Here is a 57,671-nt window from a genome sequence, read left to right on the forward strand (position 1 = left end):
TCCAACCGGGGGGTATGAAAGGCCGGAACCAATAAAATATTGGCACTGACATTCATCGACACACTATTGAGTTCTCAAAGAACACACGCACACACCATCGCCCGGGTTTCAAGCCGATTGATCGGTGAGGCAACTTATCCAGCTTAGCTCAGTCGCTCCCCCGATTCCAAATCAGGGTCTCGATCAAGCTAGTGTGAGCGTCAGGCGCTCCTCGTACTACCTCGTTTCCCTGGCCTCTCGCTCAGCGTTTCCGCTCAGCTCCTCGGCCCCGGGTCGGTGTCCGTGTCGCTCTGACCTGAATAAAGTTACGTGTCTGCGTGCATCATGTCAAATCGCCTGGTCAGGAAGGGTTTTCAGCGTTCATCTGTCATTCAGCTGCGCCGACCCGCTCCACCGAACCACCCAGAGCCTGTAGCTGCTCAACGAATTTCGGGTAGCCACGGTCGATGTGGAAGACGTCGTGCACCTCGGTGGTCCCCTCGGCAACCAGACCGGCGAGCACCAAGCCGGCGCCTGCCCGAATATCCGACGACCACACCGGCGCACTGGACAGCCGCGGAATCCCGCGCACCACTGCGTGATGCCCGTCGGTCCGCGCGTCGGCGCCGAGCCGGATCATCTCTTCGACAAAGCGGAAGCGCGCCTCGAAAACGTTCTCGGTGATCATCGACGTGCCGTCCGCGATCGCGGCGAGCCCGATCGCCATCGGCTGCAGATCGGTCGGGAAGCCGGGGAACGGCAGCGTCGAGAAGTTCACCGCGCGCGGCCGCTCCGCCTGCACCACCCGGAACCCGTCCTGCTCGAACGAGATCCGCGCACCCGAGGACCGCAGCTTGTCCAACACCAAGGACAGGTGCTTGGGATTGACGCCGGTCACCCGCACGTCACCCATCGTCATCGCCGCGGCGATGCCCCAGGTTGCGGCGACGATGCGGTCGCCGATCACCCGGTGGTTGGTGGGCGACAGCCGCTTGACGCCCTGCACGGTCAACACCGACGTGCCTGCGCCGGTGATCCGGGCGCCCATCTGCACCAGCATGTTGCACAGATCGACGATGTCGGGTTCGCGCGCGGCGTTGTCGATCACCGTCTCGCCCTCGGCGAGCACCGCGGCCATCAAGATGTTCTCGGTCGCACCCACGGAGGGGAAGTCGAGCCGAATCTTGGCGCCCTGCAGTTCGTCGGCGCGCGCGACCACGCAACCGTGCTCGATCTCGCTGGTCGCGCCGAGCAGCCGGAGGCCGGCCTGGTGCATGTCCAGCGGCCGGGAACCGATCGCGTCGCCGCCGGGCAGCGCGACGACCGCCCGCTTGCAGCGCGCCATCAACGGGCCGAGCACGCAGACCGACGCACGGAACTGCGTGACCGCGGGAAAGTCCGCGTGATACTTCGGTTCCGCCGGGGTGTTGATGGTGACCACCCCGGCATCGATCGTGACGTCGCAGCCGAGGCCGCGCAGCACGTCACCCATCAGCGGCACGTCCAGAATGTCCGGGCAGTTCGTGATCGTGGTGGTGCCTTCAGCCAGCAAGGCAGCGGCCATCAGCTTGAGGACGCTGTTCTTGGCGCCCCCCACCGCGACTTCACCGACGAGTCGATTCCCGCCGGTAACCAAAAACCGTTCCATGCCGCCTCTCCGCGTATTCGGCGCACTGTTGGGTGCAAGGATAGTTGCGGCACTGGCCCGCCACTCCAGGTATCCAGCTCCGCCGCTCCGGGTATTCAGCGCACTCTGGGTGCCACGGTAGTTCGGTTGCGGGCCGGCGGTCGGGTGCCGGGCTGAGTTCTGGGGGTACCCGGGGTGTTACCCATGTACTCAGGACGTGTGTCCTCGTGTCTCGAGCATTATCAGGTGCTCGACCTGGTTCCGCCGGGCTTCCACAGGATATCGCCGCCGGGATTCGCCACGCGGCTCAGGATGAAAAGCAGGTCGGACAGGCGGTTGAGGTACTTCGCCGGGAGCACATTCGTGTCGTCCGGGTGTGTCTCGATCGCCGCCCACGCCGAACGCTCCGCGCGCCTGGCGACGGTGCGCGCCGTGTGCAGCAGCGCGGCCAGCGCCGTGCCACCCGGCAGAATGAACGAATTCAGTGCTGGCAGTTCGGCATTGAACTCGTCGCACCAGGTTTCGAGCCGGTCGATGTAGGGCTGGGTGATGCGCAGCGGCGGGTACTTCGGTTCCGCGACAACCGGGGTCGACAGGTCGGCGCCCGCGTCGAACAGATCGTTCTGTATCTGCCGCAGGACCTCGACGAGGTGCTCGTCCGGCTGTCCGAGCGCGATCGCAACGCCGATAGCGGAGTTCGTCTCATCGCAGTCCGCGTACGCGACCAACCGCGGATCGGTCTTCGCGACTCGCGAAAAGTCGCTGAGACCCGTCGTCCCGTCGTCACCGGTACGCGTGTAGATCCGCGTTAGATGCACACTCACACGGCAACCCTATCCCGTAACACGCAACAACTGATGCCGTAAGCACATGGGTAACTCACCGGGTACCGGCTGACTCGACCAAGTCCGCTGCTGCCTGCCGCCAACGCGACTCGCACCGCACCTGGGTCTGGCCAGAAAACGCGGAGAGGCGGGCAAGCTCAGCGCATTCTGCGCGTGCGATCGGAGGGGCGGGACTCCACCCAGGACAGAAATGCGGTGCGGGCGGGGCGATCCAGGGCCAGCTCGAAGCTGCCGTCACGATCGGAGACCGCGATCACCGCGATGTCGTCGGTCATGATGTCGTACTCGTCGCCGACCGGCTCGCGACGATCGCCGATCTCGATGCCCTGCCGGTGAATTGTGCAGTCGGGTCCGAGCTTCAGGCTCGTCAGCTTGAAAAAGACCATTCGGTCCTCGTCGTACCTGATCAATCCGTGCCGCCAGCCCTGCCCACCACGGGCGGGGAGCATGCGCAGGATCGCGGCGGTTCCACCGCGGCGCAACATGATCAGGCGATAAGTCGAAGCAAGGGCAAGGAACACGAGCGTCAGCACCAGAATGATCAGGAGAACCATCCCGGTCTGCAATGCAGTTCGTCCCTTCGCTCTGCCGCTGTGCCGCCGCAGCCGTGTCGCCGGCACCCGTATTCAAATCGGCGGTGTTCGCGAGCCCTTCGTGGTCAGCCGAGCTGCCGCGTCCGGGTCCATAGCGCACACCGCCGTGCGGTCATTCAACCACGACCCCAAGTTTACAAACTGCGGGGCTGTGTCTTGATACAGCTGTCGGCGGCGAAGAGACCTTCGCCGCCGACAGTGTCGTGCTGAATACCGGGTTGTCGCTTACGCGTTGGCGATCTGCTCCACCGCGCGCACCTGGGCCTGGGCCGCCAGCTGGTCCTCCTCGCTTGCCGCCGAATCGGCGAGCACGCGGCGGGCCGCTTCGACGTCGACCTCGTCCGCGAACTCCGCGGACTCGGCGAGCACCCGGACCGTGGTCGCGGTCACCGAGAAGAAGCCGCCGTGCACCGCAGCGACGATGCGCTGACCGTCGGTGTCCACGATGGACACGATGCCGCCCTCGACCAACTGGCCGAGCAGAGGCTCGTGGCCCGGCATGATGCCGATCTGGCCCTCGGTGGTCTGCGCACTGACGAACGTTGCCTGGCCGGACCAGAGCAGCCGCTCGACGGCGACGAGATCAACTGACATTTCCGACATCGGTGACTACTTTCCGGCGATCTTCTTCGCGGCCGCCTCGACGTCGTCGAGGCCACCGCAGGAGTTGAACGCCTGCTCCGGGAAGTGGTCGAACTCGCCCTTGCAGACCCGGTCGAAGTCGTCGATCGTCTGCTCCAGCGGAACCACCGAACCGACCTGGCCGGTGAACTTCTCGGCGACGAGGAAGTTCTGACCGAGGAACTTCTCCAGACGACGGGCCCGGCCGACGAGGACCTTGTCCTCTTCGGAGAGCTCGTCCATGCCGAGGATGGCGATGATGTCCTGCAGCTCCTTGTACTTCTGCAGGATCCGCTTCACCTCGTTGGCCACCGCGAAGTGCCGGTCACCGACGATCGAGGCCTCCAGGATGCGGGAGGTCGAGGTCAGCGGGTCGACGGCCGGGTAGATGCCCTTCTGCGAGATCGGGCGGGAAAGCTCGGTCGTCGCATCGAGGTGGGCGAAGGTGGTCGCCGGGGCCGGGTCGGTGTAGTCGTCGGCGGGCACGTAGATCGCCTGCAGCGAGGTGATCGACCGACCACGGGTCGAGGTGATGCGCTCCTGGAGCTCACCCATCTCGTCCGCCAGGGTCGGCTGGTAACCGACGGCCGAAGGCATCCGGCCGAGCAGGGTCGACACCTCGGAACCGGCCTGGGTGAACCGGAAGATGTTGTCGATGAACAGCAGCACGTCCTGGTGCTGCACGTCGCGGAAGTACTCGGCCATGGTGAGGGCCGAGAGGGCGACGCGCATACGCGTGCCCGGCGGCTCGTCCATCTGGCCGAAGACGAGGGCGGTGTCCTGGAGGACGCCCATCTCTTCCATTTCCAGGTGCAGGTCGGTGCCCTCACGGGTGCGCTCACCGACGCCGGCGAACACCGACGTACCGGAGAACTCCTTCGCGATACGGGTGATCATCTCCTGGATCAGCACGGTCTTGCCGACGCCGGCGCCACCGAACAGGCCGATCTTGCCACCCTTCACGTACGGGGTGAGCAGGTCGATGACCTTGATGCCCGTCTCCAGGATCTCGGTCTTACCCTCGAGCTGGTCGAATGACGGGGGCTTGCGGTGGATGCCCCACTGCTCGCCGTCACGGCCGAGGCCAGGAGAGTCCAGGCACTCGCCGAGGGCGTTGAAGACGTGGCCCTTGACGACGTCACCGACCGGCACCGAGATCGGCTTGCCGGTGTCGGTGACGGGCGCGCTACGGACCAAGCCGTCGGTGGGCTGCATCGAGATGCAACGCACGATGCCGTCACCGAGGTGCTGGGCGACCTCGAGGGTCAGGGTCTTGGCCACCGAGGTCAGCGTGACCTCGGCGTGCAGGGCGTTGAACAGGTCTGGGATCGAGCCCCTTGGGAACTCGACGTCAACGACGGGGCCGATGACTCGGACGACGCGACCTGAGTCTGCGCCGGTCCGACTCGTGTTGTCTTGCGTGACTGCTGCGGTCATTTTTCTCTTCCTGCGCTTAGTCGCGGTCCGAGCTCGAAGCCAGGGCGTTTACGCCGCCGACAATCTCACTGATTTCCTGCGTGATCTGGGCTTGCCGCACCGAATTCGCCTGCCTCGAAAGCACATTGGCCAGTTCGTTGGCGTTGTCGGTGGCTGCCTTCATTGCGGTGCGCCGAGCCGCGGACTCGGATGCCGCTGCCTCGAGCAACGATGAGTAGATACGCGTGTTGATGTACTTCGGCAGCAGGGCTGCCAGCAGCACACTGGCGTCGGGCTCGAACTCGTACTGCGCGTGCACATCCGCCGTCGGCGAATCCGACACGATGTCCTCGCCCATGTCGAAGTTCTCGTCGATGTAGCTCACCTGGATCGGCGCCAACCGGCGCACCTCAGGAGTCTGCGTCAACATCGACACGAAGCGCGTGTACACGATGTGCAGCTCGTCGACACCGGCGATGTCGCCCGTGCCGTCCGGAGCGGGCACCACACCGTCGGAGCCTGCCATGAAGGCCTCGACCAGGTGGTTGCACGCCGCCGAAGCATCGGAGTACTTCGGCTGCTGCGAGAACCCGGTCCACGAGGCGACCGGCGTGCGGTTGCGGAAGGTGTAGTACGTGAGGCCCTTGCTGCCCATCACGTAGATCACCGGTTCCTTGCCCTCACCACGCAGCGTGTGCATCAACTCTTCGGCGCGCTTGAGCACGTTGGAGTTGTAGCCGCCCGCCATGCCGCTGTCACTGGTGATCACCAGCACGGCCGCCCGGCGCGGGTCGACGCGCTCGGTCAGCAGCGGGTGGGTCAGGTTCTGCGACGCGTTCGCCAACTCGCCGAGGACCTTGGTGATCTCCTCGGCGTACGGCTTGGCGGCCGCAACCCTGGCCTGCGCCTTGGAGATTCGCGATGTCGCGATCAGCTCCTGGGCCTTGGTGATCTTCTTGATCGAATTCACACCACGAATGCGGGAGCGCAATTCACGCAAACTTGCCATCAGCGGTTCACACTCCCTTCATTCGTCTCGAGATAACGAATAACTCGCATCAGTCCGGAACCCAGGTCACTTCTCGACGTGCTTGCGGGTGACCGACAGCGTCTCGACCTCTTCGTGCTCGAGATCGCCCGCCTCTGCCTCGTTCACGACACGGCTGCCGTCGGAGGCGAGGAAGCCCTGCTTGAACTTGTCGGTCTCCGCCTTGATCTGATCGGCGGCTTCGTCCTTGAGGACCTTGCCACCCTCGATCGAGGCGTAGGCGTCGGCCGCGGCGCGGTGCAGGTGTTCGAGCACCTCGCGGTTGAAGCGGCGGATGTCGGCGACCGGAACCGAGTCGTAGTAGCCGGCGTCGACCAGGAAGATCGAGACGATCTGGTCCTCGACCGCGACCGGCGCGTACTGGTCCTGCTTGAGCAGCTCGACCCAGCGGGCGCCACGCTCGAGCTGCGCCAGCGACGCGGCGTCGAGGTCGGAGGCGAACGCGGAGAACGCTTCCAGCTCGCGGAACTGCGCCATTTCCAGACGCAGCGAACCGGCGACCTTCTTCATGCCCTTGGTCTGGGCAGCGCCACCGACACGGGAGACCGAGGTACCGACGTTGATCGCCGGGCGAACGCCCTTGTTGAACAGGTCGGACTCGAGGAAGACCTGGCCGTCGGTGATCGAGATGACGTTGGTCGGAATGAACGCCGAGATGTCGTTGGCCTTGGTCTCGATGATCGGCAGGCCGGTCATCGAGCCTGCGCCCAGCTCGTCGGACAGCTTGGCGCAACGCTCGAGCAGACGCGAGTGCAGGTAGAAGACGTCACCCGGGTACGCCTCACGGCCCGGCGGGCGACGCAGCAGCAGCGAGATGGCGCGGTACGCCTCGGCCTGCTTGGTCAGGTCGTCGAACACGATGAGAACGTGCTTGCCCTGGTACATCCAGTGCTGGCCGATGGCCGAACCGGTGTACGGCGCAAGCCATTTGAAGCCGGCGGAGTCCGAGGCAGGCGCCGCGACGATGGTGGTGTACTCGAGCGCACCGTGTGCCTCCAGCGCGGTCTTGACGCCCGCGATGGTGGAACCCTTCTGGCCGATGGCGACGTAGATGCAGCGCACCTGCTTCTTCGGGTCGCCCGACTCCCAGTTCGCCTTCTGCGCCAGGATGGCGTCGATGCAGACCGCGGTCTTGCCGGTCTTGCGGTCGCCGATGATGAGCTGACGCTGGCCGCGGCCGATCGCGGTGAGCGCATCGACAGCAGTGATGCCGGTGGCCAGCGGCTCCTCGACCGGCTGACGCTCCAGCACCGACGCGGCCTGCAGCTCGAGCACGCGCTGCTCTTCGGCCTCGATGTCGCCGAGGCCGTCGATCGGCTTGCCGAGCGGGTCGACCACGCGGCCGAGGAAGTTGTCACCGACCGGGACCGAGAGCACGTCGCCGGTCCGACGGACCTGCTGGCCCTCTTCGAGGTCGGCGTACTCGCCGAGGATGACCGCACCGATCGCGCGGTCCTCGAGGTTCAATGCCACACCGAGCACGCCGCCGGGGAACTCCAACAGTTCGTTGGCCATCGCCGAAGGCAGACCGCTCACATGCGCGATGCCGTCTGCGGTGTCGGTGACAACACCGACTTCCTCGATGGACGTTTCCGGGGTGTAGCTCTGCGTGTAGCTCTCGATCGCGCTACGGATCTCGTCGGAGGAGATCGTCAGCTCCGCCATGTTCTTCCTGCTCTCGCTGTGTCGAATGTCGGGGGGTGGGGGCGGGTCAGGTCAGCGACCGGCGCAGCCGTTCGAGCCTGCCGATGGCGCTGCCGTCGATCACGTCGTCGCCGACGTGCACGACCAGCCCGCTCAGCAGGCTCTGGTCGACCTGCACGTGGACCTGAATCGGCTTGCCATAGATGCGTTTCAGCGAGGCGGCAAGCCGGTCCCGCTGCGGTGCCGACAGTTCGATCGCCGCGCGCACGTGCGCGACGATCTGATCGCGGCGGGCTGCCGCCAGGTCGGACAGCTCGTCGAATGCCACGCCGACAGGCTGCTTCTGCCTGGACACCACCTGCTCCGCCAGGGTGAGGGTGATGGGTTCGGTCTTGCCGTTGAGCAGGCGACCGATCAATTCCCGCTTTGCCTCGGCCGGCTTGGCCCGATCGGAAAGTGCCTGCTCCAGTTCGGGATTGTCGCTGATGATCCGGCCGAGCCGGAACATCTCGTCCTCGACCGCGTCGAGGCGACCACTGTCGGACGCCGACTCCAGCAACGCCTCTTGCCCGAGCAACACCAGGGTGTCGACCAGGTCGGCGGTCCTGGACCAGTCCTGGGCAACGGCGGTGGTCAGCACGGCCTGAGTGGCCGGGCTGACCTTGCCGCCGAAGACCCGTTCGCTGAGCTCGGCCCGCACCGAGCCGGGCACCGACACGTCCGCGAGCGCAACACGCAGCGAACGCTGGTCGTCCAGCACGGCGACAACGGCGAACAGTTCGGACCCCGTCGTGGCCGCAACACTGTCGCTTCCGGTCAGAGCGGCCCTGAGCGCCTCCCGAGACCGGGCGCAGGCCTCGCGGCTCGCTGCGTACATGCTTCTCACTTTCGCGTCGCTACCTTCCGACCCCGATGCCGGCTTTCGACTCGTCGTCGAGCTCGGTCAGGAACCGCTCGATGGACGCCGCCTGCTTAGCTTCGTCCGAAACCGACTGCCCGATAATCTTTTCGGCCAAATCTACGGCGGTATGGCCGAGTTCGGTGCGCAGTTCGGTAAGGATCTGCTGACGCTGGGCCTCCAGCTGGTGGTGGCCTGCGGCGACGATGCGGTCGCTTTCGGCCTGGGCATCCGCGCGCATCTGCGCGAGGATCTGCTGGCCCTGGGTGCGCGCTTCCTCACGGATGCGTGCGGCCTCGAGCCTGGCCTCAGCCAGCTGCTGCTGGTACTGCTGCAGCGTGAGCTGGGCCTCTTCCTGCGCGACTTCGGCGCGCTTGATGCCACCCTCGATCTTGTCGGCGCGCTCGTCGAGCACCTTCATCAGACGCGGAATCACGTACTTGTAGAAGACAACTGCGATGATCGCGACGCACACGACCGACCAAACGATGTCGTACGTCTCGGGGAGAAGAGGATTCACATCCTCTCCACTTCCCGCTGCGAGAACAGAGAACCCGTTCATCGGAATCAGAAGATGAAGCCGGCGACGAGGCCGATCAGGGCAAGCGCTTCGGTGAACGCGATGCCGAGGAACATGGTGGTCCGGATGGTGCCCTGCAGCTCGGGCTGACGGGCGATGCCTTCAATTGCCTTACCGACGACGATGCCGACGCCGATGCCGGGGCCGATTGCCGCCAGACCGAAGCCGATGGCGCCATAGCCCTTGACCTTGTCCGAGTTGGTTGCGGCTTCCTGGGCCAGGTACGCGAGGCTCATGAGTCTTCCATTCCCTTTCTGTTGCACACCCGCCGGTCGGCGAGGTGTAGCAGGTTCAAAACATTCAGGCAGGTCAGTGTGAATCTGCGTGTTGTGCGAGTCCGATGTAAACGGCGGTCAGCAGCGCAAACACATAGGCCTGCAGGAAGATGACCAACAGCTCGAAGAGGGTGAACCCGAGTCCCGCGAGCAGCGAGAACGGCGAGAACACCTTCATCCACGAGACCGCGTCGAACAAGAAGAACCAGGTAGCACTGAAGAACAGCACCAACATGATATGTCCGGCGAGCATGTTCGCCATGAGTCGGACCATCAGCGTGAACGGACGCAGGATGAAGGTCGACAGGAACTCGATCGGAATCAGCAGTAGATGGAGCGCAGGTGGCACATTCGGCACCACGATGCTGCTACGCAGGTACGTAAAGAATCCGTATTTTCTGATGCCGACGTAGTTGAAGGCGATGTACGCGATCGCGGCCAGCACCAGCGGCATGCCGATTCGGGCGTTCGACGAGATGTTCAATCCCGGAATGACGCCGGAGAAGTTCAGGAACAGAACCGTGAAGAAGATCGTCGCGATGAGCGGGAAGTACTTACGTCCGGATTCCTTGCCCAATACTTCGTCGGAAATCTGCTCCTTGACGAACACCAGACCGGTCTCGGCAATGTTCTGCAGGCCGCGCGGGATGAGGCGCGGACTCCGAAATGCGAGGATCATCACGATAATCAGGACGGCCGTCATCAGCAGCCGGACCATCATCAAACGATCGATTTCGAACGGCGTACCCTCGAACAGCAGCGCTGGAGGGTAGAAGTCGGACAGCGATGGCGCGTGGAACTCGCCCGCCAAAGTGGTGACGCTCAGCGTTCTCTCCCGTGTTCGGGCCGTGAGTTCGGTTGAGCTCACGGTTCGATCGGACATTGACGATCAATTTGGGTCGACTCAGGTCGGCTCGAAGTTCGTCAGCAGCTGTGCGGCGGGTTTGTTTTCCACCTGGCGTCTGTACGTGTGTCGGCGACATCGTCGACATGCAGAACCGGTACCCCTAAGGGGGTGCCCGGCACGGCAGTAAGCATAGCGGTACTCAGAGGGATCTCGACGATCCCCCCTTGCTTGGGTGCTTGCTTACCAACACTTTACCAAGTTATCTACGACAGCGTGTAGGTGGGTGGGGATCAATCTTCCCGATCAGGGTCCTCGGCGGCCGGTTCCGGCACCGTCACGTACGGAACCCGCTGGCGGACAACGCCATACGCCTCCGCGCCGAGCACGATGACCAGCGCGCCGATCACCGTCAAGAAAAGGACCATTCGGTCATAAAAGTCGAATTGATTCAGAATCGCTATGACCAAAAGGGCCACCAGCATTTTGCCGACCCAGCTGCCGAGAATCACCATGCCCGCGATGGACGGCTGCAGTTTCGCGCCGAACAAGACCACCGCGGCAGTGGTCAGGATGAATCCACCGCCGATCGCGGAACCGAACACCGCGCCCCACAACCCGGGCGTGCCCTTGGCGATGGTGCCGATCGCGACGGACAGCACCACCAGCACACCGAGCCCGATCAGGCCGTAGCGCAGCGCCGCCTTGAGCGGGGCATCGGGACCTGGCACAGGAGTGGGAGTGAAGTTCACGTTCCCAGACCCTACCCGGACGGCTTCTGCTCCTCCGCCGCCTCCCCGCGGCGCAGGCCGGGAACCGCCGTCACCACGAGCGCGAACACCAGCCCACCGGCCATCAGCAGGACAACAAGGCGACGGTCCATCAGCGCGGTGCCGACGGCGCCGAACGCGAGGATCCCGACCCACAAGTAGATGAGCAGCACCACACGCCGGTGCGAATGCCCGATCTGCAGCAACCGGTGATGCAGGTGCATCTTGTCCGGAGTGGAGAAGCTCACACCCGCGCGCACCCTGCGCACGATGGCGAGCACCAGATCCAGCACCGGAATGAACATCACCGCGCCGACCAGCAGCAGCGGCGACAGCAGACCGACGATGTCCTTCGTGCCGAAACCCTGCAGCGGGATGCGGCCGGACGCGCTGGTCGACACCGCGGCAAGCACCAGGCCGATCAGCATCGAACCCGAGTCGCCCATGAAGATCCGCGCGGGCTGGAAGTTGTGCGGGAGGAAACCGAGACAGGCGCCTGCCAACGCCGCGGCAAGCAGCGCGGGCGGATAGGTGTCGACCGAGCCGCCCTGCTCGTTCATCAACCCGAGCGCGAAAACGAACACCGCGAGCGCCGCGATCAGGCCGAGCCCGGCGGCCAGGCCGTCGAGCCCGTCGACGAAATTCATCGCGTTGACCAGGGTCACGGTGACCGCGACCGTGACAAGACCGCCCTGCAGCGCGTCCAGGAACACCGTCGTGTTGTTGAACGGGTTGTAGATGCTGTACCAGCTCAAACCCAGCACGGCGATCACGCCCGCCGCCGTCACCTGCCCGGCGAACTTCGTCAGCGCGTCGAGTCCCCAGCGGTCGTCGACGATGCCGACCGCGACGATGATCGTGGCGCCGACCAGCACCGCGGCCGGAATGTTCGGGCTGTAGTCGAAACCACGGCGCAGCGCGGGAAGCTGGTGCGCGAACAGGATCGCCGCGACAACGCCGACATAGATGCCGACCCCACCCATCCGCGGAATCGGTTTGACGTGCACGTCACGCTCACGCGGCACCGCCACCGCGCCGAATCCGATGGCGAGCACCCGAATTCCGCCGGTGGCAAGGAAGGTCACCACCGCGGAGACGAGCAGAACGAGCAGCAGCTCCCGCAGCGGGACGACCGCACCGGAACCGATCACGCGACGCACCCACCGATCATCGGAACCGTGAGGCTCGTCGCGATCATTTGACGGAGGCGCTGGACAGCGCCTCTGGCGACATTCCGAGCACATCGGCGATATCGCCGATGGGGACCGCGCCCTCGCGCAGGATGCGCGGCTGGTCGGCGGTCAGGTCGACGATGGTCGACGCGATGGCGTGGTCGGCCGGACCGCCGTCCAAGTAGGTGCTGACCAGGTCGCCGAGCTGGTCGCGGGCCTCGGCGGCGGTCTTGGCGGGCGGCTGTCCGGAAACGTTGGCGCTGGAGACCGCCAGCGGACCCACTTCACGCAGCAGTTCCAGGGCGACCGGATGCAGCGGCATCCGCAGCATCACCGTGCCTCGGGTGTCGCCGAGGTCCCAGGCGAGCGAAGGTGCTTGCTGCACAACCAAACTCAGGCCACCGGGCCAGAACGCCCGGATCAGCTCGCGCGCCTGCGGGCGCACCGAGAAGACCAAGCCGTCGATGGTGTGCCACGAGCCGACCAGGACCGGCACGGGCATGTCACGACCGCGGCGCTTGGCCGCAAGCAACGAGCTGACCGCGGAGGAATCGAAAGCATCGGCGGCCAGTCCGTACAGCGTGTCGGTCGGCAGCACAACCAATCTCCCGGATTTCAGGGCACTGGTGGCTGCGGTCAGTCCGGCAGCGCGCGAGTCGGGATCCGAGCAGTCGAAGACGGTACTCACACCGCATATGCTAGCCCGCCTCTCCGGGCCTTTTAGCCAGGCCTAGGTGCTCCACCCGGATGGACGCGGCCAGCGGTGCGGCGTTAGTCAGGCTGGCCCGTCCCCGGCGAGTTACCCATGTACTCACGAAATCAGTTGCCACCTTGGCATATCGGTGTGATCAACGCCGACACAGAGTGGTGATCAGCGCTGAGCACGAATTGCGGCGACGAATCGTGGCTTTCCGGCGAGATCGGGGTGTTCGACGATGTCGACGAAGTCGCCGTTTTTGGCGAGCATGGCCGCGAGGTCGGAGCCGTTGGAGTCGTCGTGTTCGATGGCAACTCCGCCGGTCGAGCGGAGCAGGCGGGTGATGGTGGGGATGATCGCGCGGATGACGTCGAGGCCGTCGCTACCGCTGAACAGGGCCATGTGCGGGTCGTGGTCGGCGACCTCGGGGTCGAGCTCGGCGCCGTCGGGAATGTAGGGCGGGTTGGCGACGACGAGGTCGACGCGGCCGTCCAACTCCGTCAGCAACGCGGGATCGGTGACGTCGGCGGCGTGCAAGGTGATGGGGGTGTCGCCGTCCGCCTGGCATCGGTCGGCGTTGCGGCGAGCCCATTCCAGCGCGGCCGGGTCGAGTTCGACGGCGTGCACGTCGGCGTCGGGGCGGGCGTGTGCGATGGCGAGAGCCAATGCGCCGGAGCCCGTGCAGAGATCGACGACGACCGGCGTGTGGTCGTGCGGCAGCGTTTCCAGTTGGGCGAGGGCCCAGGCGAACAGCAATTCCGTTTCGGGGCGCGGGATGAAGACACCGGGACCGACGGCGAGATCGATATCGCCCATTGCCGCGGTTCCGGTCAAGTGCTGCAACGGAATTCGGGAGGCGCGGCGGGCAACGAGCGCGCGGTACTCGGCCAGCGCACTCGGCGCGATGAGCGGGGTCATCAGCAGTCGAGTGCGTTCGACGCCGAGGACATGCGCGGCCAGGTGCTCGGCGTCGGACTGCGGACTGTGCACCCCTGCCGCTCGCAATGTCTCGACGGCGTCATTGATGGCAGGGCGCAAAGCAACCCGAGTGACGGTCATACCCAGCACATTACGAGCCCGGCGGACTGATTACTCAGCCGCCATCCTTGCTTCACGATCCGCCTTGCCGAGCGCATCCAGGAGCGCGTCCAGGTCACCATCCAGCACGGCGTCAAGGTTGTGTGCCTTGAAACCGATGCGGTGGTCGGTGATTCGGTTCTCCGGGAAGTTGTAGGTGCGGATGCGTTCGGAACGGTCCACCGTGCGGATCTGGCTGGCCCGGCCCGCCGCGGCCTCCTGGTCGGCCTGTTCCTCGGCGAGTGCCTGCAGGCGGGCGGCGAGCACCTGCATGGCGCGCGCCTTGTTCTGCAGCTGCGAGCGCTCGTTCTGGCAGGTCACCACGATGCCGGAGGGCAGGTGGGTGATGCGAACGGCGGAGTCGGTGGTGTTGACGCCCTGGCCGCCCTTGCCGGAGGACCGGTAGACGTCGATGCGCAGGTCGGTCTCGTCGATCTGCACCTCTTCCACCTCATCGGGTTCCGGATAGATGAGGACACCGGCGGCCGAGGTGTGGATGCGGCCCTGCGACTCGGTGACCGGCACGCGCTGCACGCGGTGCACGCCGCCTTCGAACTTGAATCGCGACCAGACGCCGTCGCGCGCGGCGTCGCGGCTCTTGATCGACAGCGTCGCGTCCTTGTAGCCGCCGAGATCGGAAATGGTGACGTCGAGGATCTCGACCTTCCAGCCGTGCCGTTCCGCGTAGCGGACATACATGCGGGCCAGGTCGGAGGCGAACAGCGCCGATTCCTCGCCGCCCTCACCGGATTTCACCTCGAGCACCACGTCGTCGCCGTCGTGCGGGTCGCGGGGGGCGAGCAGGTCGGCCAGCGACTGCTCCAGTTCGCCGACCTGTCGTTCCAGGTCGGGGACCTCGGCGGCGAACGCGGCATCGTCGGCGGCGAGTTCCTGCGCGGCGGCGAGATCGTCCTTGGCGGACTTCAGCTTGGTGTAGGTGGCCATGATCGGCGCGAGTTCGGCGAATCGCTTGCCGACCCGGCGCGCGGCCCCCGGATCGTTGTGCAGCGCCGGGTCGGACAGCTGCGTCTCCAGGCCGGCGTGCTCGGCCAGAATGTCGTCGATCGCGGACGGTTGCGTCACTGTGCTTCCTCTTCCTGAATTCCCTGCCGACTCTGCGGGCTGCGCGTCAACGCCGGAGGAGGTGGCTCAGCGTCACCACGTAGCCGTGGCGAAGACCTCTATCAGGCACTGACAAAGCACCGACGCCCGGCCTGCAGCGCAGGACCGGGCGTCGGCGAGGAAGCTACTTGGCTGCGGTGTCTTCCGCGCCCTTCTTGCCTGCACGCTTGCCGTAGCGAGCCTCGAAGCGGGCCACGCGGCCGCCGGTGTCGAGGATCTTCTGCTTGCCCGTGTAGAACGGGTGGCACTGCGAGCAAACTTCGACGGTGATGTGTCCGGACTCCTTGGTGCTGCGAGTCTGGAAGGTGTTGCCGCAACCACAGACGACCGTGGTGTCGACATACGTCGGGTGGATTCCTGCCTTCATGGGTGTCCTCTCGATATTGGTCGCCGGGTCGTTCGCACGCGGATTCGTGCCGAACGTGAACCGGAACCGACTAGGCGGGAGGTCTGCTCGAACGGAGCAGACGCAACGACCGTTCAGTATGCCAGAACTGTCGCTACGCTCCCAAAACGCCCCCGGGTGGTGGTTTGTTCCCGGGTATCCCCCGACTCTTCCCGCCCCTGGAAATAGCGTCACGCGGATCGGCGGTGTCTCAGGAACCCTGAAGTCGGGTAGTGCGCTACTCAAGAATGCGAACAGGAGCGTTCATAGAGTTTGAGACCTGAGCACAATGCCGTGCCTCGACACAGAGAGGAGAGCTGGTGAACTTCCGAGCCGCAGCCGCGATCTTCGGGCTCCTGATTCTCGCTGTCGTGGTTGGCTGGTGCGCCCGCCCCGACACCGTGATCTCGGCCGCCCCGGAGACCGCCGTATACGTCGAGGCCACGAGCACCGCCCCGGAGGGGAGCGCGGTGACGGCCACGGCGATCATTCTCGGTGTCCTGATCGGCGGCGCGGCATTGATCGGTCTCTTTTTCTTCAACCCACCAACGCCGAAAGGGCCTCGCATCAGCGAGACCCTTTCGGCAGCACAGCTTGTGAATCTATTCGTCCAGAGCGCCAGGCGCGGTCTTGCTCACCTGCATCAGGAACTCGAGGTTGTTCTTGGACTTCTTCAGACGGTCGATCAGCAGATCGATCGCCTGATGCGAATCCAGGCCGGACAGTACGCGACGCAGCTTGTGCAGCACCGCGGCCTCGTCCGGGCTGAGCAGTAGCTCGTCCTTACGGGTACCGGACGGGTTGACGTCCACCGCGGGGAACACGCGCCGTTCCGCGATCTTGCGGTCCAGCTTGAGCTCCGCGTTACCGGTGCCCTTGAACTCCTCGAAGATCACCGTGTCACCGGTCGAACCGGTTTCCACCATCGCGGTCGCGATGATCGTCAGGGAGCCGCCGTTCTCGATGTTGCGCGCCGCGCCGAGGAACCGCTTGGGCGGGTACAGCGCGGTGGAATCGACACCACCGGAAAGGATTCGGCCGGAAGCAGGCGAGGAGTTGTTGTACGCACGACCCAGTCGAGTGATCGAGTCGAGCAGCACGACAACGTCTTTGCCCATTTCCACCAGGCGCTTGGCGCGCTCGATGGCGAGCTCGGCGACCGAGGTGTGGTCTGACGGCGGCCGGTCGAAGGTGGAGGCGATGACCTCACCCTTCACCGAGCGCTGCATGTCGGTGACCTCTTCCGGACGCTCGTCGACCAGCACAACCATGAGGTAGACCTCGGGGTTGTTGATGGCGATGGCGTTCGCGATGTCCTGCATGATCGTCGTCTTACCGGCCTTCGGCGGCGAGACGATCAGGGCGCGCTGGCCCTTACCGATCGGCATGATCAGGTCGATGACGCGGGTGGTCAGCTTGTTCGGCTGAGTTTCCAAGCGCAGCCGCTGATTCGGGTACAGCGGGGTGAGCTTGCTGAACTCGGGGCGCCGCTTGGCCGCCTCGACCTCGCCACCGTTGACCGTGTCCAACCGCACCAGCGGATCGAACTTCTGTCGCTGGTTGCTCTGCTCGCCGTCGCGCGGAGCGCGCACCGCACCGGTGATCGCGTCACCGCGGCGCAGGCCGTTCTTGCGCACCAGATTCATCGAGACGTACACGTCGTTCGGTCCGGCCAGGTAACCCGAGGTGCGGACGAACGCGTAGTTGTCCAGCACGTCGAGAATGCCCGCAACCGGCTGCAGCACATCGTCTTCGCGGATTTCCAACTCGCGAGCCTCGCCGCCACCGCCGCCGGTTTCGCGGTCACGCCCACGACGCCGCTCGCGGAATCGACGGCCACGCCGGCCGCGGCCGCCTTCTTCGTCGTCGCCACCGCGATCATTGTTGCGGTCGTTGCGGTCGTTGCGACCGCCGTTGGCATTGCCGCCGTTGCCGTTCTGGTTGTTGCGCTCACCCGACTGGCCGCGCTCACCCGACTGGCCGCGCTCGCCGGACTGATTCCGCTCGCCCGACTGGTTGCGCTCGCCCGACTGGTTGCGCTCGCCCGACTGGTTGCGCTCGCCCGACTGGTTGCGCTCACGGCGGCGCTCACCCTGCTCGGTTTCCTGCTTCGGCTCGTCACCACGCGCATCGGCGGTAGCAGTCTCGCCGCCGGATCGCGCCTGGTCACGGCCGCGCCGCTGCCGACCACGACCACGCTGGCCCGCATCGCGGCCCGCGTCCTCGGTGGTTTCGGCCGCATTGGACGACGCGGTCTCGGCCGGTGCCGAGTTCACTGGGGCGGCATCCTTCGCCGGGGCAGCAGCCTCGACAACCGGAGCGACCTTCGCCGGGGCGGGATCCACATCGAGGGTCCCCTGTTCGGCCCGCGCGGGCGCAGGCGCAACGGCAGGCGCTTCCGTATTACCGGGCGTATCGGCCTTGGCGGAAACCGCGGACTTGGCCTGTCCCCCTTCGGGCTTTTCAGCCTTCGCCGGTTTTCCGGCCTGATTTTCCTTGATGGCGGCGATCAAATCGCCTTTGCGCATTCCGGAGGTGCCTCGGATACCGAGCTCCCCCGCGAGCGCGCGCAACTGCGGCAACAACATTCCAGTCAGCCCCGATCGTGCGACGTCGGTTTGTTCGCTCATCTTCGAAATCTGTCCGGAGTCACTTTCGCGGTCGCCTGTCGGGTTGGAATCCACCCCAGGTGTCGCGAGCAGGTCCGTATCTGTCACGGAAATCCTTTCCTTCCCCCGATTGCCGTGTGCTGTGTCGAGGGTTCGTCCCGCAGTCCGGGCATTCTGCCGGACTCGGATGCGTCCGTCCGCTTCGCCACCGGTGGTGAGAGGTGGGAGAGATCATTCCAGTTGCGCAGCTACGCAGCACCCCCATGGCCTGGAGGCTCGAGCCTGGAGCCTGCTGGAGCGATTGCCCTGATGAAGCACCGGCGTCTGATGCGCACGATGTACGGACTCGCTCAGGATAGCTGCCTATTGCGAATATCGGCAAGCCAGACGCGCCGTCGCCGTGCGAGCGTGGGATCTGGCGGCCACAATGCGGTGTCACCGCGCAGAATCCCGGGCGCGTCGCGCATCAATCACCGGTGATCAGAACCCCGTCGGCCAGGCCGGGTTCCAGCACGCGCAGGCCGTCCATGGCCGCGAGTTCGCGGAGTTCGGCAGGGAATTCGTCGGTGCCGAGTGCCAACACGGTCGGCCCCGCACCCGAAACGGTGGCCGCGATTCCGGCCGCTCGTAGCCGGGAAATCCAGGTGGTCGTCAATGGCAGCGCAGGGGCACGCTGGGCTTGATGCAGCCGATCGGCCGTCGCAGGCATCAGCAGATCCGGTCGCTGGGTCAGCGCGACCACGGCGAGCGCGGCCCTGCTGACGTTGAACGCGGCGTCCCCGTGCGGCACGACCTCGGGCAACAAACCCCTGGTGTGCGCGGTGGCCGAGCGTTCTTCCGGGATCAACACGATGGGGCGCAGCGCGGGGTGCGCATCGAGCCGGACGGCGCGGTAGACCCGGCCGTGATGCTCGGCCCTCGGCACCCCGTCCTGGCCGATGTCGGCGGCCCGGTCGGTCTCGGTCCACGACACCACGACGCCGCCGAGCACGCTGGCCGCCGCATTGTCCGGGTGACCCTCGAATTCCGAAGCGAGCTGCACCAATTGGTCGGCGGAGGTGGCCAGCGCCGGATCCAGCTTCGCGGCGAGCGCACACCCGGCGGCGAGCCCGCCGACCACGGCCGAGGCCGAGGAGCCGAGCCCGCGCGAATGCGGAATCACGTTGCGGCACACCACATCGAGGCCGTCGGCCCAGACGTCGGCCGACTCCAGCCCGCGCTCGATCGCGCGCACCACGAGATGCGAAGGGCCCCATGGCACGTCGTCGGCGCCCTCGCCCTCGACCCGGATCGTCAGTCCGGAAGTCGTAGTGCGCACCTCGATCTCGTCGTAGATACCCAAGGCCATGCCGAGCGAGTCGAACCCGGGCCCGAGGTTGGCGGTGGACGCGGGCACCCGCGCCGTCACCGAAAGACCCGCGGGCAGTGTGCGGCTCGCGCCGGCGCCGCGCGGGCGCCGACGCCCGTCCGCAGACTGGGTTTCGGCCAATAACTGGTCTTCGCGCGAATTCAACTCAGGCCAGCTCTAGTTCGGCGGCGACCGCGACCGGGTCGACCGGAATCGCCTGCACCTGGGGCATTCCCAGCAATGCGGTGTCCGGATCCTTGAGGCCGTTGCCGGTCACCGTGCACACCACGGTGAGACCCGCGTCCAGCCAGCCTTCCTTGCGCGCCGCGAGCAGCCCCGCGATGCTGGCCGCCGACGCGGGCTCGACGAATACTCCCTCGGTCGCGGCGACGAGACGGTACGCCGCCAGGATCTCGTCGTCGGTCGCGGCACGGAACGCGCCACCGGACTCGTCCTTGGCCGCCACCGCGGCATTCCACGAGGCAGGCGCGCCGATCCGGATGGCCGTCGCGATGGTCTCCGGGTTGCGCACCGGCGCACCGTTGACCAGCGGCGCGGCCCCCGCGGCCTGCACACCGAGCATGCGCGGCAGCTGAGTGGTGATGCCGTCGGCGTAGTACTCGCGATAGCCGCGCCAGTAGGCGGTGATGTTGCCCGCGTTGCCGACGGGCAGCGCGTGGACGTCGGGGGCCCGGCCGAGCACGTCACAGATCTCGAACGACGCGGTCTTCTGTCCCTCGATGCGCGCCGGGTTCACCGAGTTCACCAGGCCGACGCTCGGGAAATCCGAGGTGACCTTGCGCGCCAGTTCCAGGCAGTCGTCGAAGTTGCCGTCGACCTGAATGATTTTGGCGCCCAACATGACCGCCTGGGCCAGCTTGCCCATCGCGATCTTGCCCTGCGGGATCAGCACGGCACAGCTCATGCCTGCGCGGGTCGCGTAGGCCGCGGCCGATGCCGAGGTGTTGCCGGTGGAGGCGCACAGCACCGCCTTCTGGCCCTGGTACTTGGCATCGGTGATCGCGACCGTCATGCCGCGATCCTTGAACGAGCCGGTCGGGTTCAGACCCTCGACCTTGAGATATACCTCACAGCCGGTCAGCTCCGAGAGATGCGGCGCAGGCACCAGCGGCGTGCCGCCCTCGAACAGGGTGACCGGCTCCCAGTCGGCCGCACCCGCGATCCGATCCCGGTAAGCCGCGATCAGACCCGGCCAGCGCGAATGCACTCCGGCCTGCGGCGCCACGCCAGTCGTACTCATTCTTCGGTGCCTTCCAATCTAAGAACACTGGTGATGGATGTGACGGATTCCATCTCCGCCAGGGCGGCCACGGTGTCCGCGAGCGCCGATTCCAACGCGTGGTGGGTGACCACGACCAGGCGGGCTCCCGTGCCGTGCCCCTCTTGGCGGACGGTCGAGATGCTCACCTCGTGCTTGGCGAACTTGTCCGCCACCGCGGCCAGGACCCCGGGACGGTCTGCCACCTGCAGGTTCACGTGGTAGCGGGTGGGCGTGTCGCCGATCGGTGCGATCGGTAGCTCAGCATAAACCGATTCGCCGGGGGCGCGGCCACCGTAGAACTTGTTGCGGGCGGCCATCACCAGATCGCCGAGCACCGCGGAGGCGGTCGGCGCACCGCCTGCGCCCTGGCCGTAGAACATCAACCGGCCCGCGTTCTCCGCCTCGACGACCACCGCGTTGAAGGCGCCGCCCACGGCAGCTAACGGATGCTTGCGCGGCACCAGCGCCGGGTAGACGCGCACCGAGACGCGCTCCTTGCCGCCCTCGGCCGGAGTCGGCTCGCCAGGACCGGCGGCGACCCGCTCACAGATGGCGAGCAGCTTGACCGTGCAGTTCAACGCGGACGCGGTCTCCAGATCCTCGGAGCTGATCTTGGAGATGCCCTCGCGGTAGACATCGGCCGCGGTCACCCTGGTGTGGAACGCGAGCGAGGCGAGGATCGCGGCCTTGGCGGCGGCGTCGTAGCCCTCCACGTCGGCGGTCGGGTCGGCCTCGGCGTACCCGAGGCGGGTGGCCTCGGCGAGGGTGGCGGAGTAGTCGGCGCCGGTCTCGTCCATCGCGGAGAGGATGAAGTTGGTGGTGCCGTTGACGATGCCGACGACCCGATTGACCCGGTCACCGGCCAGCGACTGGATGAGCGGGCGGACCACCGGGATGGCCCCAGCGACCGCGGCCTCGAAGTAGAGGTCGGCGCGGTTGCGCTCGGCAGCAGCCGCGAGTTCGCCGGTGTAGTCGGCGAGCAGTGCCTTGTTCGCGGTCACCACGGATTTGCCTGCGTTCAGCGCGGCCAGGATCAGCCTGCGCGGCGGGTCGATGCCGCCGATGACCTCGACGACCAGATCGACGTCGTCGCGGGCGACCAGCGCGTCCGCGTCGGTGGTCAGCAGTTCGGCGGGGACACCGCGATCGGAGTCGAGATTGCGCACCGCGATGCCGCGCAGCACCAGGGGCGCACCGACGCGCGAGCGCAGATCTTCGGAATGCTCACGCAGGATCCGCACCACCTCGGCGCCGACATTGCCCATGCCGAGGACCGCGACGCCGATCGGCTGATCTCTCCCCCAGGAACTCTGAACAGGGTTTGTCATGATTCAACCTCCAAGCTGAGCAGGTCCGCCACCGTTTCCCGGCGCAGAATGAGTCGCGGCTGTCCGTCGCGCACCGCGACCACCGCAGGACGGGTCAGCTGGTTGTATCGGCTGGACATCGAATAGCAGTACGCGCCGGTCGCGGCGACCGCGACGAGGTCGCCCGGGCCGACGTCTTCCGGCATCCAGGTATCGCGGATGACGATATCGCCACTCTCGCAATGCTTTCCGACGACGCGGGCGACTACGGGCGCCGCCTCGGAGGAGCGCGAGACCAGTCGGCAGTCGTAGTCGGCCTGGTAGAGCGCCGGGCGGATGTTGTCGCTCATGCCGCCGTCGACGCTGATGTAGCGCCTGCGCAGGCCGCCGTCGAGGGAGACATCCTTGGTGGTGCCGACCTCATACAGGGTGACGGTGCCAGGGCCTGCGATCGCGCGACCAGGTTCCACCGCGATCTTCGGCTGCGGCAGACCGATGGCGGCCGCCTCGGCGGCGACCAGATCGCGCACCTTGGCCGCGAAGTCGTCCAGCGGCGGCGGATCGTCGTTCGGCAGGTACGAAATACCAAGTCCGCCACCGAGATCGAGCGTGGAGATCTGCGCGGTGCGCTCGACGCCGAACTTGTCGATCGCCTCGTGCAGCAGGCGGAGCATGCGGCGCGCGGCGATCTCGAAACCGTCGATCTCGAAGATCTGCGAGCCGATATGGCTGTGCAGGCCGACCAGGCGCAGGTTGTCGGCGTCGAAGACGCGGGCGAGCGCCTCCATGGCGTCGCCACCGGCGATCGAGAACCCGAACTTCTGGTCCTCGTGCGCGGTCGAAATGTATTCGTGCGTATGGGCTTCCACGCCGACGGTGACCCGGACCAGGACGTCCTGCACCACACCGGCGCGGCCTGCGATGGCTTCGAGGCGCTCGATCTCGATCAGCGAGTCGACCACGACATGGCCGACGCCCGCCGCGACCGCAGCCTCCAGCTCGACCGCAGATTTATTGTTGCCGTGCAAGGCAATTCGCTCGGCCGGGAAGCCTGCGTGCAATGCGATCGCGAGCTCACCGCCGGAACACACGTCCAGCGAGAGGCCTTCGTCGCGGATCCAGCGCGCGATCTCGCCGCACAGGAAGGCCTTGGACGCGTAGTGCACTCGGGCGTTCGGGCCGAAGGCGCGCACCATGTCGCGGCAGCGGGTGCGGAAATCGTCCTCGTCGACCACGAACAGCGGAGTGCCGAACTCGGCGGCCAGCTCGTGCACGGGCACGCCAGCAAAACTCACCACGCCGTCGGCGTCACGAGACGCGTTGCGCGGCCACACATTCGCGGGCAGATCGATCATCTGCTGCGGATCACGAGGGCGCTCAGGCAGATTCGGGGCGTGCGGGATTTCGGCATGCCGAGGTCCAGCCGGGTGTGCACTCACGACTCCGCCTCGCTGGCGCTCGGCTCTGTCGTGACTGCACAGGCAGCTGTATCTGTGATTCGCTCGCTGCGCTCACTCATGGGATAGGTGTCCCTTCTCGGCATTGTTTTGAAAGTTCCTGTGCCCGTTCACATGCGCTCCGGTGCGCTGACGCCGAGCAAGGCGAGGCCGTTCGCAAGGACCTGCCGGGTCGCGTTGACCAGCACCAGCCTGGCGGCGTTGGTGGGGCTGACGGGCTCGTCGCCGAGCGGAAGCACGCGCAGCGTCTTGCTGGTCTGGAACCGGTGGTAGGCGCCCGCCAGCTCCTCCAGGTAGCGGGCGACCCGGTGCGGTTCGCGCAGGCTCGCGGCGCTGGTCACCACGCGCGGGTACTCGCCGAGGGTGCGAATGAGCTCACCCTCCTCCTCCGCGGTGAGCAACGCGAGATCCGCGGTGACCTTGTCGTAGTCGAATTCGGCGGCGTTGCGCGCGATCGACGCGGTCCGCGCGTGCGCGTATTGCACGTAATAGACCGGGTTTTCGTTGCTCTGGCTGGCCCACAGGTTCAGGTCGATATCGATGCTCGAGTTCACCGACGAGCGCACCAGCGAGTACCGGCCCGCGTCGACGCCGATCGCGTCGACCAGGTCGTCGAGGGTCACCACAGTGCCTGCCCGCTTGCTCATCTTCACCGCGACACCGTCTTTGAGCAGATTCACCATCTGCCCGATCAGCACCTCGACGGTGGCCGGGTCCTCGCCCGACACCGAGGCGATCGCCTTCAACCGGCCGATATAGCCGTGGTGGTCGGCGCCGAGCATGTAGATGCACAGGTCGAAACCGCGCGCCCGCTTGTCCTGGAAATACGCGATGTCACCGGCGACATAGGCGGGATTGCCATCGCTCTTGAGCACAACGCGATCCTGGTCGTCACCGTATTCGGAGCTGGCGATCCACCAGGCGCCGTCCTTCTCGTACAGATCGCCGGAGGCCTTGAGCTTGGTGGTTGCCCGTTCGACCGCGCCCGATTCGAACAGCGAGCTCTCGTTGAAGTACACGTCGAAATCGGTGCCGAAATCGTGCAGCGACTCGCGGATCTGCGCGAACATCAGCTCGACGCCCTCGGAGCGGAACACTTCCTGCCGCTCGGCCGCGGGCAACGACACCACGTCCGGGTGCTTGGCCACGATCCGGTCGGCGATCTCGCCGATGTAGGCGCCCGCGTAGCCGTCTTCCGGGGTCGGCGCACCCGTGGCCGCCGCGACCAGCGACCTGGCGAACCGCTCGATCTGTGCGCCGTGATCGTTGAAGTAGTACTCGCGCACCACGTCCGCACCCTGGGCGGCCAGGATCCGGCCGAGCGCGTCACCGACCGCGGCCCACCGGGTGCCACCGAGATGCACCGGACCGGTCGGGTTGGCCGAGACGAATTCCAGGTTGATCCTGGTGCCCTTCAGCGTCTCCGCGGTGCCGTACGCGGCCCCCGCGGCGAGCACCTGCTCGAGAATGGCGCCCTGCGCGGACGCAGCGAGCCGAATGTTCAGAAAGCCGGGCCCGGCGACCTCGGCGACGGAAATCCCGTCGGCCGCGGTCAGCGCGTCGGCGAGCCAGGTCGCCAAATCCCGCGGATTCGTTCCTGCCTTCTTTGCCACTTTCATCGCCACATTCGTGGCATAGTCACCGTGTTCCGGGTTTCGGGGACGCTCAACAGTGACCTCGTCGGGCAGGACCGCGGGGTCCAGTCCGCGTTCGACAAGCACCTTCGCCGCAGTGGCGCGAAGGAGATCTGCAAGGTCAGCTGGAGTCACGAGTCTCTATCCTATGGTCTAGGCGGGTGTACACCTCGAGTGGGCACTGCGCCGCCACCGTCCGCGACCCACACAGCACGATGCGGATCCATCACGTCGAGAGAGCACCACGAGCGATGCCGAGCAGTCCCAGCGCCAAATCGGCCAAGGCCGCCAAAGCCGGAGCGAAGTTGTCGACTCCCCGCAAGGGCGGAGGCCGGGGCCAACTTCCCAAGAAGAATCGTCAGATCCCCTGGTTGGCCATTGGCGCTACCGCAGTCATCATCGCATTGATCGGGGTGCTCGCCTACAACCTGGTTCCCAAGTATCAGGAGAAGGCGGACCTGGAGAAGTACACACCGAGCGCACAGCGCAAGGACCCCTCGAACGAGATCCCCGGCGTAGTCAAAAAGGAATACCCGGCCGGGCTGCACATCGGCCCGACCCAGCGGGTGGCCTACGACCAGAGTCCGGCGTTCGGCGGACCGCACGACAGTTCCTGGGCGACCTGCACCGGCGTTGTGTACGACAAGCCGATCCGGACCGAGAACGCGGTGCACTCGCTCGAACACGGCGCGGTGTGGATCACCTACAACCCGGACAAGGTGAACGCTGCGGGGATCGCCGAGCTGAAAAGCAAAGTCGCGAGCAAGCCGTACAGCTTGATGTCGCCGTATCCCGGTCTGGACACACCGATTTCGCTGCAATCGTGGGGTCATCAGCTGAAGCTGGACAGTGCCGACGACAAGCGGGTCGGTCAGTTCATCTCCGCGTTGCGGTTGAATTCCTACACCTATCCCGAGGTCGGCGCGGACTGCTCGACGATCGCGTTCGACACCGACAATCCGCCGCCGTTCGACCCGACACCGCCAGGACCGGATGCGGTGCCGATGGACGGTAAGGGGTTGAAGCCGGATCCGTCCGAGATGCCGGGTGGGCTGCCCGGAGTGCCTGGCGTTCCCGGACTTCCGGGGCTGCCCGGGCTGCCCGGAGTGCCTGGCGTTCCCGGACTTCCGGGGCTGCCCGGGTTGCCTGGTGTGCCTGGTGCGCCGAATCCCGGTCAGCCCGCGCCTGTTCCGGGTCAGCCCGCGCCCAACCCCGGCCAGCCCGTCCCGCAGCAACCCAGGAGCTGATCGACAGTGTCCACCGATCTCGCGCCGGACTCCGCCGAGTCCGGTCTACGCGGTCAGATTCGACGCCAAAGCACCGCGCTGCTCGTGCTCGGCGCCATCGGCGCCATCCTGATCGGCGTCGCCATCGGCGCCCTGATCCGGTTGCCGCTGAACAATTCCGCCGAGCCGGACCCCGGCGCCGTCGACATCGGCTTCACCCAAGACATGTCGGCTCATCACGCGCAGGCCGTCGAAATGGCCGGCGTCGTCCTGGTCCGCTCCACCGACACCGATGTGCGCCGCCTCGCCTACGACATCATGACCACCCAGCAGAATCAGGTCGGTCGCATGCAAGGTTGGCTGCAGCTCTGGGGCAAGCCCGCGCACGGCGCCGACGGATACATGGGCTGGATGGTCGACCGGCCGGGCGGCCACGACCACGCGGCAACCACGCACGCCATGTCCGGGACCGTGCAGACCATGCCTGGCATGGCCAGCGCCGCCGACCTCGCCGCGCTCCGTCAAGCCACCGGCCCCGCACTCGACACCCTGTTCCTGCAGCTCATGCTGCGCCACCATCAGGGCGGCCTGCCGATGATCGACTACGCCGCCGAATACGCCGAAACCACCGCCGTCCGCACCCTCGCCGAGACCATGGACAAGACCCAGCGCGGCGAAGCTCAGCTCCTCGCCGCCATGCTCAGCACCCGCGGCGGCACCCCACTCCCACAGAACTGACCCGCCCAACACCCTTTTTGGCCTACGGCGACCGATGCGATACGCTTTCACCGCCCGATCGGCGGCCAACCAGCCCCGACCGAGTCCTATCCCGCCCTCGTAGCTCAGGGGATAGAGCGTCTGCCTCCGGAGCAGAAGGCCGCAGGTTCGAATCCTGCCGAGGGCACCGATCGAAAGGCCCCGACCAGCGTTGATCTGGTCGGGGCTTTTGCGTACCTACCACTCAGCCCGGCTAGATGACACGCGATGACACAACCGCACCCAAAGTCTTGGCCGCGTCCCTCAGTGCATCGTCCTGCGAATGTGTGTAAATCCTTGCTGTGACACTGGCATCCGCGTGCGCCAATCATGCGGCGAAGGGCACCTTCCAGAGTTGCATCACGGTGCCGCACGCCGCACACAGTCTCCCGTTCGGCCTGGTGGTCATGCCAGCCCACCTCATGAACGCATCAACCAAGTCCAGGCCTGGAACCCCCATCCATGCGCGACTTCTGTTCGTGGCCAACGCTGTTCGGCAATAACCGAGCAGTGCTTGGCACGCCCGATCGAGTGCCTCCGGCCGCACCAGGCGCGGTACCTTCCGAAATCGCTGTTCACGCGAGGATCTTCTGCCAAGGCTGGCGGAGAGTCCGGCTGGGGATACGCTGTCGGATGCGAGTTCCTGCTGTGTCGGAGCTAGCGGAGTCTCGGGCCGGTACTGCCGTGCCCAGCTGTCGAGCCGGAGGACCGTGTTGTGGGGTAAGTCGCTCTCCGAGCTGATCCAAAGACTCCTCGGAGTGACAAGGGGTGTAGCCGATATTCAGGTGCACAATCTGAGTGGGTTCAGTCACCAACTTTGCCGGGTTTCAGGGATCGGACAAACCGACGCAGAGATCGCGCTGATGGTTCGGGGAATCGATGTGCGGGCGATAGATCGTAATCTGATCAATGCCATCGACTATCACCGGCTCTACCTCGAAGCTCAGCGCTATGAGCGTAACGATCCGACAGTGGCGAAGGAAGTCCAACGCCTCGGACTCGTTGACCATGGCGATCCGGCGTTGGCGCAGATACTCCGGCGCCAAGGATTCGACGGCCCGCCTCGCCTCGTGGACGCCGAGGGCATGCGCGAGGCCATCGACGAAGGTTGGATAGAAATGTCCCGGGGCGTGCGAAGGCCGGAGGATGCAGAGAACTTCAAAACGGGCGACCTCTATCCGGGAGTAGGCAGTTCTGGCAGTGGCACTTATGTTTACGGCCGTGCACCCGGTTCGACCGAACCTGATTCGGCTCAGCTCCAGAAGTTTGCCGAGCACTACGCGGCCGGAGGCCTTGACCCGGGCGCAGTAATCCATATGGCGATGCGACCCGACGCGTTGACCACCGATTTGCGTTCCCTCACCGCAAAACGAGATGCGGAACTGGAATGGATCCGCGCAGAGTTGGAAAATACACCCGAAAAGTCTACGAGAAGAACAGAACTGGAAGAACGTATCAACGTGCTGTCGGACGTGGGAAGATATGCTGCTATTAAAGGTTACGATGCGTACCGGATCAACGACGTGTATGCGTGGGTGGTTCTGAACCGCACTGCGTTGATAGTCGAACGATGAGGGCGACAACAAGATAGGCGATCTATCCGCGAAGGGCAGGGACGCCCTCGATGCCACACCGGTGACACAAGCCCCACGGACGGCACCAGGCAACCGGATACCGAAACGCCAAGTCGCGGAACGTCAGCGACCACCCGGGACCTCAAAGCCTGCCCTGTCCTGCCTCCACAGCAGCATGCCGCAGGTTCGAATCCTGCCGAGGGCACCGATCGAGAGGCCCCGACCAGTCCAATCCGGTCGGGCCTTTCTGGTACGAGAACACACTTCGAAAGTCACGTGCCGCTTCATCCGACCAAGCAATCTTGCTATGATGACATCATCACGCAAGTGATGCTGGGCGGTGGACGCCGATGCCAGTCGACGTCCACCTGATGGGTTTAGCTAGCCCTTAACCAGCGGACCAGCACGAGCGCCCCGGCGATCACGGCAGCTCCGATCAAGATGATGCCGTAGTCGACCGGGGCCTTGCTCTTTGCCCGGCGATGTTTCGCCATTCCCCACCACCTCCTTCCTCGGCACGATGTGGCCTGGACCAGCTGCCACACCGTCCCTCGAGGGGAGGTGGAAATACCCTAAGTCACCAGAACCGTTGAAACACAACCAGTTCCGAAACTCACCGGACGCTCCGTTTTGGAACGTTCCAATAAGGTCGGTTCCAAATCGAATGGCGCTATTGCCGAATCGCGTGGCCACTGCACAATGCGGATGGATTTTGGTCCGAGACACGCAGGGACGGCGGCCTGCCTCGCCGACATCGGCGGTCAGCGGCAGGCGAGGCGAGCGGATTCGCCTACGATTCGCTTCGAAGTCGCCTGAGATTCGGTTCAACCGGTACAGTTGACTCTGTCACGCAAGTGATGCTGGGCGGTGGGACGCCGATTGCAGTCGACGCCCCACCTGGTGGGTTACCTAGCCCGCAACCAGCGGACCAAGACGAGTGCTCCGGCGACTACAGCAGCGACTGTCAAGAAGATGCCGTAGTCGCCGGAGCCTCTTGCTTTTTCCGGCGATGTTTCGCCATCCCCCACCACCTCCTTCCTCGGCACGACGTGGCCTGGACCAGCTGCCACACCGTCCCTCGAGGGGAGGTGGAAATACCCTAAGTCACCGGAACCGTTGAAACACAACCAGTTCCGGAATTCACCGGACGCTCCGTTTTGGAACGTTCCAATAAGGTCGGGTCCAAATCGAATGGAGCTATTGCCGAATCGCATGCCACTGCACAACGCGGAGGAATTTCGGGCCGAGGCGACAATCAGGCCGCCCACTGGAGCAGGTCAAGTGTCGATAGCATGCGGTGGTGGCTAGAACTTGGGATGAGGCGGAGCTGATCGCAGAGGGCTTCGAGCGGGTGCACATCGAGTCGGAGATATACGACGGGCCCCGTGCCGGCCTCGCCGACATCGGCGGTCAGCCGCATTACTTCGATACCACTCCTGACTGCACGTGGGGTGGAGATGTCGATGAGTACCTCGTATGGCGCGCAAGCGAGCAGGCGGTGGCGTGGGAGTTCGAGCGGTGGGCGATCTATGTCACCTACGCCCAGCGCCTCGAGGCTGGGGAGGTCGGTTCTGGGAGTCATCCGGGGTACGGCGGGATCGACGCCCGGTACGACGAACTGACCCGCCTGCTGGCACCACACCGTGAACGACCGGACACTGCGCGAAAGCTCGTGGCCGAGCTGCGATTCGACCAACGCGAGGGTTATCGCATTGACGGCACCGACTTGTGGTTCCGGTGGACTGCGCAGTAAACCGGCGATTATCAAAGTTTTTGTGGCACTTGCTGTCAGGTGCCATATCCTCGCGGTGTGAGCGCTTCCATCGAGGATCTTGTGCGTGCGTCCGAGGCTGTGGGGGAACTGCTGGTTGCGGTTCGGGCCGAACAGTGGAACGCGCCGACGCCGTGTAGTGCTTGGAATGTGCGGGGGGTGGTTGATCATCTGGTCGGGGTAAATCTGACGTTCGCGGCGCTTGTAGAGGGTGGACCGATGCCTGCGCGCGACGGGGAGCATCTCGGGGATGACCCGATCGAGGCCTACCGGACCTCTACCGCGTCGATGCTGGCCGCCTTCGCTCGGCCTGGCGTGCTCGAGCGCGACTTCTCCGGGGCCACGGGCGCGGATCGGTTGCGGCTGCGGCTCGCTGATCTGATCACGCATGGCTGGGATCTGGCCCAGGCCACCGGGATTCCCGTCGAGCTGCCCGACGAGCTCGCCGAACAGTCGCTGTTCTTCCTCGAAGGACAACTTGCCATGCGCCCTCGCGGCGCCCAATTCGCTGATGCCCAGCCCGTAGATGCCGCCGCGTCGGCCCTGGACCGCCTTGCTGCCTTCGCAGGCCGCTCAGTCCCCTTCAAGGCATAGATCGGTCAGCGCTGGTCGGCCGAACGACGTTTCTGCGGGAGACGAACCACAGGACTACGGCGGTGGTCAGGAAGGGGATGATCACGAAAGCCAGTCCGTTGATGTTGAAGTCGGGGTCGTCGAGTTCGAAGTGGGTCCAACGGGCGGCGAGGAATTGGGTGGGGACCTGGAAGGTGATGTGAAAACCGATGCAGGTCCAGAGATTTCCGGTGGTGGCGCGCAAAGCGCCTAGGACTAGGCCGAAGACGAAGAGCAGGGCGACTCGTTCCGGGGGTAGCGAAGTGCTGATCAGTGCACCCCACGTCGTGAAAAGCACTGCCTGAACTGGAATGGCGACAGCGTTCGGCCAGCGTTCGACGAGGTTGGTGTAGATATAGCCGCGGAAGACAAGTTCTTCCGGCACAGCCTCATACAGGATGACCAGGACAACGAGTCCCAGTAGTGCGGGCAGCGCCTGCGCCAGTGAGGTTTTCATGGTGATCTCGGCCCAGCCGAACCGCAGCATCAACGCTACGGAAATGGCAGCCGGAATTCCCCAGCACGCGGCACCGAAGAGAAAATCACGCCACCCGCGGGCGACGGACGATAATCCCAAGCCGGACCACGGCTTTCGGTCCAGATACCGGCGAGCCAGGTAGACCAGCGGGACAGTGCCCAGCGTCGCGCCGACGGCACGCACGACATGCAGCCCTCGGGTGTAATCCGTCCCTGTCACCGCGGAAAGCCCGGAGATCAACACCAACCACCAGACCGTCACCCCGACAAAGACCACACCGATCCTGATCGCGAGAGCAGGCCGGTTCCGCACACCTTGCGCCGATACCACCACGGCGCGACGGTAACGCGCGGTTCGCGGCCCGCGCATCCTCCGAAATGGTGACGCAGACCCGGATGCACCCTGATCCCGCCACGTCCGGCAACCTTCCGGGCGCGACATGCCCGAGCCTCTCAGCCGTCGGCCCGATCGGCGCCGCTTTCACTCGGCCGGATGCGCGGTTGCCGTAACCTTCGAGGAAGGCAGGGGGGTCGACGGAGGACGAGACGATGACTTATCCGCCGGGCGGGCAGCCGCCGTATCAGGGACCGCAGTATCCGCACGAACCCGAGCAGCCGACCGGCTATCCCCCGCCGACCGACTATCCACCGGCCGAGTACCCGCAATCCGAGTACCCACCGGCCGCGCCCCCGCAGGCCGGTGCTCCCGCACCGCAGCCAGCCAAGAAGACCAAGATCGGTCTGATCGTCGGATTGGTGGCGGTGGTGCTGCTCGCGCTCGGCGGCGCGGTGGTGATCGGGGCGGTGCTGACGGCTCAGGGCAAGGGCCCGCTCGCCTCCGACGGAAAGCGGATCGAAGTGGCGATTCGCGACTTCTACGACACGCTCGAATCGCACGGGTTCAGGGCCGCTGCCGCGAAGGCGTGCGCGGCGGACCGGGCCGAGTTCGACGCGCTGCCCGCACCGCAGCGGGAGGAATTCGACGCGGCAACGATCTCTGTCACCATCGATAAGATCGAGAACATTGTGATCACCGGCGATGCCGCGACCGCGCACATTGTCGGGACGCTTACCCTGTTGGTTCCCGGTCAGGAACCCGACACCGACACCAGCACCACCGAACACCTGAAGAAGGAAAACGGTCAGTGGAAGGTCTGCTCCGCCGGCTCGGGCGCGAACTGACCCGGGTCTCTCGCTCATGACGTGCTGCGGCCCGTCCCGGCGCACCCTGCTCGGCGTCATCGGTGTGGCGGCGCTGCTGCCGCTCGCCGGTTTGCCTGGCGCGAGTCCGGCTGGCGCACAACCGAGTCCGCTGATCGCGACCGATCTGGAGGTGGTCACGATCACCGACCGATCGGTGATCCTGACCTGGACGACGGTGGCGCCGGACCAGGCCGGGCGACTCGTCCCGGTCCCCGCCGACACCGAAGTGCTCCTTGCTCCGGCCGATGCGCCACACGCGCTGGTCCCGGTGTTCGGCGATACGCAGGAAACACCGTTCCATTACGCCGAGATCCACAGCCTCGAACCCGGCCGCGCCTATCACTTCGAGGCACGGTCGCGAGGCGTCCGTGCCGTTCCTGCCCTGTCGTTGACGACGCTGAGCCCCGGATCTCCCGAATGCACCGGCGAATTCACCACTTTGGTGCCGCCGCCGGGTCGCCCGCTGCGCACCATCGCGCTGGCCAACGACGTGCATTACGGCGAGCAGGTCAGCGGAATACTTTTCGACAGCCTGCCGCCCGGCTTCCGCCAGGACGTGCCGCCCTACCCCGAGGTGATGCTTGCCGCGTTGCTCGACGATCTGCGTCGTCCGGACCGCGGCGCCGACCTGCTGCTCATCGCAGGCGATCTGACAAGCGAAGCGTCGCTTGGTGATACGCGCGCAGTGCGCGCGCATCTCGACAGCTGGGGCACCATGGGCACGGACTATCTTGTGGTCCGCGGCAACCACGACCGCCCGCACGTCGGCCCGGACTACGCGGCGTGCCAACCGGCACCGGCCGACCACCACGACTGTTTTGCCGACGCGTTCACCCCGCGCCAGCAACTGCTCGAGCACGACCTCGGCGGCCTGCGCCTGCTCGGCATGGACACGAGCGAACTCGACGGGTCGGGCGGCACCATCGACCGCCCGCAATTCGACGTGCTCACCGAGCGACTGCGGGCCGATCCGGACCGGCCGACGCTGGTGTTCGGCCACCACCCGGTCACCGTCGAATCCGGCCTGACCAATCTGGCCGGACCTGGATTCGTCTTGAACGGCCGCGACAGCGCCGAACTGCAAGCCCTCTATGCGCGCACTCCCGGCGTTTTTCTGCAGCACAGCGGCCATACCCACCGCAATCGCCGCACCCGCCCCGACACCGCGGCCGCCGTCGAATTCCTGGAAGTGGCTGCGGTGAAGGAATATCCGGGCGGCTACTGCCTGCTCCGGCTGTACGAGGGCGGCTACATGGTCAATTTCTACAAGACCCGCACCGACGCCGCCCGCCGCTGGAGCACCGTCACCAGGGGCGAATACTTCGGCCTGCTCCCGGATTACACGCTGGGCACCACGGCCGACCGCAACCACGTTGTGCTGCGTGACTTCTCGGGACTCGGGTAGCGACAGACAAGCTGGTCGTGCCGACGTCAGTACCGCACGGGGAGCTAGTCGACTGCGTCCGCACCGAAGACGTAGCGCAGGAACCAGCGGTTCATCTGGCGTTGTAATGTCCTGTCGCCGTGCACCTCTACTGCGGGCGAGCGCAACAGTTGCGGCCAGGACAGTTCACCGAGCCACCACCGGGTGACCTCGTCGGTCGGCCCGGTGAGCCAGACGTCGACCGGCGCTCCGGTGTCTTCTCGGCACAACTCGACGCTCGTTCGCGAGAGATGCAGCCAGAAGTTGCGATCGTCCGGTGCGCGGTCGGTGAATTCGAGCGCGAGGACGACCGTGCGCTCCGGCAGCGCCGCCTGGTCGACGCGGCGCCGCATATCCCAGGTGAGCGCGGCGGTGTCGAGGTGGTCGCCTGCGAGCGCCGCCCCGTCGGCGCGAGTGGCCCAGTGCGCCAGTTCCCGCAGCACCGGAAACAGCGCGGTACCCGTTGCGGTGAGCTGGTATTTGCCGTCGACGATCGCGACGATGTCGGCGGACCGAAGAATCCGCAGCCGCGCGGACAGCGTCGCCCGTGGGATGCGCGGCAAGCCGCGGCAGATGTCGGTGAAGGTCGTCGCGCCGAGCAATAGTTCTCGCACGATGAGCAGCGTCCACCGCTCGCCGAGCAGCTCCAATGCTCTCGCCACCGCACAGAACTGACCGTATCCACTACTGCCGGTGCGGCGTTCGGCTTCGCCACGCGCGGCGGAAGCCGTTCCGGTGACTCGCTTGCTCATCACTGCAGCGTAGGCGCGCGGTTCAATCTTTGAACTAGTTCGGCGCGCTGGCCGAACCGATGATCAGCGCTATGGCACAGACACAGATTCCGACATCGAGTCCAAATATCTTGCAGCACATCGGCGGCACGTCCTTGCTTGCGTTGCGTCGCATCGTGCCGGAGCACGGCGGACGCATCTTGCTGAAGCTCGAAAGCGAAAACCCCACCGGCAGCATGAAGGACCGCCCTGCACTGGCGATGATTCAGGCCGCCGAGGCCGCAGGACGCCTCGAAGCCAATGGGACCGTCGTGGAGTACACCGGAGGCAGCACCGGAGTATCTCTCGCCTTGGTTTGCGCGGTGCGCGGGTATCGGCTGCACGTCGTGAGCTCGGATGCCTTCGCCCGGGAAAAGCTCGACCATATGCGCGCTTTCGGCGCCGACGTCGAAGTCGTACCGAGCGTGGACGGGCGGATGACGGAGCAGCTGACCTTGGCGATGATCGACGCGGCCCGCGCGATCACCGAGCGGACGGGCGGCTACTGGACCGATCAGCTGAACAATGAGGCCCAGCTACAGGGCTATACCGCACTGGGAGAGGAGGTTTGGGAGCAGACCGGCGGCCGAATCGATGGCTTCGCGCAGTGCGTCGGCACCGCCGCTTCACTGCGGGGGACAGGAGCGGCCCTGCGTCGGCACAATCCGCGGATCGAGATTGTCGCAGTCGAGCCCGCCGAATCTCCGGTCCTCTCCGGCGGCCCGACAGGTGCGCACGGAATAGACGGCGTCGGCGCCGGATTCGTGGTGCCGCTCTGGCAGGCGGACACCGCCGATCGCATCGAACTGGTCTCCACGCAGGAAGCCGACGCGATGGCGCTGCGGCTGGCCCGCGAGGAGGGGCTGTTCGCCGGAACGTCCACCGGCGCCAATGTGGTTGCCGCGCTGCGGATATCCGAGCAGCTCGGTCCGAACGCAACCATCGTCACCGTCATGTGCGACACCGGCATGAAGTACCTCAGCCGACGAGCACCGCGCGATGGGTCGCACTGACGACGGCTCGCAGGTGCTCGACTCGGCGGTGGCGTACACCGAGCCGAGCACCCGTCCGAGGCGAACCTCGACCCGACTTGGAGCGAGCGGCGGGAATTGAACCCGCGTAAACGGCTTTGCAGACCGTTGCCTCAACCACTCAGCCACGCCCGCCTCGCGATTGATAGTGCCCGCGATCGAAGAGCGACCACACCCTTGCACTCAGTCTGATTCGAAGGACCGCCGCGACGCGACAGGCGATGTCCGCTCGCGGACACTGTGATCCGAAGCCCCGCTGGATGTCCCCGACCAGCGCGCACCAGCATGGAATGATCGGACCATGTCTCGGCCACGTCCCCTTCCGCTCGATCCGATCGAGGAGGCCCATCGTCAATGGGTCGGCCACGGCTGGGGTGCGGTGGCCGACGGCATGGCCGCGGTGACCTCCCTGGTTCGAGCCCAGCAAATCGTGATGGCCAGGGTGGACGACGCCCTGAAACCGACCGGTTTGACGTTCTCCCGGTACGAACTGCTCATGCTGCTGAGCTTCAGCAAGACCGGCGCACTGCCGATGGCGAAGGCGAGCGCGCGGCTCCAAGTGCACCCGACCAGCGTGACCAACACGGTCGACCGGCTGGAGTCGGCGCGACTTGTCGTTCGCGTGCCGCATCCCACCGACCGGCGCGCTACGCTTATCGAGATCACCGACGCGGGAAGAGAATTGGTCGCGCAGGCGACCGAGGAGCTCAACACGAAGGTCTTCGCACAGCCCGGCCTCGCGCCGGACGGGCTGCACACCTTACTCCAGCTATTGGCGGAATTCCGACACGCCGCAGGCGACTTCGACACGGGCGACGAACCGGCCCGCTGGTCCGCGACCGACGCGGAGTGAATTGTCCGTACTGGACGGTCCAATACACCACCGAATTGACCACGGAGTAACGGTCCGGCATCCAACTAGCGAATTTCTCGGGGTGTTCACTTGGCAGCGGCGACGAAAAGGTCCACCATGTAAATCATGGTGCTGGTCTTGGGGGTATCGGCGGGCGCTGGTGGCGCACGCGCGATGCTGACGCATTCCGATCAGCCACACCTCCCGCCGATCGACCGGTGCACGGTGCCGCGCCGTGCGGGCGGCAGCGTCGAAGAACCCGTTTTCGAGGCGATCCGCCAGATGCGCGGCGCCGCCGACCGCCGCGACGAACTCGTCACCGGAACGGCCGTGACCTGCCGCTGCACCATGCATGCCGACGCCATTCGGACCACGGCGGGCCGCAACCGGCTCACCATCGTCGACGAACCGCTCGCCCAGCTGCGCTACCTGCGCTTCAGCGGCCAGCTGCCGGACGAAGGCTCGGTGCTCCTCTACGACCTCGGCAGTTCCGGACTCACCATCACCCACGCCGACTGCCGCACCGACACCATCATCGCCGGTAAACGCAGCACGGTGCTCGGCGGCGACGGCTACGACGCGCTGCTGCGCTGGCAACTGGCCCGCGGCGGCGTGCTCACCGACAAGCTGACCAGCCGCAGGCACCGGGAGGCGCTGAGCAGCGAGCGGGTGGTCACCGCGATCGACCCGATCTCCGGCGGCCGCGAGGTCGTCACCCGCAGTGACCTGGCCGAATTGTGCGCCGCGAGCATCCACCATTCGGCGTCGTTCGTGCACCAGCTCATCGAGGAGAGCGGCGTCCGGCCCGAGGCGTTGGTGCTGCTCGGCGGCTGCACCCGCAATCCGAACATCCGCGAGGAGCTCGCCGAACTGATCGACCTGCCGATCATCTACGACCCGGAACCCGACTACGTCTCGGCGCGCGGCGCCGTCCTGCTCGCCGCCGAACGCCACGGCGGCGACGTCCGGATGGCCCGCGCCAGGACCGGCGCCGCGCTGTCCGCGTCGCTGGTGCACGGCCCGGTCGACCGCCGCAAGCTCATCGCCGCCGTCGCGGTGACCGCGGCGCTCGGCGCGACGATCGCGGGAATCCTTGCGATGGACCGTGGTTCGGCCGAGCCCGGCCGCGGCAGCACGCCGACGCCCGCGGAAATCAGCGGACCGTCATCGAGTTTCGGCTAGCGAGAAGACATTAAGTGGATCGACATTCTGCCCGCCTGGAACGTTCCAGGCGGGCACTAACCACTCAGCGGTTGGTGAATTTCGCCGGACGCTTCTCGACGAAGGCGGTCATGCCTTCCTTCTGATCGTCGATGGCGAACAGCGAATGGAAGACCCGGCGTTCGAACCGCAAGCCTTCGGCAAGCGTCGTCTCGAAGGACCGGTTGACCGCTTCCTTCGCAATCATGGTGACCGGCAACGACATCGACGCGATGGTCTCGGCGACCTCGAGCGCGGTGTCGAGCAGCGCGTCGGCGGGCACGATGCGCGAAACAAGCCCGGCGCGCTCGGCCTCCTCGGCATCCATGTTGCGACCGGTGAGCACCAGATCCATCGCCTTGGCCTTGCCGATGGCACGGGTGAGCCGCTGCGAGCCGCCGATGCCGGGGATGACACCGAGCTTGATCTCCGGCTGACCGAACTTGGCGGTGTCCGCCGCGATCAACAGGTCGCAGATCATGGCGAGCTCACAGCCGCCGCCGAGGGCGTAGCCCGCGACCGCCGCGATGGTCGGCTTGCGAAACTGGGCGAGCCGGTCCCAGCGGGCGAAGTAGTCGTTCAGGAACATGTCCATGTACGACTTGGGCTGCATCTCCTTGATATCGGCGCCCGCCGCGAAGGCCCGGTCCGACCCGGTGATGACGACGGCGCCGATCTCGTCGTCACGCTCCAGCTCGTCCAGCGCGGCGATGACGTCGTCGAGGACCTGGGCATTCAGCGCGTTGAGCGCCTTCGGGCGGTTCAGCGTGATCCAGCCGACCCGGCCTTTGCGCTCCAGCAGAATCGTCTCGAAGTCGGTCACTAGACACCTTCTCGGTCGGGGGAAGTGATACATCGGTGACGATACCGCCGCCTGGCCCACTCACTCGGCGAGCGGTCGGTAGAGGTCAGGCGGCATCGGTTTCAGGCAATCGCGGCAGCTCACGCACCAGGCGCGGGATCCGCACTCCGGCCACGTATTTCGGTGACGATGGCCGAGAAGTCCTTTCCCGCACCGGTTTGGTTGAACCGTTGGTAGATCTCGGCGGCAAGCAGGCCGAGCTGGCCGTCGACGCTGTTCTCGCGCAACGCATTCGCCGCAAGACCCAGGTCCTTGTTCATCAGGGCGGTGGCGAAGCCCGGCTGGTAGTCGTTGTTGGCCGGGCTGGCCGGCACCGGCCCTGGAACCGGACAGTAGCTGGTCAACGCCCAGCTCTGGCCCGAGGCCGTGGAGACGACGTCGAAGAACGACTGGTGGGTCAGGCCGAGCTTCTCGCCGAGCACCAGCGCCTCGGACAGGCCGATCATGGAGATGCCGAGCAGCATGTTGTTGCAGATCTTGGCGGCCTGACCGACCCCGGCGCCGCCGCAGTGCACGACCTTGCCACCCATCACCTCGAGCACCGACAGCGCGTCGGCGAAATCCTCGGCGCCGCCGCCGACCATGAAGGTGAGTGTGCCCGCCGCGGCACCGGCGACACCGCCGGAGACCGGGGCGTCCAGTGCGCGGTGTCCCGCGCCGATGGCGAGCACGGCGGCGGACTTGGCGTCGGCGACGTCGATGGTGGAGCAGTCGATGAACAAGGTGCCCGGCTTGGCGGCGGGGAGCAGCTCGGCGTATACGTCGAGGACGAGTTTCCCGTTGGGCAGCATGGTGATCACGGTGCCCGCGTCCGCTGCCTCGACAGCCGTGCTCACGACGGTGGCGCCTGCGCTGATGGCCTGCTCCTGCGCGGCGGGCACCGGATCGTAGGCCAGCACTTCATATCCGGCCTTGACGAGGTTCGCCGCCATCGGCGCCCCCATGTGGCCGAGTCCGAGGAATCCGATCTTTTCAGTCATTGCTCACCAAACCCAGTTCCTGATCGCCCAATTCGGCGAAATATGCGTCGACCTGCGCGGCGGTGACGTCGGCGAGGCGCGCCGGCGACCACTGCGGGTTGCGGTCCTTGTCGATCACCTGCGCACGGATGCCCTCGACCAGATCGTGCGAGGACAGCGACGCGATGGAGACCCGGTATTCCTCGTTCAGCACCGATTCGAGATCCGACGCGGTGCGTGCCGAGCGCAACGAGCGGAGCGTGACCTTCAGCGCGACAGGCGATTTCGCGAGAATATCGGCGGCAGCCTTGGCGGCCTCCGGTACCGCGCTCGCCTGCAGGTTCGCGACGATCTCGTCCACCGTGTCGGCGCGGTAGCAGCTGTCGATCCACGCCCGCTGCGCGAGCAGGCCGGATTCCGGTGCGTCGGTGGCGAACTTGGCGATCGCGATGTCGGCCGCCTCGGTGCGCAACGTATCCAGCAGCGCGGGAAGGTGTTCGGCGGCCACGTAATAGTCGGCGAACCCGGCCGCGATCGCGTCACCCGCGTCCATCCGCGCGGTGGTCAGCGCGACGTGGGTGCCGAGCTCGCCCGGTGTCTTGGCGAGCAGATAGGTGCCGCCCACATCGGGGATGAAGCCGATGCCGACCTCGGGCATGCCGACCTTGGAACGCTCGGTGACGATCCGGTGGCTGCCGTGGCCGGAAAGGCCGACCCCACCGCCCATCACGATGCCGTCCATCACCACGACGTACGGCTTCGGATAGCGCCCGATCAGCGCGTTGAGCACGTACTCGTCGCGCCAGAACCGGCCGGTCGGCGAATCCGGGCCCGCCGCACCGCCGGCGGCGTCCCGGTGGATCGCGACGATATCGCCGCCCGCGCACAGGCCACGCTCCCCCGCGCCGGTGACGGCGACGGTGCGGACCGCATCATCATCGGCCCAGGCGCGCAGCGCGTCGGTAATGGCAAGCGCCATCTCGTGATTCAACGCGTTGATGGCCTTGGGCCGGTTCAGGGTGATGAGCCCGAGCCCGTCCTGTTTCTCGATGAGAACTTCCGGTTCCGTCATGCCGCTCCTCCGACAGCGCGGGCGACGACCACCCGCATGATTTCGTTGGTGCCCTCGAGGATCTGGTGCACCCGCAGATCTCGAACGATCTTCTCCAGCCCGTATTCGGCCAGATAGCCGTAACCGCCGTGCAGCTGCAGCGCCTTGTTCGCCACCTCGAAGCCCGCATCGGTGGCGAAGCGCTTTGCCATGGCGCACAACTCGACCTTGTCCGGAGCGTCGGCGTCGAGCGCGCCCGCCGCCCGCCACAGCAGGGTGCGGGCCGCCTCCAATTCGGTACGCATATCGGCCAATTGGAAGCGCAACGCGTCGTTCTTCAGCAGCGGTTTGCCGAACGCATGCCGCTCGGCCAGATACGGGACGGTCTTGTCCAGCGCCGCCTGCGCGCCGCCGACCGAGCAGGCGGCGATGTTCAGCCGCCCGCCGTTGAGGCCGTTCATCGCGATGCGGAAACCGTCGCCCTCCGCGCCGAGCAGGTTCGCCGCGGGCACCCTGGCATCGTCGAAGAGCACCTGCCTGGTCGGCTGGGCGTTCCAGCCCATCTTTCTTTCGTTGGCGCCGAAGGAGATTCCCGGGGTGTCGGCGGGCACGATGAACGCCGAGATGCCGCGCGCACCCGTGTCGCCGGTGCGCGCCATCACCACATACACATCGGTGGCGCCCGCGCCGGAGATGAATTGCTTGGCCCCGTTGAAGATGTAGTCGTCGCCGTCGCGAACCGCCTTGGTGCTCAAGGCCGCCGCGTCCGAGCCGACGCCGGGCTCGGTCAGCGCGTAGCTGGCGAGCAGCTCCATCGACGTGAGCCGCGGCAACCAGCGTTGCCGCTGGGTCTCGTCGCCGTAGCTGTCGATCATCCAGGTCGCCATGTTGTGGATGGAGATGTAGGCGGCGACGGCCGGGCAGCCGGTGGCGAGCTGCTCGAAGATGCGCACCGCGTCGAGCCTGCGCAGGCCCGACCCGCCGACGTCCTCCTGGACATAGATGCCGCCGAGGCCGAGCGGGCCCGCCTTGCGCAGCACGTCGACCGGAAAGTGCTTCTGCTCATCCCATTCCAGGGCGTTCGGCGCGAGGAACTCGTCGGCGAAGCCGCGCGCGGTGTCGCGGATCGCCTTCTCGTCGTCGTCGAGGATGAACATCGCCTCAGTCCATCGTCGGGATGACGAAGGCGTTGCTCTCTTTGAGACCGGAGGGCCAGCGCTGCGTCACCGTCTTGGTCTTGGTGTAGAAGCGGATCGAGTCCGGGCCGTGCTGGTTCAAATCGCCGAAGCCGGAACGCTTCCAGCCGCCGAAGGTGTAGTACGCGATCGGGACCGGGATCGGCACGTTGATGCCGACCATGCCGACCTGCACGCGGGCGGCGAAGTCACGGGCGGTGTCGCCGTCGCGGGTGAAAATCGCGACGCCGTTGCCGTATTCGTGCTCGTTGGCCAGGCGCAGGCCCTCCTCGTAGTCCTTGGCGCGGACCACGCTCAGCACCGGACCGAAGATCTCCTCCTGGTAGATCCGCATGTCCGGGGTGACCTTGTCGAACAGCGTTGCGCCGACGAAGTATCCGTCCTCGGCGCCTGCCACGGTCACGCCGCGCCCGTCGACCACCAGCTCGGCCCCCTCATCGATGCCGATCTGGACGTACTTGTTCACCCGGTCCACGCCGTCCTGGCCGACCAGCGGGCCGAAGTCGGCGCCGGGATCGTCGGAGCGGCCGATGTTCAGCTTGTGCACCCGCTCGGTGAGCTTGGCCAGCAGGCGATCTGCGGTCTCCTCGCCGACCGGGACCGCCACCGAGATGGCCATGCACCGCTCGCCCGCGGAACCGTAACCGGCGCCGATCAATTGGTCGGCGACATCGTCGAGGTCGGCATCCGGCATCACGATGGCGTGGTTCTTGGCGCCGCCGAAGCACTGGGCGCGCTTGCCGTTCGCGGTCGCGGTCTCGTAGATGTACTGGGCGATCGGGGTGGAGCCGACGAAGCCGACGGCCTTGATCCGCGGATCGTGCAGCAGCGCGTCGACGGCTTCCTTGTCGCCGTTGACCACGTTGAACACGCCGGGCGGCAGGCCTGCCTCGAGGAACAGCTCGGCCAGGCGCAGCGGCACCGAGGGGTCGCGCTCGGAAGGCTTGAGCACGAACGCGTTTCCGGTCGCCAGGGCCGGACCGGCCTTCCACAGCGGGATCATGGCGGGGAAGTTGAACGGGGTGATGCCCGCGACGACGCCGAGCGGCTGGCGCATCGAGTAGACGTCGATGCCGGTGCCCGCGCTCTCGGTGTATTCGCCCTTGAGCAGGTGCGGGATGCCGGTGGCGAACTCGATCACCTCGAGGCCGCGCTGAATGTCGCCCTTTGCGTCCGCGATGGTCTTGCCGTGCTCCGAGGAGAGCAGCGCCGCAAGGGAATCCATCTCGTCCTGCACCAGCGTCAGGAACTTCATCAGCACCCGCGCCCGCCGCTGCGGGTTGAACGCGGCCCACACCTGCTGCGCCGCTTCGGCGTTCGCGATGACGGCCTCGACCTCGGCTTTGCTGGCCAGCGGCACCCGCGCCTGCACCTGGCCGAGATTCGGGTCGAAGACGTCACCGAAATTGCCCGAGGTGCCCGCGACGTGCTGCCCGCCGATGAAATGAGTGAGTTCGCGAACCATGCCAGTCCTTCTCGTAGCCGACCATGAGACCGCGCGACGCGGTATGCCGGTCATCCTATAGTTGGACGTCCATGTATTTGCCGACTGTGATTCATCCCACGCTTTCGTCAGTGATGTATCCGACGCCTACCAGGCGGTTTGCCCGAGAAGCTAGGCGGAATCCTTCGAGGAACGGGTGAGGACATAGGCCCCGGCCCCGAGCACGATGGCACCGATCACGAGGACGACGCAGGCGGCGACGAAGGGATCGTCGGTCCATTCGGTCACCGCAGAACCCACCGCGATCGCGACGGCAAGCCCGCCGCCGAGGACGAGCACCATCGAGCGTCGCTGCGCGAACAGCGCGAAGCAGACCGCGGCAACCAGCACGCTGAGCAGAAACGCCCACGGCCGGTCGTCGGCCTGCACCATCAGCGCGCCGACCAGCGCAATGCTCACCCCGATCGCATAGCCGAGCCAGCTCTCCACGAAGACGTCGATCCTGGTGAGCGCGAACCAGATTCCGCCGACCACGAGCATGCCGATGCCGACCCAGACATCGTCGGCATTCATCAGATCGCCGAGCGCCCACGGGATCGCCGAGCCGCTGAACAGGCCGCAGGCGAGCATGCCGATCACCGAAGGCACGGCGGCATAGCCGAGCACGGCCGCCACCAGGCCCGCGAGCACCGCCCACGACCCGGCATCGTCGGAGCCGTTGTCCAGCGCGGTGCCAACGGTCCCGGCCACCGCCCCTGCGGCCAAGGCGAGCAGTGCCGACCCCAGCCGGACGCGAGGCCCGTGCGTGCCGCGCACGAACAACCGGGTCGGCCCGCCGACCACCGCGATCCCGGCCAGCACCAGCCCGATCGAGACGGCGGCCAGCACCGCGACCCGGCCACCGAGCGCGAGGTCCTCCCACGACGAACCGACCACCAGCGCGATCCCGCTGAACACCAAGCCAGCGCCGATATACGCCGCGATCTCGGCGACGACCTTGCCGCGCGGCCGCTGCTCCTGCGACGCCAGCGCGACCATGACGGCCTCGAACTGCGTCTCGGTCAGCACGCCGTCGTCGACCAGCTTCCAGACGGCACCCGCCCGATGGTTCGTCGCCATCGACCCAGTATGTCCGGACGATCACCGTTCCTGCGGCACCTTCGCCCGACGATGTGTCGCGATCAGGATTCGGGGCCAAGCTCCACGACGGTGCCGGGGTGCGCGAGGGACGCGACGGTGATACGCCCGCCCTTGGCCTGGTCGATGATCTGGCCCTGCCATGCGACGAAGCAGGAGGCGATGTCGCTGTTGTAGGCGCGGGCGAGGATGGGCGCGAGCACCTTGGCGAGCTCGCCCTCCGCGGCGATGAGCTGGCCGCGGTAGGGGCCGTAGTACGGCAGGATCGCCTGCAGCACAACCGCTTCCACGCCCTGAACCTGGCTGATGAACGGGTCGAGCACCGGCTGGTACTGCGCGATCACCGGCGCGATCTCGGCGAGCACCGGACCTGCCAGCTGCAGGATGGGCTGGTACACATTGCCGAGCGCGAACGCCTCCGAGGAGAACGGACCGGCCAGCGGGGCCAGGCCGATCAGCGAAGCGAGACCGCCCTGCTGCTTCGGCGCGGGCCAGCCGAGCGAGCACGGGGGCTGGGCGGCGGACGGGGCCGCGGCGAACGGGTTGGTGCTTTCGCCCCCGCCGAGGGGAACCGAACCGTTCGGCGTGCCCGCGCCCAGTGGCACCGAGGCACTCGGACCACCCAGTGGCACAGAACTATTCGGCGCACCGGGGTTCGACGGCGCAGGCTTGGCGCCTGCGCCGGGGGTGATCGCTACGGCGGCAGGGACACCGCGGGCGCCGCCGAGCGGAACCGCGGCAGCGGGCGCCGGACCGGCGGGCGCGGGTGCGGCCTTCGGCGGCTCGACCGGCGCCGGAGCCGCGGGGACCGCCGGCTTCGCGGCGGCGGCCGCCTGCTCCTGGGTGACCACCACGGTGGTCACCTCGTTGTCTTCGCGGACCGTCAGCGCGGTGACCGCGACGGCGCTGCCGATGACCGTCAGCGCGGCTACCGCGCGGATGGCGCCTGCCAGCGCGGGCCGGGTCGTCGTGCGAGAACTCATCGGACCGTACTCCTTCGGATATGGCTATTTGGCCGGGGCGGCAGGGGAATTGGGTGCTGGCGTGTTCGGTGCGGCGGCATCGGGCTCGAAGACGCCCTCCAGATGCCACACACCGGTGAAGCCGTTGAACGGACCGCCGACGATGAGGCTGGTCCATTGCAGAGTGAACTTGCGGGACTTGGCGTCGTAGCTGCCGGTGGCCGAGGGGCCTTGGGCCGCATCGGAACTCGGCTTGTCGAACCATTGCTTGGCGACCCAGTCCCAGACCTTCTGGACCTGTTCGGCGCCGGCCACCTGCGCGTCCTGCTTCTCCGGCGGCTTCGGCGCGCCCTGGTTGAACTCCTGGTCGTTCCAGGAGGCCGCCCAGGACGACAGGTTCGCGGTCAGCGTGCCGCCGTCGGCGATCACCGAGGGCGGTGGCACCCGGCGCTGAGTTTGCGGATCCACCGGGTTGGTAGAGATGCCGAACTCGACGGCGAAGAACTTGGTCGGCTTGGTGATCGACGCCGCCAGCGAATTGCCCTGGGCAAAACCAGGATTCGGTTCGCTCTGGTAACCGCCGATCCGCAGCCCGCCCGCGGTGCCCGGCTCGAGCAGGGTGGTCGACCCGTTCTGTGCGGGCGAGTCGCCATTGGGCATGTAGGGGCCCTTCTCCGGCGTGCCGCCCGGCTGCACCATCCGGAACCAGGTACCGGCGACGCTGTCACCCGCGACCGCGCCAGGGGTGAACCGCAGCAATCCGACCAGTGGGACGGGCCCGCTCGACGCGGAGGTATCGCCGCTGTCGCTGGAACATCCGGACACCGTCAACGCCAGCGCGGCGAGCAAAGCCACCGCGATCGACTGTCCTGCCCTCATGCCGGATCGCCTCCCTGTTGTGTTCGCCCAAGATCGGACCGTTGACGTCGTGCTCATTTCCGTGCTCCGCGAAGCGAAGTCGCCCGGCTGAACGCGAGTACTCGACTCGGCACTCGAAGCCCGTCCACCGTCGCGGCGAGCGCGAGAATGCCGGGCAGCAGATAGCAGAAGCCGAGGCCACGGAACGCGCCGAAGCCGAGCGGTCGCGTCGATTCATTCAGTGCGACAACGGCGTCGAAGTTTCGAACGTTGTCGTTGATCGCACCGATGAGCTCGGCGAACCGGGAAGTCATCTGCTGCCAACGCGCTTCGAGCGTGGTGATGCCGGTGAGGTCGGCCTCCGGGTGCGCGGCGCGGACCGCACCGGTGTAGCGGCTGTTCAGCTCACCGTCGGCGGCGACAATCGTGACGAAATAGCCCTGCAAGGTGCGGACCTCGTCGTGGGTGACGATCGGACGCAGATCATCGAGCATCGGCTGCGCCGCGGACGAAGCCTGGAACAATCCACCGAACAGCGGAACGGCGATCAGCCCGACGGCGGCCAGCCCCGCAAGCGAGCGCCAGACGATGGCTTGCTTACCCGCCTGCGCCTGCCGGAATCCGAGCACACCCGCCGTGGCGAGCACCAACCCCGGTAGCGCGAACAACCACGGCAAGGTGCCGAAAGGTGGTACGGCGGCGAGCTTTTCGTAGTTGCCACGGTTGTCGTCGATCGCGCCGATCATCCCGGACATGCGATAGCGGATCTCCGGGTAATCACGAACGAACTGGTCGACGCGGTCGAAGGTGCCCGGCTGCTGGCCGTTGCGCTGCACCGTGAGGACATTCGTCCTGGCGTCATCGAGCACCTGTAGATCGTCGCGGTAGCCGTCGAGGCTCGAGCGCGTCATGTACGGCCCGAACGCGTCGATCATCGCCTCCCCCTTGACCGCTCGCGGAAACATGCCGGTGACGATCGGCGCCAGCACCAGCAGCACGCCGAGCGCCGTGAGCAGGACGAACGGCCAGCGGGTTGCCGGCTTCGGGGGCGCTGGTTCGGGATTCGAGACGAACTCCGAATAGGCGGGCAGCCCCGACACGGCGGTCACTGTCGTTGCCGACGGACGATCCGGTCCGCGTTGAAGAACACACCGGCCGCCGCGATCGCGACCACGAACAGGGTCGGCAGCACCCAGGCCGGGGTGCGGTCTTCCCGCGGGACCTCGATGGTCTTGGTCGCCAGCACCGGATCGGTGTGCGCGGATTGCGACTGGTTCTGCGCCACCGGCACCGCAGCATCGACCGGGGCGGGAGCCGCGGCCGGTACCGCAGGAGCAGCGGGGGCACCGGGCGCCGGAGCGGCCGGGGCGGCCGCAGGAGCCGCGGGCGGGGCGGCGATCGGGGCGGCGGCCGGAGCCGCCTGCGGGACGCTGCCGCGGTACTGACCCGCCAGGTGCCACAGTCCGGTGAAGTTGTTGAACGGTCCGCCGACGATCTGACTCGTCCACTCGATCACGAAATTGCCTGCGCCGTCGATGGTTCCGTGCAGCGGGCTGGTCTTGCCCGGCAGTCCACCACCCGGCTTCGGCGAGCCCTGGTTGAACACCTGGTTGTTCCAGGTGACCCCGAGGCTGCTGAGGTCGCCGGAGACCTGCCCGCCGTCGGAGAACAGCTGCGGCACGCCGGTGCCGCTGCCGGTCTGCGGGTCGGTGGGGTTGGTCGCGGTGGCGAAGTCGACGCCGTAGAAGCGCACCGGGGTCGTGACCCGACCCGACTGGGCGTTGCCCGCGCCGTCGAACGCCGCGGCAGGCTGCGGCTGATAGCCGCCACTGACCAGACCGCCGTCGCTGCCTGCGGACAGCGGAGTAACCGTCTGGTCGCTGCACTGCGAATCACTGTTGGCCAGGTAAGGGCCACCCGCATCGCCCGTCGGCAGAATCATCCGGAAGAAGCTGCCGGTCACCGAACCGCCGGAGCAGACGCCGGGCGCGAGGGCGAACAGCCCGTTCAGCGGCGCGGGTTCCGCGTGCGCGAACGGGGCGGCGAGCATCGAAAGGCCGAGGGCGGCGACCGCGGCGGTGAGCCGATAAGAATTCCGTCCCATTGATTCGTCCTTAGGTGAATTCGGCAGTGGATTTCGCGCCTACGAGCGGAAAGCAGGGCATCGCGTCCCATCGGAACTCGAGCCGGGACCCACTGTCGCTATTTGCAGTCACCTCGAGCAGAACTCGCACCGCAAATTTTTCGGAATTGACCGGGCGTTTCGACCTGGCGCTGTGACGGGTATCACCGTACGATTAGTTTGACGTCCTACTATCTGGCGTCGAGGAATCGCCGGAGGAATACCGTGGCCGAGAGCAGCGCACTGCACACGCCGACCCATCCCATTCGCTTCGTCACCTCCGCCGCCCTATTCGACGGACACGATGCGGCGATCAACATCATGCGGCGCATCCTGCAGGCGCAGGGCGCCGAGGTGATCCATCTCGGCCACAATCGCGCGGTCAGCGAGGTGGTCGACGCGGTGCTCACCGAGGACGCGCAAGGCGTCGCGGTGAGTTCCTATCAGGGCGGGCATGTCGAATATTTCGAATATCTCGCCGACGCGCTGAAAAAGGCTGGGGCCGACCCTGTTCGGATATTCGGCGGTGGCGGCGGCGTCATCGTCGCCGAGGAGATCGCGCGGCTCGCCGCCGCCGGGGTGACCATCTTCTCGCCCGAGGACGGCCAGCGACTCGGCTTGCCGGGCATGATCAATCAGCTGATTCGCGCCTGCGATGTGAACCTGGCCGCCGAGCCACCGGCGCTGGATGCGGTGCTCGCCGGCGAACGCGCTGCGCTGGCCCGCGCGATCACCTGTCTGCAGCAGGACGCCATGTCCGAGGACGATCGGCAGGCGCTGGCGCAGGCAGCTGCCGCGCGCACCGTTCCGGTGCTCGGCATCACCGGCACCGGCGGCTCCGGAAAGTCTTCGCTCACCGATGAATTGGTGCGCAGGTTGCGGTCCGACCAGCAGGACAAGCTGCGGGTCGCGATCCTCGCGGTCGATCCGACTCGGCGGCGCGGCGGTGGCGCGCTGCTCGGTGATCGCATCCGGATGAACGCCCTCGACGGCGACCACATCTTCTTCCGTTCGCTGGCCACCCGCGGCGGACGCGAGCTGCCGAACAATATCGAGCTGATCGTGACCGCATGCAAGGCCGCCGGTTACGACCTGGTGATCTTGGAGACGCCGGGCATCGGACAGGGCGACGCGGCGGTCACCGAGCACGTCGACGTCGCCATGTATGTGATGACGCCCGAGTTCGGCGCGGCCTCCCAGCTGGAGAAGATCGACATGCTGGATTACGCGGACGTGGTGGCGATCAACAAGTTCGAGCGCCGCGGCGCCGCCGACGCGCTGCGGGATGTGTCGCGCCAGCTGATCCGCAATCGCGAGGCCTTCGGCGCGGCGCCCGAGGACATGCCGGTATTCGGCACCAGCGCAGCCACTTTCAACGATGACGGCGTCACCGCGCTGTACCAGCACCTGGCCGGGCTGCTCGCGGACAACGGCCTGCGGCTGGAACATGGCGCGCTGCCGAAGGTCGATACCCGCGCGTCCACGCGATTCGCGCAGATCATCCCGCCCGCCCGGGTGCGCTATCTCTCCGAGATCGCCGAAACCGTGCGCGACTATCACGCGGGCACGGCCGCTCAGGTCGTTGCCGCACAACGGGTTCAGCGCCTCGACCAGGTCGCGGCCGAACTGCCGGACGACGGCGCCGTCGCCGAGCTGGCGGCGGCCGCGCGCGGCGACCTGACCACCGACAGTGCCGCACTGCTCGCCGAGTGGCCCGCGCTCGCCGAGTCCTATCGCGGCGCGGAGCAGGTGGTGCGGGTGCGCGATCGCGAGATCCGGACCCCGCTGCGGCGGGAAACGCTGTCCGGCAATTCGATTTCCCGGGTGGCGCTGCCCCGCTTCACCGATCATGGTGAGCTGCTTCGCTTCCTGCGCTCGGAAAATCTGCCTGGCCGCTTTCCCTTCACTGCGGGTGTGTTCCCATTCAAACGGGACAACGAGGACCCGGCTCGGATGTTCGCGGGCGAGGGCGACCCGTTCCGCACCAACCGCCGGTTCAAGGTGCTCAGTGAATACGCGGACGCGAAACGGCTGTCCACCGCGTTCGATTCGGTGACGCTCTACGGCCACGATCCGGCCGAACGCCCCGATATCTACGGCAAGGTCGGCACGTCCGGCGTCTCGATCGCGTCGGTGGACGATATGCGGGCGCTCTACGACGGCTTCGACCTCACCGCGCCGACGACCTCGGTGTCGATGACCATCAACGGCCCGGCCCCGACCATCCTGGCGTACTTCCTCAACACCGCGATCGATCAAGCGCTGCACCGCTTCTCGGAGTCGGAAGGTCGCGCGCCGACCGAAGACGAGACTGCGGACATCAAGGCAAAGACCTTGGCCAACGTCCGCGGCACCGTGCAAGCCGACATCCTCAAGGAGGATCAGGGCCAGAACACCTGCATCTTCTCCACCGAGTTCAGCCTGCGCATGATGGCCGATATTCAGGAATGGTTCGTGCGCAACGGCGTTCGCAACTTCTACTCGGTCTCGATCTCCGGCTATCACATCGCGGAGGCGGGTGCGAACCCGATCAGTCAGCTCGCCTTCACCCTGGCCAACGGATTCACCTATGTGGAGGCGTATCTCGCGCGCGGCATGCGGATCGACGACTTCGCCCCGAACCTGTCGTTCTTCTTCTCCAACGGCATGGATCCCGAGTACTCGGTGATCGGCCGGGTCGCCCGGCGCATCTGGGCGGTCGCCATGCGAGATCGCTACGGCGCCAACGACCGTTCGCAGAAGCTGAAGTACCACATCCAGACTTCGGGCCGCTCGCTGCACGCACAGGAGATGAGCTTCAACGACATTCGCACCACCCTGCAGGCGCTCATCGCGATCTACGACAACTGCAACAGCCTGCACACCAATGCCTACGACGAGGCGGTGACCACACCTACCGAGGAATCGGTGCGCCGCGCACTCGCCATCCAGCTCATCATCAACCGCGAGTGGGGCGTGGCGATGAACGAGAATCCGCTGCAAGGCAGCTTTCTCATCGACGAACTCACCGATCTGGTCGAGGAGGCGGTGCTGGCCGAGTTCGACCGGATCAGCGAACGCGGCGGTGTCCTCGGCGCGATGGAGACCGGATATCAGCGCGGCAAGATCCAGGACGAGTCGATGCGCTACGAGCACCGCAAGCACGACGGCTCGCTGCCGATCATCGGCGTCAACACGTTCCGCAATCCACATGGCGAGCCGCACCACGAGATCGAATTGGCCCGTGGCACCGAGGAAGAGAAGCAGTCCCAGCTGCGGCGGGTCCGCGAATTCCAGCACCGGCACCGCGACGAGGCGCACGCCGCCCTCGCCAGGCTCGAAGCGGTCTCGCGCACCGACGACAACATCTTCGAGGTGCTGATGGATGCCGCACGTGTCTGCACCCTGCAGCAGGTCACCGACACCTTCTTCACTGTCGGGGGTCAATATCGCCGCAACGTCTGACCCACCGTGTGACAATCGCCGGATCTGATCCCTCGACGTAGGTGGGCGAAGCCATGGATCTCGCGGGCACCCCGATCATCGATGCGCACATCCACCAGTGGGATCCCTTCGCCACGCCACGGATTTTCAGCGGGACGGCCAAGCTGTTCCGGTTGCTGCCCGTTCCGGTCGGCGCCGCGACCTGGCTCGCGCCACGGCGCGACCGGGAATTCAGCGGCGATCCGGGAGTCTTCCTGTCGCCGTATCTGCCTGCCGACTATCGGTCCGACGCGGGCGACCTGCCGGTCGACGGGATCGTGCACATCGAGGTCGGCTGGGCAGGCAAAAGCCCGAACGACAAAGCGGGCGAGACCAGGTGGGTAGCCAGCCTGCCGTTCGGCGTCGACACACCAGCACTTGCCGCGATCATCGGCGGCGGCGATCCGGCGGCCGCCGGTTTCGCCGACCTGCTCGATGCCCATCGCTCGGCCTCGCCGCTGGTGCGCGGGATCCGCACCATGGTCGCGCACCATCCCGATCCCGGCGTCCGTTCCTTCGCCAAGGCCGAAAACCACCTCGGCAGCACCGCATTCCTGGACGGGTTCGCGCAGCTCGCCGCGCACGAGCTGAGCTTCGAGGCGTGGGTGTACTCGCACCAGCTGCCCGCGGTCGCCGAGCTCGCGAAGCGCTACCCGCAGGTGCCCATCGTGCTCAACCACCTCGGCACGCCCGCAGGGATTTTCGGCGCGGTCGGCAAGCACACCGGCACGAACCCGAGTCTGCGCCGCGAGTTGTTCGTGCGCTGGCGTGACGACCTCGCGGCAGTGGCCACGCACCCCTCGGTGGTCGCGAAGGTCAGCGGTCTGACGATGCCGATTCTCGGCCACCCGGTGCCGCCGCGCGGCGCGCCGACTCCGGTGCCGGTGCTGCTCGACCGCATCGGCCCGATGCTCGAGCACGCGATGGACGTGTTCGGCCCCGACCGGCTGCTGTGGGGCTCGAATTATCCGGTGGACCGACCGATTACGAGCATTGCCAACAGCATCGAAGCCGTTGCCGCCGCGGTCACCGGACACGGCGGCGGGCCTGCGGAGCTGGCACGGATCTTCCGGGACAACGCCCGGCGCGTGTATCGCATCGACGACGAAAACGCCTGATCTCGCACCATCTAATGCTCGCTATGTACCGCCCGGTATCCGTACCGTGGAGGGCAGGGCCGATGAGAATCGCCCTCGTCGAGGACGCGGCCCGGACAGCACGGGCAGTGGCGCGCGCACATCGCCCGTGGGGTGGGAAACACAGGAGGTGGCGCATGAACGGTAACGGGATTGATCACGAGGTGGTCATCATCGGGGCGGGGTTCTCCGGAATCGGTGCCGCGATCAAATTGCAGGAGGCCGGATTCGACGATTTCATCCTCGTCGACGACGCCGACGGAGTCGGCGGGACATGGCATTGGAATACCTATCCCGGTATCGCCGTTGACATTCCGTCGTTCAGTTATCAGTACTCCTTCGAGCAACGCGCAGGCTGGTCCCGTACCTACGCGCGGGGTAGCGAATTGAAGGCCTACGCCGAATCGTGCGTGGACAAATACGGGCTGCGGCCGCGGATTCGGTTCAGCACCACCATCGTCGACGCCGAGTTCGATGCGGACGGCCGCCGCTGGCTGCTGCGCACCCAGGACGGCGACGAGCTGACGGCACGATTCGTCATCGGCGCCACCGGCGTGCTCACCCGCCCCAAACTGCCCGAGATCCCCGGCGTCGACGAGTTCGCCGGGCGCGCCATGCACACCTCGCGCTGGGATCACACGCAGGACCTGCGCGGCAAGCGGGTCGCGATCATCGGCACCGGAGCCTCTGCGGTGCAGGTGATTCCGGAGACCGCGCCGCAGGTCGAGCAGCTCGTCGTCTTCCAGCGCACCCCGATCTGGTGCCTGCCGCGCTGGGATGTCCCGCTGCCCAAAGCATTGCAGTGGGCGCTGCGGGTGCCGGGCGTGAAGTCGGTGACCCGGTTGATCAGCCAGACCTACGTCGAGGTCACCTTTCCCATCTCGGCGCACTATCACCGGCAATTGCCGATGGCGGCGATGCTCGGCGAGCGGCTCGGCCTCGCCCACCTGCGCGGCCAAGTGCATGATCCGGTCGTCCGCGAAAAGCTCACGCCCCGTTACGCATTGGGCTGCAAGCGGCCCGGCTTCTCGAACGACTACCTGGCCACCTACAACCGCGACAACGTGGTGCTGGAGACCGACCCGATCGAGGCCGTCACGCCGACCGGCGTGCGCACCGCCACCGGCACGGAGTACCCGGTCGACGTCCTGATCCTGGCGACCGGCTTCAAGGTGATGGAATCCGGCAACATGCCGACCTTCCAGCTGCGCGGCCTCGGCGGCCTCGATCTGGAGAAATGGTGGGACGAGAACCGGCTGCAGTCTTACCAAGGTGTGAGCGTGCCCGGCTTCCCGAACTTCTTCGCCATCGTCGGACCGTACGGCTACAACGGCGCGTCCTACTTCACTCTGATCGAGAACCAGACCAAGCACATCCTGCGCTGCCTGCGCCATGCGCGCGCTGGCAAAACGACGGTCGTCGAGGTGACCCGCGAGGCGAACGAGCGGTACTTCCAGGAGGTGCTCGCCCGGCGCGGCGGCCAGGTGTTCTGGCAGGACAGCTGTGCGTTGTCCAACAGCTACTACTTCGACAAGCACGGTGACGTCCCGCTGCGGCCATCGACCACGGTCGAGGCAGCCTGGCGTAGTGGGCATTTCGACCTGTCCGACTACCGGTTCGCCAACTCGGCGTAACCGGGCCGCTGGTGTCGGTGGGCGCCGCTACGCTCTGGCGCATGAAAGCAATCGGCACCTTCTCCGTCACCTCGTTCGTCCCGACCGAGGTGACGCAGGACCCGCCCGTCACCACCGCGCTCCCGGTCGGCCTGGCCACCATCGAAAAGCACTTCGACGGCGAGGTCACCGGGCGTTCGGCGACCCTGTTCACCTCGGCATTCGACCTGTCGACCGGTGTGGGGACCTACGTCGCGATGGAGTCGTTCGAGGGGGCGCTGAACGGCAGCGAAGGCACCTTCAACTTCGCGCATTCGGCCACCACGGGGGGCACCGATCGCTCGAACGAGTTCTTTCTCATCGTCCCGGGCAGCGGCACCGGAGACCTGACCGGGATCACCGGAACCGGCGGTCTCAGCGTGGATGCCGACGGCGGACACCACATCTGGTTCGACTACGAGCTCGGCTGAATCAGGGGTAAAACGCCTCGGCCAGTTGGCGGGTGAGGGTGGCGCGCGCGGTGGCCAGGGAAGGCCCGTACCAGGTCAGGCTGCGGCCCTCGACCAAGGCGACCGGGATGCCTGGGAACGCGTCGGGGCCATCGGCCCTGGTGAAAACGTAAGGCTCGTCGGGGAGCACGGCGAGATCGATGCCGGTGGTCAGCTCGTCGTCGGTGAGACGCGGGTAGCGATCGGGGCGATCGGCGTGCACGAGGTGCAGGCCGAGGCGGGCGGCGAGGTCGCCGGTGAAGGTGTTGCGGCCGACCACCATCCACGGATGGCGCCAGATCGGGATGACCGCGTTGCGCGGTGGTGTGGATGGCGGTGCCGCCCAGGCCTTTTCGGCCTCGGTCAGCCAGTCGGGGACGGCAGTTCCGAGCGCGTCGGTGCACAGTCGAGCCAGTGCGGCGAGCGCCTCGTCGACCGTTTCGATCCTGGTCACCCACACCGGAATTCCCGCGGCGCGCAGCCGGTCGACGTCGATGCGCCGGTTCTCCTCCATGTTGCACAGCACCAGGTCGGGAGCGAGCTCGATGATGCGGCGGGTGTCCGGGTTCTTGGTGCCGCGCACCCGCTCGACCGCCAAATCGCGCGGATGCGTGCACCATTGCGTCGCGGCGAGCAGCACGTCCGGGCAGGTGGCGGCCACCGCCTCGGTGAGCGAAGGAACCAGCGAGACCACGCGCCGCGGCGGTGCGGCGATCGGCACCACCGTGCCGAGATCATCACGCGGTGCGGTCACGACGACTCGCTCGCTCGGCAGATCGGTTCATGACAGCACCCGCTCGGCGAGGATGCGCAGCTCCTCCGGCGGGACAACGGGCAGCATGTTGCTCGCACCGAGCACGAGCAGATAGAGAATCCGCGCCGTCTGGATCGCGTCGGTCTCGCCGTACCCGCTCTCCCGCAACAACTTTCGCAGGAAGCCGAGCCGGACGGCGTCGATCCGCTGCTTGACCTCGGCGGCGGCCGGGTCGTCGATCGCCCAGGACCGGATCGCCGTCTCCAGCCTGGCAGGCTCGTCGTCCTGGAGCACGAGATCGAGCAGCAGTTCGAGTCGGCCGCGGGCATCGAGGCCTTCGGCGGCGGTCACCTCGCGGAGGTAACGCATGGTGTGCACCTCCTCGAAGTGCTCGAGCAAGTCCGCTTTGTATCCGGAGATCCCCGCGAAGTGGTGATAGAAGGAGCCGGTGGTCAGCCCGGTCGCGGCGACCAGCCGGTCGAGAGTGAGCCCGGCCGGGCCCGTCGCACCGAGGATCGCCAGGCCGGATGCCAGCCATAAGCCCTTGCCCGCCACATCCGTCAGCCTAAACAGAGTTCAGGTTCTGGTTCGCAAAACCGCGCGCCCCGGCGTGGTCCGAAGTTCGGTGCAAGGGCAGTGGCCGGGCAACTCTCGGGCAGTTCCGGGGCGGGGTCGGCGCGCGCACACTGGGTGAGCATCCGGTGTCGGGATGTCCCGGTCCCTGTGCAACCGGACCTGATCCCGCCCCGAAGAGTCCGGTGGCAACCGCAAGCCCCGACGCCGGATGCTTACCAACCTCGGCAGGCCACCGGGTGACCCCGGCGCGGAATCAGCGCACAGCCGCCGCAACCGCGCCCGGAACAGCACTCAGCCGTCGAAACTTCCGTACAGCGCGGTGAGTTCACGCAGGCCTGCCGCGGCGACGGACTCCTCGTCGGCCGTCATCCGCAGCGCCTTCCGCAGCAGCATCTGGTCCAGATCATCGAGGGCAGGGCGGAATTCGAGCTTCGGCAGGTCCGGCAGTTGGGCGTCGTCGCCGTAGGGATCGGCGACGTCGGTGGCGCGCAGGTCGCGTTCGATGCCGCCGATGAGGGTGTCCAGGTCGAGGCCGCGCAGCGTGAGGATTTCCCGGGGGCGTTCATCGAGACGTTCGGCAAGCAGGTAGCAGACCGCCGCCACATGCTTGCACGGCCAACCCGGATCCGGGCAGCTGCAGCTGAAATCCAGGTCGGCGGCGGTGGTCGGCAGCAGCAGCGGACCGAGGTCGGTCGGCAATGCGCCGGAAGCGATCTCGGCGAGCATGCCCGGCGCGTCCCTGATCGCCTCGATGAGCAGCTCGATCTCCTCCTCCCGCAGCGGGCGGACGGTGAAGATCGCGGTGAACGGGCTCGGTTGGCTGCCCTGCACCTCCGCGGTGACCGCGCCGGGCTCGATCCGGTAGCTCACCACCTGCCCGGCCCTGGCATAGGTGCGCCCGCGCGACATGCGGCCTGGCTCTGCC

Annotated in this window: 52 protein-coding genes and 2 tRNA genes (1 of these 54 running past the window's edge); 15 read left to right on the forward strand and 39 right to left on the reverse strand. The window is 66.5% G+C overall.

What is annotated here, in order from left to right; all coding sequences use genetic code 11:
- Window positions 1-367: 367 nt before the first annotated feature.
- The 23 genes from murA to argS all read right to left on the reverse strand — a co-directional run bounded on the left by murA (window position 368) and on the right by argS (window position 25,365).
- Window positions 368-1,627 carry a UDP-N-acetylglucosamine 1-carboxyvinyltransferase gene (gene murA / locus ACGFNJ_RS20175; protein WP_069167571.1) on the reverse strand — a complete coding sequence of 420 codons (1,260 nt, stop codon included), beginning with the start codon at window positions 1,625-1,627 and terminating at the stop codon, window positions 368-370.
- A gap of 221 nt (window positions 1,628-1,848) precedes the next feature.
- The gene (locus ACGFNJ_RS20180; protein WP_393450079.1) at window positions 1,849-2,430 is read right to left on the reverse strand and encodes a cob(I)yrinic acid a,c-diamide adenosyltransferase; all 582 of its coding nucleotides are present in this window, start codon (window positions 2,428-2,430) and stop codon (window positions 1,849-1,851) included.
- A 158-nt stretch (window positions 2,431-2,588) separates the two neighbouring features.
- Window positions 2,589-3,005 carry a DUF2550 domain-containing protein gene (locus tag ACGFNJ_RS20185; RefSeq protein ID WP_393450082.1) on the reverse strand — a complete coding sequence of 139 codons (417 nt, stop codon included), beginning with the start codon at window positions 3,003-3,005 and terminating at the stop codon, window positions 2,589-2,591.
- 264 nt (window positions 3,006-3,269) lie between these two features.
- A complete protein-coding gene (locus ACGFNJ_RS20190; protein WP_029903031.1) occupies window positions 3,270-3,647 on the reverse strand; it encodes a F0F1 ATP synthase subunit epsilon in 378 nt (125 codons plus the stop codon).
- A gap of 6 nt (window positions 3,648-3,653) precedes the next feature.
- Window positions 3,654-5,102 (reverse strand): F0F1 ATP synthase subunit beta, encoded by a 1,449-nt coding sequence (gene atpD, locus ACGFNJ_RS20195; protein ID WP_393450086.1) that lies wholly within the window; start codon window positions 5,100-5,102, stop codon window positions 3,654-3,656.
- 16 nt (window positions 5,103-5,118) lie between these two features.
- Window positions 5,119-6,090 carry a F0F1 ATP synthase subunit gamma gene (locus tag ACGFNJ_RS20200; protein WP_393450089.1) on the reverse strand — a complete coding sequence of 324 codons (972 nt, stop codon included), beginning with the start codon at window positions 6,088-6,090 and terminating at the stop codon, window positions 5,119-5,121.
- Between the two features lie 66 nt (window positions 6,091-6,156).
- Window positions 6,157-7,794 (reverse strand): F0F1 ATP synthase subunit alpha, encoded by a 1,638-nt coding sequence (gene atpA / locus ACGFNJ_RS20205; RefSeq protein ID WP_393450092.1) that lies wholly within the window; start codon window positions 7,792-7,794, stop codon window positions 6,157-6,159.
- Between the two features lie 46 nt (window positions 7,795-7,840).
- Entirely contained in the window at window positions 7,841-8,650 is an 810-nt protein-coding gene (locus ACGFNJ_RS20210; protein WP_393450095.1) for a F0F1 ATP synthase subunit delta, read from the reverse strand.
- Window positions 8,651-8,669: 19 nt separating this feature from the next.
- Window positions 8,670-9,233 carry a F0F1 ATP synthase subunit B gene (locus tag ACGFNJ_RS20215; protein WP_393450098.1) on the reverse strand — a complete coding sequence of 188 codons (564 nt, stop codon included), beginning with the start codon at window positions 9,231-9,233 and terminating at the stop codon, window positions 8,670-8,672.
- 5 nt (window positions 9,234-9,238) lie between these two features.
- Entirely contained in the window at window positions 9,239-9,487 is a 249-nt protein-coding gene (locus ACGFNJ_RS20220) for an ATP synthase F0 subunit C (protein ID WP_069167563.1), read from the reverse strand.
- Window positions 9,488-9,560: 73 nt separating this feature from the next.
- Window positions 9,561-10,409: a F0F1 ATP synthase subunit A gene (atpB, locus tag ACGFNJ_RS20225; protein WP_084655534.1), complete on the reverse strand. Its 849-nt coding sequence runs from the start codon at window positions 10,407-10,409 to the stop codon at window positions 9,561-9,563.
- A 254-nt stretch (window positions 10,410-10,663) separates the two neighbouring features.
- Window positions 10,664-11,122, reverse strand: a complete 459-nt coding sequence (locus ACGFNJ_RS20230) for a hypothetical protein (protein WP_393450101.1) — start codon at window positions 11,120-11,122, stop codon at window positions 10,664-10,666.
- A gap of 11 nt (window positions 11,123-11,133) precedes the next feature.
- Window positions 11,134-12,291 carry an MraY family glycosyltransferase gene (locus tag ACGFNJ_RS20235; RefSeq protein ID WP_084655533.1) on the reverse strand — a complete coding sequence of 386 codons (1,158 nt, stop codon included), beginning with the start codon at window positions 12,289-12,291 and terminating at the stop codon, window positions 11,134-11,136.
- Between the two features lie 43 nt (window positions 12,292-12,334).
- Window positions 12,335-13,000, reverse strand: a complete 666-nt coding sequence (locus ACGFNJ_RS20240; protein ID WP_393450104.1) for an L-threonylcarbamoyladenylate synthase — start codon at window positions 12,998-13,000, stop codon at window positions 12,335-12,337.
- A gap of 183 nt (window positions 13,001-13,183) precedes the next feature.
- Window positions 13,184-14,068, reverse strand: a complete 885-nt coding sequence (gene prmC / locus ACGFNJ_RS20245) for a peptide chain release factor N(5)-glutamine methyltransferase (protein ID WP_393450107.1) — start codon at window positions 14,066-14,068, stop codon at window positions 13,184-13,186.
- 30 nt (window positions 14,069-14,098) lie between these two features.
- Entirely contained in the window at window positions 14,099-15,169 is a 1,071-nt protein-coding gene (gene prfA, locus ACGFNJ_RS20250; RefSeq protein WP_069167558.1) for a peptide chain release factor 1, read from the reverse strand.
- A gap of 163 nt (window positions 15,170-15,332) precedes the next feature.
- A complete protein-coding gene (gene rpmE / locus ACGFNJ_RS20255) occupies window positions 15,333-15,575 on the reverse strand; it encodes a 50S ribosomal protein L31 (RefSeq protein WP_393450112.1) in 243 nt (80 codons plus the stop codon).
- 620 nt (window positions 15,576-16,195) lie between these two features.
- Window positions 16,196-18,310 (reverse strand): transcription termination factor Rho, encoded by a 2,115-nt coding sequence (gene rho / locus ACGFNJ_RS20260; RefSeq protein ID WP_393450115.1) that lies wholly within the window; start codon window positions 18,308-18,310, stop codon window positions 16,196-16,198.
- A gap of 358 nt (window positions 18,311-18,668) precedes the next feature.
- Window positions 18,669-19,691, reverse strand: a complete 1,023-nt coding sequence (thrB, locus tag ACGFNJ_RS20265) for a homoserine kinase (RefSeq protein WP_393452195.1) — start codon at window positions 19,689-19,691, stop codon at window positions 18,669-18,671.
- Window positions 19,692-19,716: 25 nt separating this feature from the next.
- The gene (gene thrC, locus ACGFNJ_RS20270; protein ID WP_393450118.1) at window positions 19,717-20,811 is read right to left on the reverse strand and encodes a threonine synthase; all 1,095 of its coding nucleotides are present in this window, start codon (window positions 20,809-20,811) and stop codon (window positions 19,717-19,719) included.
- The gene (locus ACGFNJ_RS20275) at window positions 20,808-22,160 is read right to left on the reverse strand and encodes a homoserine dehydrogenase (protein ID WP_393450121.1); all 1,353 of its coding nucleotides are present in this window, start codon (window positions 22,158-22,160) and stop codon (window positions 20,808-20,810) included. The genes thrC and ACGFNJ_RS20275 overlap by 4 nt, the downstream gene beginning before the upstream one ends.
- Entirely contained in the window at window positions 22,157-23,578 is a 1,422-nt protein-coding gene (gene lysA, locus ACGFNJ_RS20280; protein WP_393450124.1) for a diaminopimelate decarboxylase, read from the reverse strand. Before lysA ends, ACGFNJ_RS20275 begins: the two co-directional genes overlap by 4 nt.
- Before the next feature lie 128 nt (window positions 23,579-23,706).
- Window positions 23,707-25,365, reverse strand: coding sequence for an arginine--tRNA ligase (gene argS, locus ACGFNJ_RS20285; RefSeq protein ID WP_393450127.1), 1,659 nt, complete (start codon window positions 25,363-25,365; stop codon window positions 23,707-23,709).
- Between the two features lie 116 nt (window positions 25,366-25,481).
- Between argS and ACGFNJ_RS20290 the strand changes: the two genes are divergently transcribed.
- From ACGFNJ_RS20290 to ACGFNJ_RS20315, 6 genes are all read left to right on the forward strand, one after another.
- Window positions 25,482-26,477, forward strand: coding sequence for a DUF3105 domain-containing protein (locus ACGFNJ_RS20290; RefSeq protein WP_393450130.1), 996 nt, complete (start codon window positions 25,482-25,484; stop codon window positions 26,475-26,477).
- A gap of 6 nt (window positions 26,478-26,483) precedes the next feature.
- Complete coding sequence (locus ACGFNJ_RS20295) at window positions 26,484-27,194, forward strand: DUF305 domain-containing protein (RefSeq protein ID WP_393450133.1); 711 nt, start codon at window positions 26,484-26,486, stop codon at window positions 27,192-27,194.
- 93 nt (window positions 27,195-27,287) lie between these two features.
- Window positions 27,288-27,360, forward strand: a tRNA-Arg gene (locus ACGFNJ_RS20300).
- A 610-nt stretch (window positions 27,361-27,970) separates the two neighbouring features.
- Window positions 27,971-28,786, forward strand: coding sequence for a hypothetical protein (locus ACGFNJ_RS20305; RefSeq protein ID WP_393450136.1), 816 nt, complete (start codon window positions 27,971-27,973; stop codon window positions 28,784-28,786).
- Between the two features lie 1,300 nt (window positions 28,787-30,086).
- Complete coding sequence (locus ACGFNJ_RS20310; protein WP_393450139.1) at window positions 30,087-30,539, forward strand: hypothetical protein; 453 nt, start codon at window positions 30,087-30,089, stop codon at window positions 30,537-30,539.
- Between the two features lie 81 nt (window positions 30,540-30,620).
- Window positions 30,621-31,151: a TIGR03086 family metal-binding protein gene (locus ACGFNJ_RS20315; RefSeq protein WP_393452198.1), complete on the forward strand. Its 531-nt coding sequence runs from the start codon at window positions 30,621-30,623 to the stop codon at window positions 31,149-31,151.
- On the opposite strand, the gene ACGFNJ_RS20320 is transcribed toward ACGFNJ_RS20315, so the two are convergent.
- Complete coding sequence (locus ACGFNJ_RS20320; RefSeq protein WP_393450142.1) at window positions 31,141-31,980, reverse strand: CPBP family intramembrane glutamic endopeptidase; 840 nt, start codon at window positions 31,978-31,980, stop codon at window positions 31,141-31,143. The genes ACGFNJ_RS20315 and ACGFNJ_RS20320 overlap by 11 nt on opposite strands.
- A 215-nt stretch (window positions 31,981-32,195) precedes the next feature.
- Here ACGFNJ_RS20320 and ACGFNJ_RS20325 point away from each other — a divergent pair, with 215 nt between their 5' ends.
- Together ACGFNJ_RS20325 and ACGFNJ_RS20330 are read left to right on the forward strand one after the other, a co-directional pair.
- Complete coding sequence (locus ACGFNJ_RS20325; RefSeq protein ID WP_393450145.1) at window positions 32,196-32,828, forward strand: hypothetical protein; 633 nt, start codon at window positions 32,196-32,198, stop codon at window positions 32,826-32,828.
- A 16-nt stretch (window positions 32,829-32,844) separates the two neighbouring features.
- Complete coding sequence (locus tag ACGFNJ_RS20330; protein ID WP_393450148.1) at window positions 32,845-34,254, forward strand: metallophosphoesterase; 1,410 nt, start codon at window positions 32,845-32,847, stop codon at window positions 34,252-34,254.
- Window positions 34,255-34,298: 44 nt separating this feature from the next.
- On the opposite strand, the gene ACGFNJ_RS20335 is transcribed toward ACGFNJ_RS20330, so the two are convergent.
- Window positions 34,299-35,024, reverse strand: a complete 726-nt coding sequence (locus tag ACGFNJ_RS20335) for a winged helix-turn-helix transcriptional regulator (RefSeq protein ID WP_393450151.1) — start codon at window positions 35,022-35,024, stop codon at window positions 34,299-34,301.
- A gap of 71 nt (window positions 35,025-35,095) precedes the next feature.
- On the opposite strand from ACGFNJ_RS20335, the gene ACGFNJ_RS20340 reads away from it, so the two are divergent.
- Entirely contained in the window at window positions 35,096-36,055 is a 960-nt protein-coding gene (locus tag ACGFNJ_RS20340) for a PLP-dependent cysteine synthase family protein (protein WP_393450154.1), read from the forward strand.
- A gap of 78 nt (window positions 36,056-36,133) precedes the next feature.
- On the opposite strand, the gene ACGFNJ_RS20345 is transcribed toward ACGFNJ_RS20340, so the two are convergent.
- A tRNA-Cys gene (locus ACGFNJ_RS20345) sits at window positions 36,134-36,208 on the reverse strand.
- A 166-nt stretch (window positions 36,209-36,374) separates the two neighbouring features.
- Between ACGFNJ_RS20345 and ACGFNJ_RS20350 the strand changes: the two genes are divergently transcribed.
- Both ACGFNJ_RS20350 and ACGFNJ_RS20355 read left to right on the forward strand, forming a co-directional pair.
- Window positions 36,375-36,926, forward strand: a complete 552-nt coding sequence (locus ACGFNJ_RS20350; RefSeq protein WP_393450157.1) for a MarR family winged helix-turn-helix transcriptional regulator — start codon at window positions 36,375-36,377, stop codon at window positions 36,924-36,926.
- 126 nt (window positions 36,927-37,052) lie between these two features.
- Complete coding sequence (locus ACGFNJ_RS20355; RefSeq protein ID WP_393450160.1) at window positions 37,053-38,108, forward strand: Hsp70 family protein; 1,056 nt, start codon at window positions 37,053-37,055, stop codon at window positions 38,106-38,108.
- Between the two features lie 64 nt (window positions 38,109-38,172).
- Here the strand turns inward: ACGFNJ_RS20355 and ACGFNJ_RS20360 are convergent, their stop codons facing one another.
- From ACGFNJ_RS20360 to ACGFNJ_RS20405, 10 genes are all read right to left on the reverse strand, one after another.
- Complete coding sequence (locus ACGFNJ_RS20360) at window positions 38,173-38,949, reverse strand: enoyl-CoA hydratase (protein ID WP_393450163.1); 777 nt, start codon at window positions 38,947-38,949, stop codon at window positions 38,173-38,175.
- A 119-nt stretch (window positions 38,950-39,068) separates the two neighbouring features.
- Window positions 39,069-39,968 carry a 3-hydroxyisobutyrate dehydrogenase gene (gene mmsB / locus ACGFNJ_RS20365; RefSeq protein WP_393450166.1) on the reverse strand — a complete coding sequence of 300 codons (900 nt, stop codon included), beginning with the start codon at window positions 39,966-39,968 and terminating at the stop codon, window positions 39,069-39,071.
- The gene (locus tag ACGFNJ_RS20370) at window positions 39,961-41,019 is read right to left on the reverse strand and encodes an enoyl-CoA hydratase/isomerase family protein (protein WP_393450169.1); all 1,059 of its coding nucleotides are present in this window, start codon (window positions 41,017-41,019) and stop codon (window positions 39,961-39,963) included. Before ACGFNJ_RS20370 ends, mmsB begins: the two co-directional genes overlap by 8 nt.
- Window positions 41,016-42,155, reverse strand: a complete 1,140-nt coding sequence (locus ACGFNJ_RS20375; RefSeq protein ID WP_393450172.1) for an acyl-CoA dehydrogenase family protein — start codon at window positions 42,153-42,155, stop codon at window positions 41,016-41,018. The genes ACGFNJ_RS20370 and ACGFNJ_RS20375 overlap by 4 nt, the downstream gene beginning before the upstream one ends.
- A 4-nt stretch (window positions 42,156-42,159) precedes the next feature.
- Window positions 42,160-43,659 (reverse strand): CoA-acylating methylmalonate-semialdehyde dehydrogenase, encoded by a 1,500-nt coding sequence (locus ACGFNJ_RS20380; RefSeq protein WP_069167749.1) that lies wholly within the window; start codon window positions 43,657-43,659, stop codon window positions 42,160-42,162.
- A gap of 150 nt (window positions 43,660-43,809) precedes the next feature.
- The gene (locus tag ACGFNJ_RS20385; protein ID WP_393450176.1) at window positions 43,810-44,757 is read right to left on the reverse strand and encodes a hypothetical protein; all 948 of its coding nucleotides are present in this window, start codon (window positions 44,755-44,757) and stop codon (window positions 43,810-43,812) included.
- Between the two features lie 62 nt (window positions 44,758-44,819).
- Window positions 44,820-45,758, reverse strand: a complete 939-nt coding sequence (locus ACGFNJ_RS20390) for a hypothetical protein (protein WP_393450179.1) — start codon at window positions 45,756-45,758, stop codon at window positions 44,820-44,822.
- A gap of 24 nt (window positions 45,759-45,782) precedes the next feature.
- On the reverse strand, window positions 45,783-46,616 hold the full coding sequence (locus ACGFNJ_RS20395) for a hypothetical protein (protein WP_393450182.1): 834 nt from the start codon (window positions 46,614-46,616) through the stop codon (window positions 45,783-45,785).
- 53 nt (window positions 46,617-46,669) lie between these two features.
- Window positions 46,670-47,704, reverse strand: coding sequence for a hypothetical protein (locus ACGFNJ_RS20400; protein WP_393450185.1), 1,035 nt, complete (start codon window positions 47,702-47,704; stop codon window positions 46,670-46,672).
- Window positions 47,701-48,699, reverse strand: a complete 999-nt coding sequence (locus tag ACGFNJ_RS20405; RefSeq protein ID WP_393450188.1) for a hypothetical protein — start codon at window positions 48,697-48,699, stop codon at window positions 47,701-47,703. The genes ACGFNJ_RS20400 and ACGFNJ_RS20405 overlap by 4 nt, the downstream gene beginning before the upstream one ends.
- A gap of 243 nt (window positions 48,700-48,942) precedes the next feature.
- Here ACGFNJ_RS20405 and icmF point away from each other — a divergent pair, with 243 nt between their 5' ends.
- The 4 genes from icmF to ACGFNJ_RS20425 all read left to right on the forward strand — a co-directional run bounded on the left by icmF (window position 48,943) and on the right by ACGFNJ_RS20425 (window position 55,398).
- A complete protein-coding gene (icmF, locus tag ACGFNJ_RS20410) occupies window positions 48,943-52,161 on the forward strand; it encodes a fused isobutyryl-CoA mutase/GTPase IcmF (RefSeq protein WP_393450191.1) in 3,219 nt (1,072 codons plus the stop codon).
- Between the two features lie 53 nt (window positions 52,162-52,214).
- Entirely contained in the window at window positions 52,215-53,297 is a 1,083-nt protein-coding gene (locus ACGFNJ_RS20415) for an amidohydrolase family protein (RefSeq protein ID WP_393450194.1), read from the forward strand.
- 155 nt (window positions 53,298-53,452) lie between these two features.
- A complete protein-coding gene (locus ACGFNJ_RS20420) occupies window positions 53,453-54,949 on the forward strand; it encodes a flavin-containing monooxygenase (RefSeq protein WP_393450197.1) in 1,497 nt (498 codons plus the stop codon).
- Between the two features lie 41 nt (window positions 54,950-54,990).
- The gene (locus ACGFNJ_RS20425; RefSeq protein WP_393450200.1) at window positions 54,991-55,398 is read left to right on the forward strand and encodes a DUF3224 domain-containing protein; all 408 of its coding nucleotides are present in this window, start codon (window positions 54,991-54,993) and stop codon (window positions 55,396-55,398) included.
- Window position 55,399: 1 nt separating this feature from the next.
- Here ACGFNJ_RS20425 and ACGFNJ_RS20430 read toward each other — a convergent pair whose 3' ends face one another.
- From ACGFNJ_RS20430 to ACGFNJ_RS20440, 3 genes are all read right to left on the reverse strand, one after another.
- Complete coding sequence (locus ACGFNJ_RS20430) at window positions 55,400-56,170, reverse strand: helical backbone metal receptor (RefSeq protein WP_393450203.1); 771 nt, start codon at window positions 56,168-56,170, stop codon at window positions 55,400-55,402.
- 27 nt (window positions 56,171-56,197) lie between these two features.
- Window positions 56,198-56,725: a TetR/AcrR family transcriptional regulator gene (locus ACGFNJ_RS20435; RefSeq protein ID WP_393450206.1), complete on the reverse strand. Its 528-nt coding sequence runs from the start codon at window positions 56,723-56,725 to the stop codon at window positions 56,198-56,200.
- A 312-nt stretch (window positions 56,726-57,037) separates the two neighbouring features.
- On the reverse strand, window positions 57,038-57,671 hold the 3' portion of the coding sequence (locus ACGFNJ_RS20440) for an SWIM zinc finger family protein (RefSeq protein WP_393450209.1). The gene runs 134 nt beyond the window's last position; only the last 634 of its 768 coding nucleotides appear in the window; its start codon lies off the right edge, out of view — the gene reads right to left on this strand; its stop codon occupies window positions 57,038-57,040.

Origin of the sequence: Nocardia sp. NPDC049149, assembly GCF_043197455.1 — a bacterium.
Taxonomy (GTDB): domain Bacteria; phylum Actinomycetota; class Actinomycetes; order Mycobacteriales; family Mycobacteriaceae; genus Nocardia.

Bases quoted from the DNA above. Each gene is read 5' to 3' on its own strand.
- ACGFNJ_RS20200 (WP_393450089.1), bottom strand. From the start codon at position 6,090: ATGGCAAGTTTGCGTGAATTGCGCTCCCGCATTCGTGGTGTGAATTCG.
- ACGFNJ_RS20385 (WP_393450176.1), bottom strand. From the start codon at position 44,757: ATGGCGACGAACCATCGGGCGGGTGCCGTCTGGAAGCTGGTCGACGAC.
- ACGFNJ_RS20275 (WP_393450121.1), bottom strand. From the start codon at position 22,160: ATGACAAACCCTGTTCAGAGTTCCTGGGGGAGAGATCAGCCGATCGGC.
- ACGFNJ_RS20380 (WP_069167749.1), bottom strand. From the start codon at position 43,659: ATGGTTCGCGAACTCACTCATTTCATCGGCGGGCAGCACGTCGCGGGC.
- ACGFNJ_RS20335 (WP_393450151.1), bottom strand. From the start codon at position 35,024: ATGAGCAAGCGAGTCACCGGAACGGCTTCCGCCGCGCGTGGCGAAGCC.
- ACGFNJ_RS20405 (WP_393450188.1), bottom strand. From the start codon at position 48,699: ATGGGACGGAATTCTTATCGGCTCACCGCCGCGGTCGCCGCCCTCGGC.
- thrC (WP_393450118.1), bottom strand. From the start codon at position 20,811: ATGAGTACGACTGGCGTGGCGCCGCAGGCCGGAGTGCATTCGCGCTGG.
- ACGFNJ_RS20375 (WP_393450172.1), bottom strand. From the start codon at position 42,155: ATGTTCATCCTCGACGACGACGAGAAGGCGATCCGCGACACCGCGCGC.
- ACGFNJ_RS20390 (WP_393450179.1), bottom strand. From the start codon at position 45,758: ATGAGTTCTCGCACGACGACCCGGCCCGCGCTGGCAGGCGCCATCCGC.
- ACGFNJ_RS20190 (WP_029903031.1), bottom strand. From the start codon at position 3,647: ATGTCGGAAATGTCAGTTGATCTCGTCGCCGTCGAGCGGCTGCTCTGG.
- ACGFNJ_RS20340 (WP_393450154.1), top strand. From the start codon at position 35,096: ATGGCACAGACACAGATTCCGACATCGAGTCCAAATATCTTGCAGCAC.
- ACGFNJ_RS20395 (WP_393450182.1), bottom strand. From the start codon at position 46,616: ATGAGGGCAGGACAGTCGATCGCGGTGGCTTTGCTCGCCGCGCTGGCG.
- murA (WP_069167571.1), bottom strand. From the start codon at position 1,627: ATGGAACGGTTTTTGGTTACCGGCGGGAATCGACTCGTCGGTGAAGTC.
- atpD (WP_393450086.1), bottom strand. From the start codon at position 5,102: ATGACCGCAGCAGTCACGCAAGACAACACGAGTCGGACCGGCGCAGAC.
- ACGFNJ_RS20350 (WP_393450157.1), top strand. From the start codon at position 36,375: ATGTCTCGGCCACGTCCCCTTCCGCTCGATCCGATCGAGGAGGCCCAT.
- ACGFNJ_RS20290 (WP_393450130.1), top strand. From the start codon at position 25,482: ATGCCGAGCAGTCCCAGCGCCAAATCGGCCAAGGCCGCCAAAGCCGGA.
- rpmE (WP_393450112.1), bottom strand. From the start codon at position 15,575: ATGAAGGCAGGAATCCACCCGACGTATGTCGACACCACGGTCGTCTGT.
- prmC (WP_393450107.1), bottom strand. From the start codon at position 14,068: ATGACCGTCACTCGGGTTGCTTTGCGCCCTGCCATCAATGACGCCGTC.
- atpA (WP_393450092.1), bottom strand. From the start codon at position 7,794: ATGGCGGAGCTGACGATCTCCTCCGACGAGATCCGTAGCGCGATCGAG.
- atpB (WP_084655534.1), bottom strand. From the start codon at position 10,409: ATGTCCGATCGAACCGTGAGCTCAACCGAACTCACGGCCCGAACACGG.
- mmsB (WP_393450166.1), bottom strand. From the start codon at position 39,968: ATGACTGAAAAGATCGGATTCCTCGGACTCGGCCACATGGGGGCGCCG.
- ACGFNJ_RS20215 (WP_393450098.1), bottom strand. From the start codon at position 9,233: ATGAACGGGTTCTCTGTTCTCGCAGCGGGAAGTGGAGAGGATGTGAAT.
- ACGFNJ_RS20185 (WP_393450082.1), bottom strand. From the start codon at position 3,005: ATGGTTCTCCTGATCATTCTGGTGCTGACGCTCGTGTTCCTTGCCCTT.
- ACGFNJ_RS20220 (WP_069167563.1), bottom strand. From the start codon at position 9,487: ATGAGCCTCGCGTACCTGGCCCAGGAAGCCGCAACCAACTCGGACAAG.
- ACGFNJ_RS20210 (WP_393450095.1), bottom strand. From the start codon at position 8,650: ATGTACGCAGCGAGCCGCGAGGCCTGCGCCCGGTCTCGGGAGGCGCTC.
- ACGFNJ_RS20370 (WP_393450169.1), bottom strand. From the start codon at position 41,019: ATGACGGAACCGGAAGTTCTCATCGAGAAACAGGACGGGCTCGGGCTC.
- ACGFNJ_RS20425 (WP_393450200.1), top strand. From the start codon at position 54,991: ATGAAAGCAATCGGCACCTTCTCCGTCACCTCGTTCGTCCCGACCGAG.
- ACGFNJ_RS20325 (WP_393450145.1), top strand. From the start codon at position 32,196: ATGACTTATCCGCCGGGCGGGCAGCCGCCGTATCAGGGACCGCAGTAT.
- ACGFNJ_RS20330 (WP_393450148.1), top strand. From the start codon at position 32,845: ATGACGTGCTGCGGCCCGTCCCGGCGCACCCTGCTCGGCGTCATCGGT.
- ACGFNJ_RS20415 (WP_393450194.1), top strand. From the start codon at position 52,215: ATGGATCTCGCGGGCACCCCGATCATCGATGCGCACATCCACCAGTGG.
- ACGFNJ_RS20355 (WP_393450160.1), top strand. From the start codon at position 37,053: ATGGTGCTGGTCTTGGGGGTATCGGCGGGCGCTGGTGGCGCACGCGCG.
- ACGFNJ_RS20420 (WP_393450197.1), top strand. From the start codon at position 53,453: ATGAACGGTAACGGGATTGATCACGAGGTGGTCATCATCGGGGCGGGG.